General features: G+C 71.5%; 63 protein-coding genes (1 of these 63 cut by a window edge). 8 read left to right on the top strand and 55 right to left on the bottom strand.

Going from position 1 to position 55013, the window contains the following annotated elements:
• Nucleotides 1–104: 104 nt before the first annotated feature.
• From ACFV8H_RS14805 to ACFV8H_RS14820, 4 genes are all read right to left on the bottom strand, one after another.
• Complete coding sequence (locus ACFV8H_RS14805; RefSeq protein WP_380399681.1) at nt 105–1205, bottom strand: DUF4192 domain-containing protein; 1101 nt, start codon at nt 1203–1205, stop codon at nt 105–107.
• 74 nt (nt 1206–1279) lie between these two features.
• A complete protein-coding gene (locus ACFV8H_RS14810) occupies nt 1280–2326 on the bottom strand; it encodes a DUF4192 domain-containing protein (protein ID WP_380399683.1) in 1047 nt (348 codons plus the stop codon).
• Between the two features lie 199 nt (nt 2327–2525).
• Nucleotides 2526–3509: a DUF4192 family protein gene (locus ACFV8H_RS14815; protein WP_380399685.1), complete on the bottom strand. Its 984-nt coding sequence runs from the start codon at nt 3507–3509 to the stop codon at nt 2526–2528.
• Between the two features lie 85 nt (nt 3510–3594).
• Nucleotides 3595–4632, bottom strand: a complete 1038-nt coding sequence (locus tag ACFV8H_RS14820) for a DUF932 domain-containing protein (RefSeq protein WP_380399687.1) — start codon at nt 4630–4632, stop codon at nt 3595–3597.
• A gap of 450 nt (nt 4633–5082) precedes the next feature.
• Between ACFV8H_RS14820 and ACFV8H_RS14825 the strand changes: the two genes are divergently transcribed.
• Nucleotides 5083–5298 (top strand): hypothetical protein, encoded by a 216-nt coding sequence (locus ACFV8H_RS14825; protein WP_380399689.1) that lies wholly within the window; start codon nt 5083–5085, stop codon nt 5296–5298.
• Nucleotides 5299–5300: 2 nt separating this feature from the next.
• On the top strand, nt 5301–6239 hold the full coding sequence (locus ACFV8H_RS14830; protein ID WP_380399690.1) for a hypothetical protein: 939 nt from the start codon (nt 5301–5303) through the stop codon (nt 6237–6239).
• Here the strand turns inward: ACFV8H_RS14830 and ACFV8H_RS14835 are convergent.
• The 13 genes from ACFV8H_RS14835 to ACFV8H_RS14895 all read right to left on the bottom strand — a co-directional run bounded on the left by ACFV8H_RS14835 (nt 6236) and on the right by ACFV8H_RS14895 (nt 14363).
• Nucleotides 6236–6595, bottom strand: a complete 360-nt coding sequence (locus ACFV8H_RS14835; protein WP_380399692.1) for a hypothetical protein — start codon at nt 6593–6595, stop codon at nt 6236–6238. The genes ACFV8H_RS14830 and ACFV8H_RS14835 overlap by 4 nt on opposite strands.
• A gap of 132 nt (nt 6596–6727) precedes the next feature.
• Nucleotides 6728–7057: a single-stranded DNA-binding protein gene (locus tag ACFV8H_RS14840; RefSeq protein ID WP_380399694.1), complete on the bottom strand. Its 330-nt coding sequence runs from the start codon at nt 7055–7057 to the stop codon at nt 6728–6730.
• The gene (locus tag ACFV8H_RS14845) at nt 7054–7605 is read right to left on the bottom strand and encodes a hypothetical protein (protein WP_380399696.1); all 552 of its coding nucleotides are present in this window, start codon (nt 7603–7605) and stop codon (nt 7054–7056) included. The genes ACFV8H_RS14840 and ACFV8H_RS14845 overlap by 4 nt, the downstream gene beginning before the upstream one ends.
• 9 nt (nt 7606–7614) lie before the next feature.
• On the bottom strand, nt 7615–8199 hold the full coding sequence (locus tag ACFV8H_RS14850) for a hypothetical protein (RefSeq protein ID WP_380399698.1): 585 nt from the start codon (nt 8197–8199) through the stop codon (nt 7615–7617).
• 82 nt (nt 8200–8281) lie between these two features.
• Nucleotides 8282–8566, bottom strand: a complete 285-nt coding sequence (locus ACFV8H_RS14855; RefSeq protein ID WP_380399700.1) for a hypothetical protein — start codon at nt 8564–8566, stop codon at nt 8282–8284.
• 93 nt (nt 8567–8659) lie between these two features.
• Complete coding sequence (locus ACFV8H_RS14860; RefSeq protein WP_380399702.1) at nt 8660–9109, bottom strand: hypothetical protein; 450 nt, start codon at nt 9107–9109, stop codon at nt 8660–8662.
• On the bottom strand, nt 9106–9462 hold the full coding sequence (locus ACFV8H_RS14865; RefSeq protein WP_380399704.1) for an HU family DNA-binding protein: 357 nt from the start codon (nt 9460–9462) through the stop codon (nt 9106–9108). The genes ACFV8H_RS14860 and ACFV8H_RS14865 overlap by 4 nt, the downstream gene beginning before the upstream one ends.
• An 85-nt stretch (nt 9463–9547) precedes the next feature.
• Nucleotides 9548–9772, bottom strand: a complete 225-nt coding sequence (locus tag ACFV8H_RS14870; RefSeq protein WP_380399705.1) for a hypothetical protein — start codon at nt 9770–9772, stop codon at nt 9548–9550.
• A 63-nt stretch (nt 9773–9835) separates the two neighbouring features.
• On the bottom strand, nt 9836–10450 hold the full coding sequence (locus tag ACFV8H_RS14875; RefSeq protein ID WP_380399707.1) for a hypothetical protein: 615 nt from the start codon (nt 10448–10450) through the stop codon (nt 9836–9838).
• A 152-nt stretch (nt 10451–10602) separates the two neighbouring features.
• Nucleotides 10603–11568, bottom strand: a complete 966-nt coding sequence (locus ACFV8H_RS14880) for a LysM peptidoglycan-binding domain-containing protein (RefSeq protein WP_380399709.1) — start codon at nt 11566–11568, stop codon at nt 10603–10605.
• A gap of 114 nt (nt 11569–11682) precedes the next feature.
• Complete coding sequence (locus ACFV8H_RS14885) at nt 11683–12225, bottom strand: hypothetical protein (protein ID WP_380399711.1); 543 nt, start codon at nt 12223–12225, stop codon at nt 11683–11685.
• Between the two features lie 240 nt (nt 12226–12465).
• The gene (locus ACFV8H_RS14890) at nt 12466–13557 is read right to left on the bottom strand and encodes a hypothetical protein (RefSeq protein WP_380399713.1); all 1092 of its coding nucleotides are present in this window, start codon (nt 13555–13557) and stop codon (nt 12466–12468) included.
• 176 nt (nt 13558–13733) lie between these two features.
• Nucleotides 13734–14363, bottom strand: a complete 630-nt coding sequence (locus tag ACFV8H_RS14895) for a hypothetical protein (RefSeq protein WP_380399715.1) — start codon at nt 14361–14363, stop codon at nt 13734–13736.
• Nucleotides 14364–15077: 714 nt separating this feature from the next.
• Between ACFV8H_RS14895 and ACFV8H_RS14900 the strand changes: the two genes are divergently transcribed.
• The gene (locus tag ACFV8H_RS14900) at nt 15078–15221 is read left to right on the top strand and encodes a hypothetical protein (protein ID WP_380399716.1); all 144 of its coding nucleotides are present in this window, start codon (nt 15078–15080) and stop codon (nt 15219–15221) included.
• 80 nt (nt 15222–15301) lie between these two features.
• On the opposite strand, the gene ACFV8H_RS14905 is transcribed toward ACFV8H_RS14900, so the two are convergent.
• From ACFV8H_RS14905 to ACFV8H_RS15045, 29 genes are all read right to left on the bottom strand, one after another.
• A complete protein-coding gene (locus tag ACFV8H_RS14905) occupies nt 15302–15772 on the bottom strand; it encodes a hypothetical protein (protein WP_380399718.1) in 471 nt (156 codons plus the stop codon).
• 103 nt (nt 15773–15875) lie between these two features.
• Nucleotides 15876–16469 (bottom strand): GTP cyclohydrolase I, encoded by a 594-nt coding sequence (gene folE / locus ACFV8H_RS14910; RefSeq protein ID WP_380399720.1) that lies wholly within the window; start codon nt 16467–16469, stop codon nt 15876–15878.
• On the bottom strand, nt 16466–17200 hold the full coding sequence (locus ACFV8H_RS14915; protein ID WP_380399722.1) for a 7-carboxy-7-deazaguanine synthase QueE: 735 nt from the start codon (nt 17198–17200) through the stop codon (nt 16466–16468). Before ACFV8H_RS14915 ends, folE begins: the two co-directional genes overlap by 4 nt.
• Nucleotides 17197–17670 (bottom strand): 6-pyruvoyl tetrahydropterin synthase family protein, encoded by a 474-nt coding sequence (locus tag ACFV8H_RS14920; protein ID WP_380399724.1) that lies wholly within the window; start codon nt 17668–17670, stop codon nt 17197–17199. The genes ACFV8H_RS14915 and ACFV8H_RS14920 overlap by 4 nt, the downstream gene beginning before the upstream one ends.
• Nucleotides 17667–18026, bottom strand: coding sequence for a hypothetical protein (locus ACFV8H_RS14925; protein WP_380399726.1), 360 nt, complete (start codon nt 18024–18026; stop codon nt 17667–17669). Before ACFV8H_RS14925 ends, ACFV8H_RS14920 begins: the two co-directional genes overlap by 4 nt.
• Entirely contained in the window at nt 18023–18958 is a 936-nt protein-coding gene (locus ACFV8H_RS14930) for a hypothetical protein (protein ID WP_380399728.1), read from the bottom strand. Before ACFV8H_RS14930 ends, ACFV8H_RS14925 begins: the two co-directional genes overlap by 4 nt.
• Nucleotides 18955–19848: a hypothetical protein gene (locus ACFV8H_RS14935; RefSeq protein WP_380399729.1), complete on the bottom strand. Its 894-nt coding sequence runs from the start codon at nt 19846–19848 to the stop codon at nt 18955–18957. The genes ACFV8H_RS14930 and ACFV8H_RS14935 overlap by 4 nt, the downstream gene beginning before the upstream one ends.
• Nucleotides 19845–20684 (bottom strand): hypothetical protein, encoded by an 840-nt coding sequence (locus ACFV8H_RS14940; protein ID WP_380399731.1) that lies wholly within the window; start codon nt 20682–20684, stop codon nt 19845–19847. The genes ACFV8H_RS14935 and ACFV8H_RS14940 overlap by 4 nt, the downstream gene beginning before the upstream one ends.
• A 446-nt stretch (nt 20685–21130) precedes the next feature.
• Nucleotides 21131–22237 carry a hypothetical protein gene (locus ACFV8H_RS14945; RefSeq protein ID WP_380399733.1) on the bottom strand — a complete coding sequence of 369 codons (1107 nt, stop codon included), beginning with the start codon at nt 22235–22237 and terminating at the stop codon, nt 21131–21133.
• A 245-nt stretch (nt 22238–22482) separates the two neighbouring features.
• Nucleotides 22483–23706, bottom strand: coding sequence for a recombinase RecT (locus tag ACFV8H_RS14950; protein ID WP_380399735.1), 1224 nt, complete (start codon nt 23704–23706; stop codon nt 22483–22485).
• A 304-nt stretch (nt 23707–24010) separates the two neighbouring features.
• Nucleotides 24011–24319 carry a hypothetical protein gene (locus tag ACFV8H_RS14955; protein WP_380399736.1) on the bottom strand — a complete coding sequence of 103 codons (309 nt, stop codon included), beginning with the start codon at nt 24317–24319 and terminating at the stop codon, nt 24011–24013.
• Nucleotides 24320–24720: 401 nt separating this feature from the next.
• A complete protein-coding gene (locus ACFV8H_RS14960) occupies nt 24721–24939 on the bottom strand; it encodes a hypothetical protein (protein ID WP_380399738.1) in 219 nt (72 codons plus the stop codon).
• 17 nt (nt 24940–24956) lie between these two features.
• Nucleotides 24957–25127 carry a hypothetical protein gene (locus ACFV8H_RS14965; protein ID WP_380399739.1) on the bottom strand — a complete coding sequence of 57 codons (171 nt, stop codon included), beginning with the start codon at nt 25125–25127 and terminating at the stop codon, nt 24957–24959.
• Nucleotides 25124–25810, bottom strand: coding sequence for a hypothetical protein (locus ACFV8H_RS14970; RefSeq protein WP_380399740.1), 687 nt, complete (start codon nt 25808–25810; stop codon nt 25124–25126). Before ACFV8H_RS14970 ends, ACFV8H_RS14965 begins: the two co-directional genes overlap by 4 nt.
• Before the next feature lie 18 nt (nt 25811–25828).
• Nucleotides 25829–28651, bottom strand: a complete 2823-nt coding sequence (locus ACFV8H_RS14975; RefSeq protein ID WP_380399742.1) for a hypothetical protein — start codon at nt 28649–28651, stop codon at nt 25829–25831.
• Nucleotides 28652–28669: 18 nt separating this feature from the next.
• The gene (locus ACFV8H_RS14980; protein ID WP_380399744.1) at nt 28670–29494 is read right to left on the bottom strand and encodes a hypothetical protein; all 825 of its coding nucleotides are present in this window, start codon (nt 29492–29494) and stop codon (nt 28670–28672) included.
• On the bottom strand, nt 29494–33288 hold the full coding sequence (locus ACFV8H_RS14985) for a hypothetical protein (protein ID WP_380399746.1): 3795 nt from the start codon (nt 33286–33288) through the stop codon (nt 29494–29496). The genes ACFV8H_RS14980 and ACFV8H_RS14985 overlap by 1 nt, the downstream gene beginning before the upstream one ends.
• A complete protein-coding gene (locus ACFV8H_RS14990; protein ID WP_380399748.1) occupies nt 33281–33544 on the bottom strand; it encodes a hypothetical protein in 264 nt (87 codons plus the stop codon). The genes ACFV8H_RS14985 and ACFV8H_RS14990 overlap by 8 nt, the downstream gene beginning before the upstream one ends.
• A gap of 5 nt (nt 33545–33549) precedes the next feature.
• Nucleotides 33550–34143, bottom strand: a complete 594-nt coding sequence (locus tag ACFV8H_RS14995) for a hypothetical protein (RefSeq protein WP_380399750.1) — start codon at nt 34141–34143, stop codon at nt 33550–33552.
• A gap of 558 nt (nt 34144–34701) precedes the next feature.
• Nucleotides 34702–35250, bottom strand: a complete 549-nt coding sequence (locus ACFV8H_RS15000) for a hypothetical protein (protein ID WP_380399752.1) — start codon at nt 35248–35250, stop codon at nt 34702–34704.
• A gap of 257 nt (nt 35251–35507) precedes the next feature.
• Nucleotides 35508–36077: a hypothetical protein gene (locus tag ACFV8H_RS15005; RefSeq protein ID WP_380399754.1), complete on the bottom strand. Its 570-nt coding sequence runs from the start codon at nt 36075–36077 to the stop codon at nt 35508–35510.
• 117 nt (nt 36078–36194) lie between these two features.
• Entirely contained in the window at nt 36195–36623 is a 429-nt protein-coding gene (locus tag ACFV8H_RS15010; protein ID WP_380399756.1) for a hypothetical protein, read from the bottom strand.
• Entirely contained in the window at nt 36616–36867 is a 252-nt protein-coding gene (locus tag ACFV8H_RS15015; RefSeq protein ID WP_380399758.1) for a hypothetical protein, read from the bottom strand. Before ACFV8H_RS15015 ends, ACFV8H_RS15010 begins: the two co-directional genes overlap by 8 nt.
• Before the next feature lie 111 nt (nt 36868–36978).
• Complete coding sequence (locus ACFV8H_RS15020; RefSeq protein WP_380399759.1) at nt 36979–37449, bottom strand: hypothetical protein; 471 nt, start codon at nt 37447–37449, stop codon at nt 36979–36981.
• Nucleotides 37449–37781 carry a hypothetical protein gene (locus ACFV8H_RS15025; RefSeq protein WP_380399761.1) on the bottom strand — a complete coding sequence of 111 codons (333 nt, stop codon included), beginning with the start codon at nt 37779–37781 and terminating at the stop codon, nt 37449–37451. Before ACFV8H_RS15025 ends, ACFV8H_RS15020 begins: the two co-directional genes overlap by 1 nt.
• A gap of 8 nt (nt 37782–37789) precedes the next feature.
• Entirely contained in the window at nt 37790–38401 is a 612-nt protein-coding gene (locus ACFV8H_RS15030; RefSeq protein ID WP_380399763.1) for a hypothetical protein, read from the bottom strand.
• Between the two features lie 151 nt (nt 38402–38552).
• The gene (locus ACFV8H_RS15035) at nt 38553–39383 is read right to left on the bottom strand and encodes a zinc-dependent metalloprotease (protein WP_380399765.1); all 831 of its coding nucleotides are present in this window, start codon (nt 39381–39383) and stop codon (nt 38553–38555) included.
• Between the two features lie 132 nt (nt 39384–39515).
• The gene (locus ACFV8H_RS15040; protein WP_380399766.1) at nt 39516–41369 is read right to left on the bottom strand and encodes a glycoside hydrolase family 15 protein; all 1854 of its coding nucleotides are present in this window, start codon (nt 41367–41369) and stop codon (nt 39516–39518) included.
• Between the two features lie 193 nt (nt 41370–41562).
• Nucleotides 41563–42726, bottom strand: a complete 1164-nt coding sequence (locus tag ACFV8H_RS15045) for a ThiF family adenylyltransferase (RefSeq protein ID WP_380399768.1) — start codon at nt 42724–42726, stop codon at nt 41563–41565.
• Nucleotides 42727–43112: 386 nt separating this feature from the next.
• On the opposite strand from ACFV8H_RS15045, the gene ACFV8H_RS15050 reads away from it, so the two are divergent.
• Nucleotides 43113–44423 carry a M14 family zinc carboxypeptidase gene (locus ACFV8H_RS15050; protein WP_380399770.1) on the top strand — a complete coding sequence of 437 codons (1311 nt, stop codon included), beginning with the start codon at nt 43113–43115 and terminating at the stop codon, nt 44421–44423.
• A gap of 50 nt (nt 44424–44473) precedes the next feature.
• Here the strand turns inward: ACFV8H_RS15050 and ACFV8H_RS15055 are convergent, their stop codons facing one another.
• The 4 genes from ACFV8H_RS15055 to ACFV8H_RS15070 all read right to left on the bottom strand — a co-directional run bounded on the left by ACFV8H_RS15055 (nt 44474) and on the right by ACFV8H_RS15070 (nt 46732).
• A complete protein-coding gene (locus ACFV8H_RS15055) occupies nt 44474–45055 on the bottom strand; it encodes a LuxR C-terminal-related transcriptional regulator (RefSeq protein ID WP_380399772.1) in 582 nt (193 codons plus the stop codon).
• 236 nt (nt 45056–45291) lie between these two features.
• The gene (locus tag ACFV8H_RS15060; protein ID WP_380399774.1) at nt 45292–45792 is read right to left on the bottom strand and encodes a hypothetical protein; all 501 of its coding nucleotides are present in this window, start codon (nt 45790–45792) and stop codon (nt 45292–45294) included.
• The gene (locus ACFV8H_RS15065) at nt 45789–46187 is read right to left on the bottom strand and encodes a hypothetical protein (protein ID WP_380399776.1); all 399 of its coding nucleotides are present in this window, start codon (nt 46185–46187) and stop codon (nt 45789–45791) included. Before ACFV8H_RS15065 ends, ACFV8H_RS15060 begins: the two co-directional genes overlap by 4 nt.
• A gap of 104 nt (nt 46188–46291) precedes the next feature.
• Nucleotides 46292–46732: an ATP-binding protein gene (locus tag ACFV8H_RS15070; protein ID WP_380399778.1), complete on the bottom strand. Its 441-nt coding sequence runs from the start codon at nt 46730–46732 to the stop codon at nt 46292–46294.
• 248 nt (nt 46733–46980) lie between these two features.
• Between ACFV8H_RS15070 and ACFV8H_RS15075 the strand changes: the two genes are divergently transcribed.
• Nucleotides 46981–48318, top strand: coding sequence for a hypothetical protein (locus ACFV8H_RS15075; protein WP_380399779.1), 1338 nt, complete (start codon nt 46981–46983; stop codon nt 48316–48318).
• Here ACFV8H_RS15075 and ACFV8H_RS15080 read toward each other — a convergent pair.
• The 3 genes from ACFV8H_RS15080 to ACFV8H_RS15090 form a co-directional block, all read right to left on the bottom strand.
• Nucleotides 48315–49340 carry an NAD-dependent epimerase/dehydratase family protein gene (locus ACFV8H_RS15080; RefSeq protein ID WP_380399781.1) on the bottom strand — a complete coding sequence of 342 codons (1026 nt, stop codon included), beginning with the start codon at nt 49338–49340 and terminating at the stop codon, nt 48315–48317. The two genes, ACFV8H_RS15075 and ACFV8H_RS15080, sit on opposite strands and share 4 nt — an antisense overlap.
• Nucleotides 49341–49469: 129 nt before the next feature.
• Nucleotides 49470–49907: a hypothetical protein gene (locus ACFV8H_RS15085; RefSeq protein WP_380399783.1), complete on the bottom strand. Its 438-nt coding sequence runs from the start codon at nt 49905–49907 to the stop codon at nt 49470–49472.
• Nucleotides 49907–51220: a phage major capsid protein gene (locus ACFV8H_RS15090; protein WP_380399785.1), complete on the bottom strand. Its 1314-nt coding sequence runs from the start codon at nt 51218–51220 to the stop codon at nt 49907–49909. The genes ACFV8H_RS15085 and ACFV8H_RS15090 overlap by 1 nt, the downstream gene beginning before the upstream one ends.
• 607 nt (nt 51221–51827) lie before the next feature.
• On the opposite strand from ACFV8H_RS15090, the gene ACFV8H_RS15095 reads away from it, so the two are divergent.
• Nucleotides 51828–52217: a hypothetical protein gene (locus ACFV8H_RS15095; protein ID WP_380399786.1), complete on the top strand. Its 390-nt coding sequence runs from the start codon at nt 51828–51830 to the stop codon at nt 52215–52217.
• A gap of 155 nt (nt 52218–52372) precedes the next feature.
• On the opposite strand, the gene ACFV8H_RS15100 is transcribed toward ACFV8H_RS15095, so the two are convergent.
• Both ACFV8H_RS15100 and ACFV8H_RS15105 read right to left on the bottom strand, forming a co-directional pair.
• The gene (locus ACFV8H_RS15100; protein WP_380399788.1) at nt 52373–52600 is read right to left on the bottom strand and encodes a DUF397 domain-containing protein; all 228 of its coding nucleotides are present in this window, start codon (nt 52598–52600) and stop codon (nt 52373–52375) included.
• Nucleotides 52584–53477 (bottom strand): helix-turn-helix domain-containing protein, encoded by an 894-nt coding sequence (locus ACFV8H_RS15105; RefSeq protein WP_380399790.1) that lies wholly within the window; start codon nt 53475–53477, stop codon nt 52584–52586. The genes ACFV8H_RS15100 and ACFV8H_RS15105 overlap by 17 nt, the downstream gene beginning before the upstream one ends.
• A 373-nt stretch (nt 53478–53850) precedes the next feature.
• Here ACFV8H_RS15105 and gntD point away from each other — a divergent pair, with 373 nt between their 5' ends.
• Nucleotides 53851–54840 carry a guanitoxin biosynthesis L-enduracididine beta-hydroxylase GntD gene (gene gntD / locus ACFV8H_RS15110; RefSeq protein ID WP_380399792.1) on the top strand — a complete coding sequence of 330 codons (990 nt, stop codon included), beginning with the start codon at nt 53851–53853 and terminating at the stop codon, nt 54838–54840.
• Nucleotides 54840–55013, top strand: partial view of a capreomycidine synthase gene (gene vioD / locus ACFV8H_RS15115; protein ID WP_380399794.1) — the start only. It continues 954 nt past the right edge of the window; only the first 174 of its 1128 coding nucleotides appear in the window; it begins with the start codon at nt 54840–54842; the stop codon falls past the right edge of the window. The genes gntD and vioD overlap by 1 nt, the downstream gene beginning before the upstream one ends.

The following is a 55013-nucleotide window of genomic DNA, read 5'->3' on the forward strand; positions in this document are numbered from 1 at the left end:
TGGGGGGGTTTTGTTTAACCACAGTTTGCCCCCGTGGTTGGGGGGGACGCGCGGGGGGGGGGGGGGGGGGGGGGGCCCCCCCGGCCCCACCCCGGCCCGGGCGGTCAGCTGTCGCGGCCGCGAAGGCGGCCCTCACGTTCTTCCCGGACCACGTCAAGGATGCCGTCCACGGAGCCCGTCATCACGATCTGCTCCATCAGGAGCTCGGCCAGAAGGTAGCGCGGGTCGGAGCTGCGCGCCCTTTCGAGGGCGATGAGCGCGGCCGGGCCTTCCCCGGCGACGGCGGCGGTGAACGCGGCGAGCGTCAGGGGGGCGGCGACGAACGTCGTGGTAGTGCTGGCGCATCGGCGGGCCAGCAGCTCCCACAGTTCCCGGGCGCGCGCGAGCTCGTCCGATTCGATGTATCCGAGCGCGACGTCCCGCAGAGGCCGGTGACGCAGTCCGACGATCAGCTCTGCCGTCTGCCCGGGGGTGAGGCCCTCCAGGGGGGTGCCGTCTCCCCCGCCCAGCAGCAGCCGGTCGAGGATCGCCGTGAGCCGTTCGGATTCGGCGTCGAAGCTGCTGGCCCGCACGCGGTCGGCCCGCTTGCCGACGGCGTGCAGGATCGCGGCGTGCTGGGCTTCCGCTTCGTCCCCGGTGACGGGTTCGAAGGGGGCGGTGAGCGCGGCTTGGCTGGGCGGTGTGGGGATGCCGATGGCGCGGGCGTTCATGGTGACCACGCCCGGGTTGTCCGGGCCGTCCACGGGCATGCCCTCGTGCCGGTAGTTGGGGTTGGCGTGGTGGTACACCCACCAGTGGGTGGGCGTGACGAACATGACGGCGAGGGTGTCGATGCCGTGGGCCTCGGCGGACAGCAGCAGTGCGTCCGCCAGCACCCGGTGCCGGGTCATCGCGGCGTAGCCGTCGCCCGCGTCCCGCTGGCCCGCGCACAGGTACACCAGGATGTCGGCCGGGCCGGTGGCGAACTTCTCCAGGCGGTTCAGCGTGCTGTGCATCATGCGGTGCGCGGCCTCGTTCGGGTTGTCCTCGCCGTCGGGCAGGTCGAACTTCTGGCTGAACAGGGGGCGGTCGTGCAGGGTGTCGTGGGCGAGGACGAACACCATGCCGTCGCGGCCGTCGGGCCGAAAGCTCAGCAGGTAGGGCAGCGCTTCGACGGCCTGGGCGGGGCTGCGGACGTCGAAGGCGGGCACCGTGTGGATGTTCAAGGGGATCTCTCCGCTCGTGGGTTGGTGTGGGGCGGGCAGGGGCCGCTCGGCTCGCGGCCCCTGCCGGGGGCGGATCAGCCCGTGACGGGGTTGCCCCGGGTGGCGCGGTGCTCGCGCAGGTGCTCGCGCAGGTGGTTGAAGCTCGATTCGCTGTTGAAGACGCTGAGGAGGAAGTACGTCAGGTCCTGGCCCGGGAGACACACTTCGGCGGCCTGGAGGGCGAGTCGGGACGTGGCGTCGCGGCCGAGCGCCCATGCGGTGAACGCGTGGAGGGCGAGCGGTACGGCGGCGTGGTCGGTGTAGGCGGCGGGGCAGCGGTGGGCCAGGGCGAGCCACAGCTCGTTCGCGGCTTCCAGCTCGTGGTCCTCGCAGTGCATGAGCCCGGTGTTGCACACGTCGTCGTACTGGAGGGTGAGCAGCAGTCGGGCCGCGAGGTCGTCAGGGATGTCCTTGGCCTGTCGGGCACCGGTCGCCAGCTCGGCAATGGTGTGAGTCACGAGGTCGATCGCGTCGTCCACGACGCTCTGGTGCCCGCTGGAGAGGATCTCGGCGTGCAGGGCGCGCACGGCGGTGTCGAGGGTCGCGGCCATGACGGCGGCCTGGGCGCCGGTGGCGGGGGCGAGGGATTTCAGGACGTCGCTGCTGCGCGGCAGGCCGGTCGAGTCGAGCGCTGCGGGCGGCTCGGGGATGGGGTGTCCGTCGTTGGGGCCGGTCGTCAGCATGGACCAGTAGTGGGACCGGGTCACGTACACCGCTTCGCTCAGGACCAGTCCCCGGCGGTGGCAGGCGCCGCGCAGGTGGTCGGCGATGGGCTGGTGGGTGAGGCGGGACTGCGGCCCGTAGTCCGGGTCGGCCGGGTCGGGGCAGACGTAGGCGACGAGCCGGTGGGTCGGGAACAGGAACGACGTGGAGTCGTCCTGCTGGTGGCCGACGAGTTCTTCGGCGAGGGACGGCCAGTGTGCGGGGTCGGCGGGCAGATCGGTGCGGACGAAGCCGAGCGGCGTACCGGTCGGGGTGATGCCGGCCAGGACCACGCTGTTCTCGGGGTGGTAGTCGAAGAGGAACGGCAGCAGGTGAACCAGGCCTTCGGTGCCGTTGAGCAGGAGCAGCTTGTCGTTCATGGGTCCTATCAGGGTTGGTCCGGATTCGCAGTCCGGAGAGGCAACAGAAGAGGACTTCTGTCTTCTTTCTTGACTCAAGTCTATTTGAGGGCATGCCTGTTGGGCACACCCCAATTCCCCGGGACTGGAGCTCAGTCGGGGCCGGGCCAGGGTGCTCGCCCCGGCAAGGACGGGCACCCTGGCGACACCGCACCCCCGGCTACTCCTCGCGCCACTTGCGCAGGGAGGCCCTCAGCGACTCCGCCACGCTCACCGGCGCGCCAATGACCTGGTCGAGCTCCGCCAGGGCGACCAGGCCCATCAACGCCTGCGCCTGCTCGAACCCCGGGTTGACCTCCAACGCAAGCAGCAGCGCCTCTGCGGCCGCCGGCACGTCGCCGTCGAGCAGCAGCGCGGCGCCGAGCAGAGTGAACGGCGCGGCGGCCATGCGGCGGTACGGGTCGACACACAGGCAGGCGACGCGCGACCACAGCAGCACCGCCCGCGTCACTTCCTCGGGTTCGCAGTACGTCGAGACCGTGTGCAGGACGTCTCCGCTCTGAACCGCGAGGAGCAGCTGCGCCGCCTCCGGGTCGGCCAGTTCCTCGAGGTCGCGGCGACCGGTCAGCATGGCGTCGAGCAGCGACTCGATGTGCTGCTTGGCGGCCTCGTGGCCGGCTTCCAGCTCACGCGCGAAGGCGCGCACGGCATCGGCCACCACGCCCGCAGCACCCTCCGTCCCGCCCACAGGGTGCCCGTCAGCCGTCTGCCGCCCGGCAGCGCGGGGTGCTCCTGGGCCGGGGGCGCTGGCGGACGGGTCGGCAGGCAGGGTCCACCAGTGGGTGGGGGTGATGAACTGGCTTTCGAGCACGGCCAGGCCGTACCGCGCGCACGCGGTGGCGAGGTGGCGCCAGACGGCGGTGTAGGTGTCGGCGTCCTCGGGGCCGTGGCCGTCGCGGGCGTAGACGAGCAGCGCGACACTGCGCTGCCCCTTGCTGGTGGCGGGCAACTCGGCGACGTCGCCGATGAACGCCCGGGCGATGGACGGCCAGCGCCCCGGGTCCTCCGGGATGTCCGCGAGGAGCACCCGCAGGGGCTCACCGAACTCGGCGACGACGATCTGCCCGGCCGGTTCGCGCCCGAGCGCGCCGGCGACGAAGTCGGCCAGGTCGGCCATCGCGACGATGAAGGGGTTGTCGGACACGACTGTTCCTCGTTCCAGGTGGTGGGGCCGCGCCGTCGGGCGGCGCAACCGGTTTGACGTGGAGCGGCTAACGGGCGGCCGGGGGTTAGGCCGCGAGGAGCAGGGCCTTCGCCGTGTCCTTGAGCGGGCTCTTCTGGTCGTGCAGCAAGGTGGTCATCGCCAGGTTGGCCCGGTGCGCCTGCTCGGACAGCGCCTCGGGGGCCTTGACGGTGCGGAAGTAGTCCTCGAACTCGATGACGGCCTGGAGGGCGGCCCAGCGGGTGCCCCGGATGTTGTCCTGGGTGTGGGCCTCGGCGAACAGGTGGTGCAGCCGGTCACGCCGCTCCTCGTGGGCGGCGAGGATGTGCTTGCGCGCCCCCTCAGCCGGGGCCTTCCACAGCTGGGCAATCAGCTTGTCGAACTCCTGATTGGTCATCGCCTGCTGGTAGAGGGCGGCGGCCTCGGCCTCCAGGGCGGCGGCGTAGCGCTCGGTGAAGCCGAGGGTGCGACGGGCCTCCTCCAGCTGCGAGAGGGCGTCGACGGTGTGGCGGACCTTCCAGACCCGGTGAGCGTCGCTGACGGCGAGGTCGAGGGTGTTGGTGCACACCGCCCGGACCGGGGTCTCGACGGCGACGGCGGCGGAGCGGCCGTCGTGGCTGTTGGCGAACAGGGTGTACAGGTCGATGCGGTCGGCCGCGCCCTCGGGGTCGAGGGTGATGCTCGGCGACTTGACCGACATGAAGACGACCCGGCCGCCGTCGAGTGCCCCGGCGGTCTCGTAGGTGACGTGGCCGCCGCCGACCAGCTCGTCCAGGAAGGCGAACGCCTCGCGGTTCTGGATCGGGGTCCAGGTGTTGCCGACGAGGCCGCCGACCCAGTCGCCGGTGTCGGTACGGACGGTGGCGAAGCGGTTGGGGATCTTCTTGCCGAGCTTGCCCTTGTTCATCGGCAGGATCGGCAGCTTCTCAACCTCCCAGTCCAACTTGGCGAGGTGCAGCACCTCGTCGCTGGTCTTGGCCTCCTCGGTGACGGTGCCGAGGCCGTGCCAGGCGGGCTGGCGGTGGGAGTAGAAGGCGGCCTCGCCGGTGGTGTTGTCGATGGCGCCGAGGTCGGCCCGGCCGGTGATGACGTCGCTGTCGCGCATGGGGTTTCTCCTGTGAGGTCTGCCCGGGTTCGCGGTCCGGGCGGGCAACGAAGCTGACTTTCGTCTGCTTTCTTGACCTCAGTCTATTCTCGGGCGGACACCCTTGGGCACACCCTTCGAGAGACGAGTTCCGGGGGCCGCACCGGCCGGCGGCCCGCCGGGAGCCCGGCCGCGGCGGGCACCGAACCCGGGGTCAGGGCGGGCCGGAGCGACAGGGGAGGCTGGACGAAAACGAATCAAAGTCGCGGGAAGCAGCAGGTCATCGCGCTTTCCCGGATCTTGTAGAAGTCCGACGTCGGTCGGCCTCGCGACACGAACGGAGTAGCGGAGCGGCTCGCCAACGGCATATTTCTGTACTCACCCGGCCGTCGAAGCGGCTGAGTTGATCGGCCCCCTCGACGGCGCCGCCGGCCCGCGCGGCGCGCCCGCCACGTACCCAAGGAGACCCCCATGAAGTTCTTGCCCTCGCCGACCAAGGTCCTCGCCCAGACCCGCCTGTCCGGCCCCGAAGCCGCGTTCCTCGTCTCCCTGGTCATCGTGCTCGCCGTCCTGGCGCTCACCGGCAGGCCCGTTCCGGACGCGCTCCTCATGATGGCGACCGCCTCCAGCACCCTGATCACCCGTGGACACCCGGGCGGCGGCCAACTCGAGGGACGGAATCGCTGACCGTGGGGCGCCGCGCCAACCCCGTCCCGGCGAACACCGGACCGCGCCTGCGGGCGCTGGCCACCGCCTTGCGCAGGATGAAGGAGTCGAGCGGCCTCACCTACGCCGAACTCGCCAAGCGCAGCGCGCGCCGCGGCGAGCCGAAGGGCGCCGCCACCCTCAGCCAGGCCGCCGCCGGTCACCGCCTCCCCCGACTCGACACCGCTCTCGCGTTCGCCCGCGCGGCCGCGGACCCCGACGACGTACCCACCCAGCACCGGGCGACGCAGCACGTCCACACCCTGTGGACGAGGGCCTCCGTTGAACACGCCGCCCCGCTGGCCGCCGGCGGCCCGCCGCCCGCGGCGCAGGACGGGGCATCCCGCCCCAAGCGCACGCTGGCCAACCTGGCCCTGGGGCTCAGGAGGATGCGGGCGCAGGCCGGCCAACCGTCGCTCAAGGCCCTTGAAGGCCTGTCGGAGGCCGCCGGGTACCGGGTGCCGAAGAGCACCGTCCACCTGATCCTGGCCGGGCGTGTCCTGCCGACCCGGGACCAGCTCGCCGCGCTGCTCACCGCGGTCGACTCCGCCGCAGGATCAGGCCGGTCCGTGGTGCGCAGCCGGCGGAAGTGGATGGCGCTCCGCGACTTCGTCGAGTCCAGGGCCTCTCCCGCACCGCTCGTTCGCGTCACCGGCTACGGGTGCGTGGACGGCTCCCTCGACGCGCTGCTGGAGCGCCGGGACCGCGACGAGGGGATCCTGCGCAAGGTCGGCAAGTTCGCCGAAGACGAGGCCGATGAGCAGGACGAGTACCGTCTCGGTGTCACTTCCAAGCCCGCCTCGTGGGATGTCATGGACGACGAGGAACTGGCCGCGTGGGAGCAGAAGGCCCTCGAGGCCGACCTGGCGCACCGGAGCGGCCGCGACTTGCTCGCCGAGCTGCGTCCCTCGGCCGACAGTTAGCTGCTCGCGCGACGGTTGCGCAGCTCCAGCCCCGCTTGCTTGGCGTAGCGGGTCACCAGGGCCGGGGACAGCCCGGAGGCGTCGGAGATGCGGTACACGGGCACGGACCGGTCAGGGTAGGCGGCGACGACGCCTTCGAGGCGCATCTCGCGCATGGTCGTAGCGGTGTCGTCGATCGCCGCGAGCGGGTCGCGCAGCTGGTCGAGGAGGTCCATCGGCTCCAGGCCGGCTTCCTTGAGGGCCTCCAGTGCGGCTTGGAGCTCCTGGGCGGCGGCGGCGAGTCGTTCGCCGGGGCTCGCCGCGGTGCGGCGCGTCGTGCTGCGCTTCGGCGTCGCGGCCGGCTCCTTGCCGCTCATCGGTGTTCTCCTTCGTGCTGCGGTCCGGCCGGGGCCGGGGGTCGTCTATGTCTATCAGGGGCTGTGGAGGCTGGCGAACAGCGCGGCATGCCCGCGCCCTGCGGGGCAGGACGCGGGCATAGGCGCAGGCTTCTACAGCAGGGTGCCGATCGCCTCGACGGTCAGCTCGACCAGCAGGCGGGCGCTCTCGCCGCGCGGCTGGTGCACGCGCTGGGTGAGCTGTCCGACCACGATGACCCGGTCGTTCGCCCGCAGGGTCTCCGCCGTCTTGTGCGCGAGTTCCCGCCAGGCGACGCAGCGTACGGTCAGCTCTCTGGCCTCCGGGTCGCGCGGCTGGCCTGGCTCGGCGAGCCGCGGGCGTTGCAGGAGGGTGAATGTCGTCTTGGCCGGGCCGGGCGGCTGGTACAGCTCCGGGTCGCGCAGCAGGCTGCCGATCAGGGTGGCGTGGTTGGGGACGTTCACCAGCCACCGACCCGGTGTACGGCGTCAACCTCGCGGGGGTCGGCGGCGGCTGCGGCGTCCAGGCACCGGGCGATGCGCTGGAAGTGGCGGGCGGTCTCCATGGGGTGGGCGTCGTGACGCGGCCACCGGGGCAGGTCCCGCAGGGGCAGGGCGAGGCGGTGGGCTTCCTGGCGCAGGCTGCCGACCCAGTCCGGTACGGCGGCAGGCAGCGCGCCGAGGCGGTGGCACATCCGGGCGAGGACGAGGTGGTCGGTGTCACCGCGCCACGACCACAGTTCGGGGCCGGAGGTGTCCTTGAGGAACCAGTGGAGTTCGCAGGCGAGCCGGTCGCGGCTGCGCACGGCCGGGTCTCGGCGGTCAATGCGGCCGTCGTGCCATCGCAGGTGGGCGAGGCCGGGTCCGATCGTCTGGGTGGGGTCGAGGCGGGCGCGCCCGATCGAGCCGTTGATGGCGTAGTAGGAGGCGCCGTCCTCGCGCAGGAGGGCGATGCTCACCGGGGTGACGGCCTGGCCGTCGTCCTGGTAGGTGGCGGCGGTGAAGACGCGCATGGGGTCCTCTCAGTGATCTGCGGCAGGGTGGCCGGCGTGCGGCGCAGCGGGCGGGCCGAGTTCGAGCGCCTGCATGCGCTGCTCGAGGCGGTCGGCGCAGCGTTCGTAGGCGTCGGTGATGGCGTGGTTGCGGTCGGCGGCGAGGTCGTCCAGGCACATGCGGATGCGCCAGGCGAGCAGGTCCTGTGGGGAGGTGTAGCGGGAGCGCTTGGCGGTGCGCTCGTCGCTGCCCATGCGTGCGGACAAGATGATCCAGCGGCCGGTGAAGGCGTAGTAGTGGACCCACACGGTCCAGTAGCTGGTGCCGGACTCGGCGTAGGCGAAGCGGACTTCACCGATGCCGGGCACCCATGTCCAGTCGCCGTCCTGGGCGGAGCGGCGGATCGGGTCGCCGTCGGGGGCGAGGATTGTGATGTTGTCCGGGTGGACGTGCTGGAGGCCGGTGCCGTCGGGGGCGAGGAGGACGATGCACTCGTCCAGTCCTCCGAAGGGCCCGCCGGGGTGGCCGGCGCAGTCCTCGTTGGTGGTGACGGTGAAGATGCGGCCGTGCAGTTCGGTCTTGCTGCCGTGGTAGATGGCCCTGGTCGGTTCCACGGTGTGCTCCTGGTCTGGTGACGGGATGGGAGGGCGGCGAGGGCCCGGCGGCAGGGTGGTCCCTGCCGCCGGGCGCTTCGGGTTAGCCGTGCTCCGGGGAGAAGGGGTTGAGCAGCTTCCCGTTCTCGTCCGTCGGCGGGGTCCAGTCCATGAGGTCGTTCGGGTGCACGTGGCTCAGCACCAGTTCGTCACCGTCGAGCAGGTCGTACAGGTGCTGCTGGGTGCCGTTCTCGTCGGTGTAGGTGTCGCAGGTGCTTGTGCCTCGGCGGGTGGTGAGCATCCGGTGGTGCAGGGACTCCACGCGCCCGAGGTACTCCACGGTCGTGCCGTTCTCCAGGGGCGGGTGGGTTCCGTTGCTGAAGGCCATCGTCGTTCTCTCCTAGGTAGGGCCAGGGGTTCGCGGTCCCCGGCTGGCGGTACCAGCCTCCCGCACAAACAGACCTAGGTCAATAAAGAAGACTCAAGTACCTTCGGTTGGGCTCGCATGCTCCTCGGCTGCGGCCAGATGCGGAGCCAGGGCCCGTTCGACCAGGCCGTGGACCGCGCGCAGCGCCTCGTTCCAGCCCCGTGCCCACTCGTCGTCGCCTCGCTGCTGCCCGAGTTCGGCGATGGAGGTGAGTGCGGCGAGCATGGCCGGCACCGGCAGCAGGACGACGCTCGTCGCCCCGTCGTGCCCGTGGATCGGCTCGATGTCCCGGGCGTGGTCCCAGGCGACGGTGGAACCCCGCTCGCCGCGCCAGCGGGTGACCCCGGTGGAGCCGGCGGCGGTCGAGAAGATCGCGCCTTCCGCGACCACCCCTGTGCCGGAGACGCCGGTCACGTCGACGTCGCGGCGCAGCACGTACGGGGTGGGGGGCTCAGGCGCGAACTGGGCGATCAGGACTGCGAGTCGGGCCGCGAGGCGGTTCATGCCGCTTCTCCCATCGAGGTGTAGGTGCCCTTGGGGTCCTTGCGGATGGCGCTGCCTTCCTGCGGCAGGTCGCGGCGGCCGTCGGCGAGGTTGCGGAACCGCTCGTGGGCGCGGAAGCGGGGGACTCGACGTGCGGGCACGACCACCGTGCCGCCGGTCTGGGGGTTGCGGGCATTGCGGGTCGCGGCCTGGACGGCTTCGAAGGTTCCGAAGCCGGTGACGGACACCGTCTCGCCCTCGACGACAGCGCGCACGATGGCGTCGAGGACGGCCTCGATGGCGCGGGCGGCGGGCCGCCGGCCTCCGAGCACGGGGGCGAGGCGATCGATGAGGACGCGCTTGTTGACGGTCACGGGTCTACTCCTGGTTCGGTATTGGACCCCGGGCCGGGGGACGGTGTGCAGTCACGTCTCCCGGCCCGGGGGGTCATCGGGGCGCCTACGCGGATCGGGGCGCGGGCATCGGGGCCGGGCCCGGGGAGGGCTGCGGTGGCACGGCGGCGGGCTTGGCCGGGCCGGGGCAGCCGGGGCTGGCGGGCTGGGAGGTGACGACGGCCGGGGCGGGGGTTGGGCCGTCGGCATTGCGGGCCGCAGCGGCGCCGCTGATGCTTCCGAGCACCAGTCCGGCGAGGAGGGAGCCGACGAGCAGGGCGGTGCCGCGCATGGGCGGTGTCCTTTCGGGCGGGGAGCTGACCGGCCCCGCCGGGGCGGGGCCGGTCAGGGGGTGTCAGCGGCTGGGGGTCGGGCGGCCGGGGGTGACCGGCGCGCTGGTCGGGCTCGGGGTCAGGGTCGGGTTCGGTCCGGGGGTCGGGCTGACGTCACCGGTCGGGGACGGGGACGGGTTGGGGACGCAGGCGCTCGGGCCGCCGGTCGGGGACGGGGCTCCGAGGGTCGGGCCCGCCTGCACGTGGGTGACCGTGACGGTCACGGTCGGGGCGGGGGCCGGGGCGCTCTGCTCGCCGGTCTGCGACGGCAGGGTCGGGGCCGGGCTCAGCTGAGAGGCGGTCGGGACGGCCAGCGCGGCCGGGGTGGTCTCCAGCGCCGGAGCGGGCAGGGTAGGCAGCACCGGGGCCAGGGTCGGCAGCGCGGGGGCGGTCGGGGCCACGGTGCCGAGTTGCACCGGGGAGGCCGTCAGGCTCGGTACGACCGGGGCGGGCGCGGGCTGGGCGCCCGGGGCCGGGGCGGTCGCCGGGCTGCTCATCACCAGGGTGCCGGTGATGAACCCGGCCCCGGCCAGGCCGAGGGCCGCCAGAGTCCGCAGGTCCAGGCGCAGGGTGACCGCTCGGCGGGGGCTGCGGGCTCCGTCCCGGGCGGGGGCCTCGGCGGGGGTGGTTTCGGTCATCGGGCTATCTCCTTCATCGGGCCGGGGGTTCGCGGTCCCCGGCTGGCAGGACCAGCCTCGCACAAAACAGACCTGAGTCAAATAAGCCGACTCCAGTAACTTTCAGTTCGGGACGGGCACTCAAAGCGCCCGCCCCGCACGCGAGTTGACCCCTACCGACCCCGCAGCCCGTGAGCCGTCTGGTAGGCGTACAGCCACGTCAGCGGCCCGGTCAGCCCGTCCGCCGGCCCGAGGTCGCCGACGTAGTGCTCCTGGAGCGCCTGCACCTTCTCCAGATCCAGCTCCTCCATGTCCTCACTCGGCCCGACCCGGTACGGCGGCCCCCAGTCGCCGGCCTGGAGCCAGCCCTGCAACTGCTTGGCGTACGGGCTGTGCGCACCCAGTACAAAGTGCTCGCGACCGGGAAACGGCGGGGCCGGCACCTGGAGCTGCTGGCCGGCCTGGATCAGGTCCGGGTTGGCGATGCCGTTCACCGCGGCCAGCTGCGCCACCCCGGTCTCGAAGCGCCCGGCGATGGCGCTGAGGGTGTCGCCGGGCTGCACGGTGTAGACGCCGGCACTGTCGCCCGACGGCTGAGGGTCGGGCGTCCCGCCACCACCCCCGCCGCCGGGCCGGGGCGCGCCGCGCTGCACCCAGCCGTACAGCTCGTCTCCGGGGCACGACGTCGCATAGCCGTCCCTGTGGCCGCGGACCTCGCCGCCGGCGCCGCCCTGCGCCTGGCAGTACTCGATCGCGTCCACCAGGCCGTCGAGCATCGCGTCGGTCGGTGAGGTGATGCCCTCAGTGCCGACCATCGCGCATACCGCGTAATGGCCGGCGTTGAGCGCGGAGTTGCCGTTCGCGCCGTTCTTCCGGTTCAGGCCGCGCCCCTCGAACACGTACCCGTGGGGGCACACCACGAACGAGTAGGCGATGTCGAGCCAGCCCTCGCTCCGGTTGTTCTGGTGGGAGCGCTGGATGTCGCGCACGTGGCCGGCGCATCGGCCGTGGTCGCCCAGCAGGGCGCCAGGGACCGCCGAGCCCTCGTAGTGGATCTTGACGCCGCGCGTGGAGCTGATGCGGGTGTAGGCGCCGGTGGGCGCCGCCGCGCCCCACTCGGAGCGGGGGACGAGCTTCATCGGCTCGCCTCCCGCCCGCGGTCGGCCCGGTTGGTGTTCGGCACGGTTTCCTCCCCAGGTCGGGTGGTTGGTGTGCCGGGACGCTAGGCCGGACCGGTCGCTAAGGTCGCGCCGTCAGGCGGCGGGCGCCTCTGTCAACACGCCGTCCTGGTAGACGAATCGACGCTCACGCATCCGGCCGCGCACCAGGAACAGCGGCACCAGGCCGCCGCCCTCGGCAGGAGTGGCGCCGACGAGGTAGCCGGACGAGACGACCATCACCCACTCCTCGGGCTTCTCCAGGGTGAACCCGATCGCCACGGCGGAGTCCTGCGTGAGGCTCCGCTCGCTGGCACGGCGGGCGTGCGGCCGGGCGATGTGCGGGCACAGGGTGAGCGCGGCCTGCGCGCAGGCCTCGTGCATCGGCGGGTCCGAGTAGCAGCCCGTCTGTGCCGACATCGGTCCGCCGAGGAACGCGGCCGGCCCCGCCAGCGGCTCGTCGCACAGCGAGCACCGGTTCGCGAGGGCCACCCGCAGGGCGGCCGTGCCGTTGAGGGTCACGAAGTCGGCAGCGCCGCCGTCGTGCATGTTGACGACGGGGATCGGCAGGCCCCGCTTCTCGTCTCGTGGCCGGGCCGCCAGAGCGGGCGGCAGGTTGGTCAGGTCTGTGCTGGTCATCTCGTCCTCCGGGAGGCCCCGTTCGCGGCGGGGCTCGGCAACAGGAAGTCCGCCAACGCCGGGGCCGGCCACCGGACCGGCGTAACTCCAGCGCCGCGCACTCCCCGAAGTGGAAGGGAGGACGGCCTGCTGCAACAGGCTCCGGCCCGCTCGCAGCCTTCCCTCAGGAGACGAGGAGCGGGGCCCGGTGTTGGCGGACCCCACCACCCTCCCCACAGCCCGCCAGGGCGGACAACACCCTTACCTCAGCGGCCGGATGATGCCTTCGGGGGCCTCTCCGTCCGCGTTGAGCAGGTCCTGCGACACCCAGTAGGGCTCGATCAGCTTCGAGTCGGGGATGCTGCGGCCCGGGCCGGTCCACACCGTCCGGAGGTGTCCGCCTCGCTGGTGGGGGTACTGCCGCCAGCCCCCAGCCCCACCGTCGCCGCTAGCGCTCTGGACGGCGCTGCGCCGCGCCTCCTGGACTCGTGCCCGGGCGGCCTTCAATCGTGGGCCGAGCCGCCAGCCGAGCCGCAGGAAGGTGTCCGGCTTGTTCCATCGCCGCTGCTTGCCGGGTTTGGCGGCCTTGCCTCGCGGAACGGGCGGAGCGGAGATGTCCGCCTTCGACGAGCACAGGTAGACGGCGACCTGCAGCGCCCTGGTCACGATCGCGCGCTGGGCATCGGTCGGCGCCTCCTGACCGCTCCTTCGGGCAATCCTCAGCGCCAGGTCCTCGGCGGTGAACTTGTCGCCAGCCCTGGCAGGGATCGACAGGTGGCAGAACTCCAGCACCGGCGTCGTCCCACCGGGCAGAGGCGGCAGCGGGGTGCCGTCCTCGGCGAGCGGCTCGCAGATCACTGCGGCGGCGACCTCGTCCATCCGGTCGTCGCTGGTCAGGCACAGCAGCTTCTGCGGGGTGCGCCGCCCGCAGAACAGGATCGCCAGCAGCCGCCCCTTCCCGCCGCCGTCCACGCTGAGGTCGACCGTGGGCGGCTCGGCGAAGACCACCATCAGGTTGGGGTGGCGGGCCAGGTTGCGGAACAGCTGCCCCGGCAGGGTCCCGAGCCGGTACGTCGCCAGCTCAGACGCCATGTCCGGGTGCATCGCGGCGACGTTCTTCCCCTTCCTCCACAGGCGCCACAGTGCGGCCAGGGTGGTCATCTGCCGCACCTCGACCAGACTCAGGACCTCCTGCGGCACGGCGCTGACCAGGATGCCCCCGTCGATCGCGTAGTCCGGTACATCGCCAAGGCCGGCGCTGTGCAGCACGCGGTCGGCTGCCGTCAGCTCGGCCACGACCTGCTCAGCCACCGCAGCGGTAGCCCTGCCCAGTTCAACGTCCTTGCTCGCCATACGTCTTACTCCCTGCCCCCTTGGGCCCGTCCGGCCCGACTGAGTCCACACTCACCAAGGGGCGCAGAACCGGACAACAGCCTTATATGGCACGAGAGTTGACTTTCCATGACCGGGACGGACAACCCGGATGACACCATCCGGCCCGAGCTGGCCCGCGAGACCGAGCCGGCCTGCTACGGCTCCGAGCCCTCCACCAGCTCCGCGTCGACCACCGCCGCGTCCTCCTCCAGCTCTGCCGCGAAGTCCTGCCGGATCGCGGCCAGGCGGGCCGCCAGCCGCTCAACACCAGCCCCCGGGTCCACGGAGGCAACCGGCAGCTCGCCGCCGCCCGCCGGCGCGAGCTCGATCCGGGCCTGCGCCGCCCGGCCGAACGTCTCCGGCGCCAGGCACGCGAGGAGGAACTGGGCTGCCCGCCAGTCCGGTTGGGCAAAGTCCCGCTCGACCTGCACGACCCGCTCGCCGGTCTCCGGGTCGCGTACCGTCCGGGTGCGCTCCCGCACAACGTGGCCCCCGGTCGCCGCCTTCCGCACCAGCAGCACCAGCTGCGCCTTGCCCTCGCTGCGCGCGCGCGTGAACCTGTCGCGGAACTCGCAGAACGGCCGCTCACCCGCCCGGACCCGCAGGCCCGCCTCCCGCCGCTGCTGCTCCTGCTCCCCGCGCTCCAGCCACCGGTACACCGTGCTCGGGTGAACGCCGGCCATCGGCGCCGCATCGCTCACCGGAACGCCCGCCCGCACGGCGTCCAGGAGTCGCTTCTCCACCTCCGGATCGAGGGCGGGACGGCGACCGCGGCGGCTACTCACGCGGTCGACCGTACGTGGAACCCCAGGTCAACGGCTCCCCGAGAGCGCCAGCGCATGGAAACCGTCCAGTAATTAAACCCGGTTTCACATGGCTAATACTCTCAAGTTTTTGACACCAATAGAGGACCGGAAGCCCAGCGAATGCAGCCGTGATGTCTCAATTAAACCATGTTCCCCCGACATGAAAGCCTGAACTTGGGCTTCACAATCGGCGCCAATAGTCCTGCATCAAATCCCTGCACACCCCCGATGGAGTGTGCATCAATTAGCCCTTTCGGGCTAATCCGGCTCTGAGCCCCTGAACGACGCCAGGGCCCTCCGGAGCCGTATTAACGGGCCCGGTTGCGGGTCGATCCAGAGGCACTGACATGGGGATGCAGGCCCCGCCTCGACGGCCTCAGGATGACGATCAGGGGCGCAACCGCCAGGCCCACCCCGGCGCGACACGGGCGGCCTCGGATCGCCGGCTGAGACTCCGGCCTTTCAATGTCCTAGGCCTACGAACCCGCCAACTGGGGCGATTCGTGTGATGACTTTCAGGATTTGGCGAGGCATCAGCCAAGTCCTAGGATCAGGTGCGCGGATGCGAGCCGCCCTCGGGAAAGGGCGGCTCGCGTGTTCCGCTTTTCCGCACGCGTTAGCAGAAATGGAACGATGCCCATGATGGCACAGTACAAGGGCTCGACGCCTCCGCCTTCCATGGCGGACCGACCCGTGACCTGGCGGGACCTCGCGGTCTGCGGCCACGGCGCCCTGACCACGGCGAGCCTGCACAACCAGGTCGGGTGGCCGACGGCCACCTCGGCGCTCATCGGGCTCACCGGTCCGGTCCTGTGGTCCATGCTGCGCCGCCGGTAGCCGGGCGCCGACCACACGGGGCCGGTGGCAGCACCTGCAAGATCTTGCAGGTGCCTCCACCGGCCTTCCGGTCTCCTGGGTTACTCCCAGCCAAGGTTGTAGGCGATCTCGTCGTACGCGGTGCCGGTCGCGCCGCTGAGTACGGCGGGCAGGACGACCGTCCGGATCGTGAGCCCGGTGGCCTCGTTGATGAGGTCGCCGAACTCGGGGGTTCCGATCGTGGTTTGGCGGGGGCCGTCCTCGGCCTCCCAGACCGTCACCACGAGAGCGTCCGGGGGCAGGTCCGCGAGCAGGCTGTGCAGGCGCGACACCGTCATGGCGTGCCCCTCGTCGGCACTGACCTGAGGCAGGGCGACCACTGACACACGGTGGCCGGACTCGTCGCGTACCGCTGCCCTCACCGGCCACCCCAGCGGGGTACGGCCGGGGCCGCCCTGCCCGGGGCAGTCGGCGACGACCAGCAGGTCGTCGGGCATCACCCCCAGGAATCCGCGGAGGTCGCTGACCCGCAGCACGGTGACGGGCAGGTCAAGAGGAACCCTGAGCAGCATCGTTGTTGTCTCCTTGGTGTGGGCGGCCGGGATTCGCGGTCCCGGCCTGGCCCTGCCATCCTCCCGTGCGGAGTGCCCCGTTGGGCACAACTCCCTTTGCCTGTCAGGAGGGTGCGGGGATCAGGGCGAGCACTTCGGCGCGGCGGGTGGGGTCTGCGTGGAGGGCGCCTGTCAGGTGGCTGGTGACCATCGAAGCCCCGTGCGCGCGGACACCGCGCAGGGTCATGCAGGCGTGCTGGGAGCGAATCAGGCAGGCCGCGCCCTGGATGTCGAGGTGCTCGCCGAGGGCGTCTACGACCTGCTGTCCGAGTCGCTCCTGCACCTGTGGGCGGGCAGCGAGTTCCTCGGCCAGGCGCGCCAGCTTGGACAGGCCCACGATGCGCGCCCCGGGGGTCGGCAGGTAGGCGACGGTGGCGCGGCCGGGGAAGGGCAGAACGTGGTGCTCGCACAGGGCCACGAACGGGACGTCGACCGCGGCGATGAGGTTCGCCCGTTCGCCCTCGGCGGGGAACGTCACCTTGAGGTGCCGGGCCGGGTCCAGGTGGACGCCGGCGGTAAGCTCGGCGAGGGCTTTGGCCATGCGGCGCGGGGTCGCGGCTGTGGACTCGGTGTTGCACGGGATGCCGAGGGCGGTGAGCAGGCCGGCGGCATGCTCGGCCGCGCTGTCCAGGTCGACGGTGTTGCTGGGGGTGGTCATCGGTTGCGTTCTCCAGGCCACAGCAGCCCTTGCTGCCGTATCGTCAGGTTCCAGTTGCGTGCGATCACGTCGTCGGCCAGGGACCGGGCGACGGCGATGATGCGCTCGACGGTGGTCCCTTCGGGCATCACCCAGGTCGCGTGCGGAGGGATGTGGAAGCGCTCGACCAGTTCGGCGATCTCCTCGAGGTCGTCGGGGCCGGCGGCGACGAACTTGAAGCGGGCGCGGCCGCGGTGGGAGAGGCCGGCGAAGGCCGCCAGGGCATCCGGCTTGATCCGCCGTTCCTCCGGCATGCCGGAGTTCGCCAGCTTGGGGCTGACGTTGAAGGCCAGTCGTGGCACGCCGAGGCTGACGGGCTGGGGGGCGCGGGTGCCGTTGGTCTCGATCTCGACGCGGCGGGTGGTGTAGCGCAGCACGGCCATCAGGGAGCGCCAGGCGTCGGTGCGCTGGTGCAGCAGCGGCTCGCCGCCGGTGATGACGATGAGCGCGTGCGGGTGCTCGGCTGCCCATTCGGCGAGGTCGACCACTGGGACGCGGGCGATCTCCTTGCGCAGGTCGTACCGCTTGCTGTCCCAGGTGTACGGGGTGTCGCACCAGTCGCAGGCCAGGTTGCAGCCGCCCAGGCGCAGGAACAGGGCTTGCTGCCCGGCCGTCGGGCCTTCTCCCTGGATGGTGGGGCCGAAGGTCTCGGCGACGGGCAGGCCGGTGTTCGGCAGGACGAGGGCGCTCATGGGGCCGCCGTCCAGGAGGCGGCGTTGACGGCGGTCTCGGATACGCCGACGTGGGAGACGTACGCGCCTGCGGCGCGGGGCAGGGTGTGCAGGGCCTCCGTCGCGACCCGGCCGAGCAGTTCGGCGACGGCCTCCACGCTCGGCCAGCCGAGGCCTGCGGCGTGCTGCTCCTGCTCGGCGGGGTTCTTGGCGCCGAAGCGGAACAGCTTGCTGCCCTCCCCCGCCAGGACCGGAACAAGGGTGTCGGCGGCCCCGAGCATGGTGCCGTGGTCGAGGAAGGTGTCGATCCAGTCCCGCAGGGCCCGCTTGAACGCGCCGAACTCCACGACGGTGCCGGCCGCGAGCTCCGAGGCGGAGACGGTGACCTCGACCACCCAGGAGTGGCCGTGCAGGTTCTCGCACTTCCCGGTGAGGTGCGGCAGCCGGTGTGCCGTCTCAAAGTTGTGGCGGACGGTGACGGCGTGGCTCACTGCTGCTCCCCCGCATCGCCCAGGTGCACGATCGCGCCGGCCTCGCCGTCCTCGGACACCTCGACCCTCGTCACCCGCAGGCCGACGCTGCTGAGGTGCTCGGCGAGGGTGCGGGCCAGGGTCTCGCACGAGGCAGGTCCGCACTCGCGGGCGCCCGGGCCCCACCAGCCGCGGATCAGGTCGCCGAGGTCGTGGAACTCGGTGTCGCGGTCGTCGTGGGCGACGGCGACGGTGACCGTGATGTGGAACAGGTGGCGGTGCCGGGCTCGCAGGTAGGAGCGGTGCTCGGGCGCGGCGGGCCAGTGGTGGAATCCGGGCAGCTGGACCTTGGTCCAGACGTTGGCAGTTGGCTTCACGAGGATCGTGCCTCCGGTTCGGTGAGGGGCGGGTAGGACGGCTGGCCGAGCAGCTCGTCGCGGGTGGTGCGGGCGACGCGCCACACGGTGGTGGTGGCGTCGACGGTCTGCGCGCACATCAGGCAGCAGGGGGTGCGGCCGCGGGTGGGGTGGGCCGGCTGGTCGAGGTCGTACGCGAAGCCGCGGTCGATCACGCCGACCTTGCGCAGCAGCGCGGAGTCGACCCGCACGTCCGGCCAGCGCAGCGGGCCCAGCCAGGTGGAGGAGTCGCAGGAGTCCGGGGGGACGGCCAGGCACCATTCGTTGACCGTCAGGCCGAGGACGTGCACCCACAGGTCGGGGTACTGGCGGTGCCGTTCCCACAGGGTGTGCAGCAGGCGTAGCCGCACCGGGGCCGGCGCCTGGACGACGTTGCCGAAGCAGATCCGGTCGTACTGCTGCGCGAGCTCATCGAAGTAGTCCCAGCCGTCGACCAGCGGGTGGTAGACGGGGATCGGCGTGAGGCCTTCGTCCTCGAGGCGGGCGCGGGTGCGGATCTTGTTGTCCCGGCCGCCCTGGTCCAGCTCGATGTAGCCCCACAGCCGGTCGCCGTGGCGGCGCACCAGTTCGACGTACCGGGCGTAGAGGTCGTCGAAGCCGTCGATCTCCTCCGGGGCCAGGCGCAGGGCCTCGTCCATGGAGACGCCGTGGGCCCGCTTGTACTGGTTGGTCAGCCAGAAGATCCCCGAGTCGAGCAACACCTGGTGCCCGGCGTCCAGCAGCTCGACCAGCCTCCGTTCATGGCCGGCGGTCAGCAGGTCGTTCGTGGCGAGCAGCACGTGGTGCGGGTAGTGCTCGGAGTCACCGGCGGCGAAGTACACGTGCCGGTCAGCCGGGTCGAAGGCGCCGCCGCCGGTGCGCTTCACCGCGGCGCGCTGGTGGCTCGGGCTCATCGCTGCTCCCCTTCCAGCGCCATGCCGCCACCGGTCAGCTCCTGGACGCGGTGGGCGGCGTGCCTCCAGCAGGTGCCCAGCGCCGTCGCAGCGTCCGCGCACAGGCGGGCCGCGGCCTGGTAGGAGGTGCTGTCGCCCGGGGCGTAGCGGAAGCCGGCGGGCAGGTTGCCGACGCGGCGCAGCATCGAGGTCTCGATCCGTTGGTGGTTCCAGCGCAGCGGCGCCAGCCAGGACGAGGAGTCGCAGGAGTCCGGGGCCAGCGGCAGGCACCACTCGTTGGTGGTCAGACCGAGCGCGTGAATCCACAGGTGCGGGTGCTTCTGGCGGCGCTCCCAGATCGTGTGGAGCAGGCGCAGCCGGACCGGGGCCGGCGCCTGGACGATGTTGCCCACGCAGATCCGGTCGTACTGCTCGGCCAGCTCGTCGAAGTAGTCCCAGCCGTCCACCAGGGGGTGGTAGACGGGGATTGGCGACAGGCCGAGGTCGTGGAGGGCCGCGCGCTGTGTCCGCTTGTGCAGCAGGCCGCCCTGGTCCAGCTCGATGTAGCCCCACAGCCAGTCGCCGTACGTGCGGGCCAGGTACACGTACCGCTCGCGCAGTTCCTCGAAGCCGTCGATCTGCTCCGGGGCGAGCGCCAGGGCCTCGTCCATGGAGACGCCGTGGGCCCGGCTGTGCCGGTTGGTGAGCCAGAAGATGCCGCTGTCCAGCAGCACCCGGCACCCGGCGTCCAGCAGGTCGCGCAGCCGCTGCTCCTCGCTGTCGCCCATCAGCTCGTTGACGGCCGTCAGCACGTGCGGGCCCGCGTTGAACTCGCCGCCGCCCGCGGTGAAGTAGATGGGCCGCTCCGACCGGTCGAACGCTCCGCCAGCGGTCGGCAGGACGGTCGTCACGACTCGTCCCGGAGCGTGGGCGCCTCGCCGCTGATCCGCTTCCACTTGTCCAGGAGGTGACCGGCCAGGTAGCGCTCGGGCTGCACCATCACCAGGCGCCGGCCGACGGCGCGGTCCGCGAAAGGGGCGAGCGGGGTGGGGTAGGGCAGGAAGAGCGAGCCCTCGATGAGCAGCGGGGTCCACGTGGGCCAGCCGTCGAAGACCTCGGCGACGACGAGGCGGTGGTCGCCCAGCTCCCACACCTGCCCGGTCTCGACTTGGTGCTCGGGCTCCCCGACGGTGACGCCGGCCAGCGCCAGCAGGTCGCCGCGGTTGATCTGCTCGGGCTCGGCGTCGTCGTCCGCGTCGCTTGTGTCGTCGGCCGGGTCGCCCGCAGCGACGTCCTGGAGCAGGGCGTCGATCTGGGCGTGGTCGAAGCCCGTGGCGGCGAACAGCGCCGGGTCCACCTGCTCCAGATCGGACAGCATCGCGGCCAGGCCGTCGCCGTCCCAGCCGCCGACGGTGGTCAGGTGGTTGGAGGCGATCAGGTAGGCCTCGGCGTGCGCGTCGTCGCGGGATGCCCAGCCGCGCACCACGGGGACCGTCCACGTGCCGTCGGCGGTGACGACCACGCCCTCCGGGGCGGCCTTGCCCGCGTCGCGGCGGCGCGCGAGGGTCTCGTAGCGGCCGTGGCCGGCCACCAGCCGGTCGGTGCGTTCGTCCAGCAGGCCGGGCTCGGTGAAGTCGAACTGCTCGACGGAACGGTCCAGCCCGTCGTCGTCGTGCCCTTTCGGGTTTCGGGCGGCGGGCCGGATCTCGTCCAGCGGCATGTAGTCGATGTAGCGGGGGGCTGCCATGAGCGGGGAACCTAGGCCGCCGACAGCGCTTAGGTCGCGTCGAGCAACTTCCGGCGCTGAGGTGGGGGTTCAGCCCCTGGCCGGGCCAGCGAAGGGTCGATGCGGGTACCGGGCGTGGATCGGGCCGATCCGGCTGAACGGGTCGCCGAACTCGGCGACGAGCTGTTCGTAGATCGGTGTGCCGGCGTCCCCGACCGGCCGCGCTGACGTGAGGTGTGCGGCGGGCCTGAGGGCTGGCGACCGCTGGGTGAACCAGGGCGATCGAGGCGCGTCGGGCGCGGGGTCGTACGGGCTGGTCACGGTGTTCCTCTCAACTTGCCTGCGATGGGCGGACGTTAGATCAGCCCACGGACAGCGGGGCCGTTTCGACGCCCGGGGTGGACCTGGCCAGGCGCCGGCACGGAGCGCCTGGCCAGGGAGAGCGATGCGCGCAGGATGTGGCGGCCTTACTGGCTTCCACGCACCGGCGGGGCTCCGCGCGTGGCCGCGCGCACCCGGCGGACCTGGGTGTTGCCGGACGTGCGGGACCGCTTGGTCGGGTAGTCGAGTTCGTGCAGTGCCGGGCGCTCATTGGGCGGGTTGTCCCAGAACGCTTCGAGCTGCCGGACGCGACCTTGATGGTCCGGTTCGGGGTCCTTGAGCCGTCCGGAGGTGCGCACATACTCGTACTCGCCGTAGGTGTCGGGCGGCACCCCGTCGAGCAGCGCCTTAGCGACGTTCTGCGCCTTCTCGGCAGCGGACTTCGCGGCGCGGTGCCGGTCGTACTCGCTGAGGGCCCATTCGATGTCGGCCTTGTCGGTGACGAGGGTGTACGACTCCGGGGAACGGCCGACCGCCTCGGCCTGGAGCATGCTCCAGCAGTCGACGCGAGCCGGGCAGAAGCGTCGGCAGATCACGTCGGTGCTCGGCCCGGACCTGTCCCGGGGCAGTGCGGTGCCCAGGTCGAGGGCCGTGGCGATCGCGGTCAACCGGCCGAGCGCCCGCCGGGCGGCCTGCTCATCGAACGGGCGGGTGAACTCCTCGTCGCTGCCGCTCTTGCGCTCGAAGTAGATGATCCTCACCTCGGTCACCACCTCGCCAGCGAGGCGCAGGGCGAGGGCGTACAGCTGCGTCTGGTCCCACTCCGTCTCGGGCGGGCCGTCGTCGCCGACCAGCGCCCATTTCCAGTCCCCGGCGGTCTTGTAGTCGTACAGGACGCCGGTGACCGGGTCGTACTCGTCGTAGCGGCTCGGCCGGTCCAGGCCGGGCAGGGTGACGGACTGCTCGTACAGCCGCCACGGGTAGAGGGCGCGCCGGCGGCGGGACACCGAGTCGTGGATCAGGGTTCCGGCCCTGGCTGCGCGCCGGTCGACAGGGGCCGGGACGTAGCCGCGTGGCGGGTTCTCCCGGTACCAGATCGCACGGCGGCAGGAGCTGGTGTCGGAGGCGCCGATCGACCACTGGCCCGGCTTCTTGGGGCGGCGGGAGCGGCGGCGGCGTCCGGTGCGCTCGGACGCCGCGAGGTCGTCGCCGAGCCGGGCGTGGGCTGCCGCCTGGGCGCGTTCGAGGAGCACGTCGGCGGGGTCGCGGCGGTAGCGGGCGCAGCTGGTGGAGGTGTGGCCGCCAGAGCGCTTCTGTCCCCGGTGCGCGTGACGGGGCGCGCCACAGCGGCACGGGAGTGGGCTGGGCCCGATGAGACGGGCGCGGGCTAGTTTGCGGGCTTGCTCGATGAGGGGCTGCATGAGGTGTCCGTGTGGGCAGGCCGCAGGGCCGCGCGGCCAGGGTGCGGCCCTGCGGGTGGAGTAGGCGGGGGAGCGGGCTAGCCCTCGCGGGCGTCCTCTCTGCCCCACACGGTGGTGTCGGGGTCGAGCCGGATCAGCAGGCCGCCGGCCTCGACATGCTCGGCCGCTTCCGGGTGGGATCCGAGCGCGGCCGCAACGTAGGGGCGCAGCTCGGCGAGCAGGACGGTGAGCTGCGCCGTGTTCGCCTTGTTGAGGCCGATCCCGGTCGCCTTCCGCCATCGGTCGGTGATCTTGGTGACGGTGCTGCCCATCGCGGAGGCGTAGGCGCGCAGTTCCTGGCGCAGCTCGTCTGCGGTGGGCGGCTCGTCTTCCGGTCCGGCGGTCGGCTCGCCGGCCTGCGTGCCAGTCACCGGCGTGCCCTGTTCGGCGCTGTCCTCGGGGGTGGTGCCGGTGGAGGCGGTGACGACGGTGCCGGGGATGACCGTGCCCGGCTGCGCCTGGGCGCGGGCCGACCGGCGACGCTGCGCCGAGTCCTCGCGGACCTGGTTGGCCTGGGCGGCGTCGGCCTGCTCCATCTCGGTGTGCTCGTAGATGTTGACGAGTTCGCGGGGGAAGGCCACCCGCCACGCCTGGGCCTCGGCCACCTTGCCGATCATGTGGACGCCCATGGTCGGCCACAGTCCCGACAACACCTTCTGCCCGGTGCGCGAGCCGTTCATCCACTCGTCCTTCGTCACCGCGAACTCGCTGAACAGCGCCACAGCCTGACTGATCGTCTGGTCGCCAGCGATGCTGTAGTGCTCGATGCGGCACATCGCGGCGGCGGGCAGTCCGGGTGCGAGCCACACCTCGACCCATCGGCGGCGGTTGATCCCGTCTTCGCCCTGGATCCACCACGCGGGGTCGTCCTCGGGGCCGGTCCAGAACGGGCCGATGCGGCGGATGAAGCGGCCGCTGCGCTGCCCGATGTGCCGGAAGCCGTCGATCCCGGTCTGGGCGGTGTAGTAGACCTCGTCCTGGCCGAACACCTTGCGCTTGCGCGGGATGTAGTAGATCTCGCGGCGGAAGGGGTCCAGGCCTGTGCTCTTGCAGATGTGGAAGAACGCGACCTGCTCGGCTGTTGGCGCGTCCTTGAGGCCGATGGTGGCCATCGCCGCGCGCTGGGCCTTCGTCCAGAACCGCTGCTCGCCGGTGATCTCGAGGACCTGGTCGGCCGTCTCGATGGCCATCTCCGCGCGGTTGTCCGTCAGCGGAGTGACCTGTTCGGACACGGGTTGGGTCTGCTCTGTGGGTGCTGTCACCGAAAGGTGCCTTCCTTGTCTCCGTGGCGGCACCGGGGTTCGCAGGCCCCGGTGTGGCTGCCTGCCTCCACCCTCCCGTCAGTCCGGCCTGCGTGGGAACACCCACCACGTGGCCAAATCGGCTGCGGAGAAGGGAGATTAGGAAGTGTGGCCGCCGGGCCCGCGGGTTGCGAAGCCGCCCGGGTCCGTGTGCTCCCCTTGATAGGAGACAGCCCCGAAGGGCTTGTTGCCAGAGCACGCGGCCGGTCGGCCCGGCGGCCACATCATCACTCTAGGGTAGCGCCGGCCGCAGACACAGGGCCGGCTACCAACCGGCCCGGCGGTCCGGGGCGGTCGCGCGCTCCAGTGCTCCGGCGCCGGCGTGCTGCCACAGGCCGTCGTAGAACGTCTTGGAGGCCACGACGGCGAGGGCGACGGTGGTCAAGGCGGTCTGGGCGTGGGCGATGTCCCCGCGGGCGAGGACGGTGACGATGCCGACGATGCCGGAGGCCACCGCGCCGACGACGGCGCGCACTGGCTTGCTCCAGTGCGGCTGCTGGACGAGTGCGGTCGCCCAGGGAGTGACGGCGCCGAGCAGCAGGCCCCACGCCTCGGTGTCGTTCAGGATGTTCAAGATCGTCTCCTGGTGTTGGTGATGGGCGGGCTTGGCGCTCAGAGCGGCCAGGTCGTGACGAACGCGACGCCGGCGGCGGCCAGGTAGCCGGTGGTGAACCGGTAGCGGGCCAGGAGGCCGGTGCGCGGGGCTACTCGCGCGGTGGCCGTTCGTCCCTTGACAGCGCGGCGGGCAGTCCCGCGAGGGTCAGGCCCGTGATGATCACGCTCGGGTCGGCCGGTGGCGTCCATGCCTCCCGCACGATCACTGCCGCTCCGAGCAGGAACAGGACCAGGTCTCGGATCGTCTTCCACCCGGTGATCTCGCTCCATCTGGTCCTCCGTCGGTGTCGTCGGCCAGCGGGAGGCTGCTGGTCGTCCGGGTCCCGTTCCACAGCGGGGGACGGTAGGGCGCGGCGGTGTCTACGGTCGCGTCGAGGTGCCGCGCTGTTCGGCGATGGTGGACTCGAGCTCGGCGATCCGCCGGTTCAGGTCGGCTTCCCGCGCGGTGCGTACGGCGATCTCTTCGCGGGCGAGGGCGAGTTCCGCCTGGGCGTGGCCCCAGGACTCGGCCATCTGGTTGCGTAGCCGGGCGATGTACGGCTCGGCGTCCACGGTGATGGGCTGGTCGTTGTGCTCCATGGTGGCGGGGGCTCCGTTCACTTCGTCGGGTTGGGGGTGTCGTTGGTGGTTGGCCGGGCGCTGGCGGCCGCCTTCCGCAGGTGCTGGACGCCGGTCCGGAGCAGGGCGGCTTCGGCGGGGGTGAGCCGGCGGCGCTCGGCGGTGCTGAGCAGGCGGTCGAGCTGTTCGGGGGTGGGGCCGTTGGTCATGCCGTGTCCTCGCTGCGGCGATGTGCCTCGTCGCGTCGGGGCACCGCGGCGTCCCACACCGAAGTGGTGAAGCTGTCCGGGCTGACGCGGATCGCCTCATCCTCGGCGGGTAGTTGGGGCTGGGCGAGTTGCCGCCTGGTCTGCTCCACGATCTCCGTCTTCGCGGCCACCCCTTCTGGGGTGATGCCGTGGTGGCGCCGGATGATGTCGAGCGGGTCCGTCGCGGCCTTCGCTGCTGCCGTGCGGCGCGCGCCCGCGGCCGGTCCGGCTGTGACGGCGACGCGGGTCCGCTTGGCGTGGGCGATCCGTTCGAGGTGGGCTTGGCGGGCGGTGGCCCGGTCGGGCGCGTTGTGCAGGGTGACCGGCGGCGGTCCCCCTGCGGTCGGGCCGGGGATCTCCTGGGCGGCGTGGACGGTGAGGCTCTTCGCGGTGGCCGGATCGGTGTGGCGGTCCTCGCGCGGGTCCGGAATCCACGGCTCGTGGAGCAGCATGTCGAGGATGGTGTTGATGCCGTCCGGGGTGGTGTGGTCGATGTCGTACTCGGCGGCCCGCCACTCCAACGAGGAGGTCGGGAAGACGGTGACGTGGTGGTCGCCGTCGGGCCGTTGCTGGCGCACGGCCCAGCACTGCGTGGACCCGACAGCGATCCGGGCCGCGTCAAGTACCTGGTACTGCTCGGGCATGGTGGTTCCCCGTTCGTGTCAGATGCGGAAGCACCAGAAGCCGATGGAGCCGTCGGCGCTGGCGGCGTAGAGGGTGGCGGTGAAGCCGGTGGTGGAGGAAGCGGTGACCTGCCAGGCTTTCACCGCTTGCCAGTCCCACAGGGTGATGATCGGCACCATGTCGGACTGCATCGTCGGCCCGTAAGAGAGCGACATCGAAGTCCAGTTGCGCATCCCCACCCGGCCGGTGAACAGCCCGCGGTCCGGCTCGGCGTACCAGTAGTTCAGGAAGGTGCCCTTGTACTGGAGGGTCGTGGCGTCGATCCACAGCTCGGTGTTGCCGCCTTTGTCGTTGCTCCGGCCGATCTGGACGCCTGTCTCCGAGGCGATCACGTAGCCTTTGGGCGAGTCCTCGACCATGTACGCGAGCGCGGCGCCTTGGCTCGCGTTCATCCGGACGGTGCCACCCCACGGCCTCTGGGTGTCGGTGCGGATGGTCTCCAGCGCGGAGATGTTGTCGGTCAGGTAGAGCCGGTAGGCCGTCGACTGCCCGTTGTGCTGGAAGGTGCCGCTGTTCAGACCGATGTACGCCGCGCCGTTGTTCCCGCCGACCGCGTTGATGAAGGCGTAGTTGTTGCCGTTGGTGGGGAAGAAGCGGATCTCGGGCAGGCCCCCGCCGGGGTTGATCTCGATGCGCTGGCCGCTGGTGCCGCTGGACAGGCCGCCGACGATCCGCACGTCCCCGGTGGTCGCGGACACGGAGACGGTCTTCACACCGTTGGCGTTCCACGCCTCGATACCGGCGGAGTTGAGCTCTACCCTCGCGCCGGCGTCGGCGGTCTTGATGCGGGCGGACACGGTGAGGTCGGCGTTGAGTTTGCCCACGGTCAGCTTGCTCGCGGAGACGGTGCCGATGTTGGCGTCCTGGATGGTGGCGAGCGCGATCTTCGCGCCGATGATGGTGGCGTCCGCGAGTTGGGCCGTCCCGATGATCTGGTCGGCGAGGTCGGACCTGATGACGACGGTCGGCGCGGCGGAGGCCTCGGCGGATGGCTGCGAGGTGTTGCCCGCCCGGTCGCGGGCGACGAACTTGACGTAGTAGGTCGTGCCGTAGGACAGGCCGGTGATCGGGGCGCCCGCCGCTCCGGCAAGCCGGTCGACGATCGTCGCCGCGCTGGGGGTGAACCCGGCTGCCGTGGAGGCGTGCACCTCCAACTCGGCGAAGTCCGCGGGCATTGCCTCGCCCGCCGATCCGCGCCCGTCCCACACTGCCCGCAGGGCCCCGATCAGCGAGGTCACCACGGGCTTCGACGGCACCGGGGGCGGCGTGGTGTCGCTGGCGAGAACGGCCTCCTCGGACAGCCGCCAGGTGGAGGAGTTCCCGGAGGCGTCCACGGTGCGCACCCGGGCCTGGACGCGCTGCCCGGCGGGCAGCTGGTCGTAGTGCGCGATGGTGCCGTTGACGGCCTGCTCCGGGGACCACTGCGGGTCCCGCCCCGCGATCCGCAGGCCGGGCAGCAGGTAGGAGACGTAGTAGTTGCCGGCGTCGTCGTACACGGTGCCGTCGGCGTTCTGCGTCACCGCGGGCCAGGACACCGCCAGCGCGGCGTGCTGCTGCCCGTCCCGGTCCAGGTAAGCCCAGGAGCCGAGCAGCACCGCGTCCGGGGCCTTGGGGGCGACAGTGTCGTTGCGGTCGCCGAGCGGCGGCAGCGGGGTGCGGGAGGCGGTCGCGGAGCCGTTGGTAAGGGCGTCCAGCTGCCTCTGTACCCGGATGCGCTGCTCCACGAACAGGTCGTTCAGCTCCAGGCTGCTGCTGGGCTGGCCGGCGCCGTCGTACGTGGTGGCGATCGTGCGCACCCGCAGCGGCTCCAGCGTGGTCGGGTCGGTGCGCCGCTGGTCGTAGCGGATGTAGTCCCCGGGCCGGTAGTCGGTGCCGGGCCGGTGCTGGGTTGCGGCCGGGTCGAGTTCGATCGTGAAGCCCTCGGAGGCGGCGCCCATACCGCCGAGGGTGACGCGCGCGAGTTCGGCGAGGGTGGCGGTGTCGGTGATGCCGCCCCGGCCGTCGAAGGCCTCCCGGCGTCCGTAGCGGGCGGCCGCGGTCGGGTTGACGACTTCGGCCAGGTTGCCGGAGTCGCCAGAGGCCAGCAGGTGGGAGCGTACCGAGCGGCGGGAGCGCTGCCGGGGGCCCTTGAGGACGTCCCGGCCCAGGTACAGCACGATGCCGGGGTGGTCGGTGGCACACGCGGTGTCGGGCACATAGGCGCGCAGCCGGTAGCCCTCCATCCGCACATCGGCCCACCCCGCGCCGGTGATCGAGGTGACAGTCTTGAGCAAGTCGCCGCCGGCGTCGTACTGGACGGTGTACGTGGTGGGCCAGGGGCGTCCGGCGCTGTCGGCGGCCGAGGTGAAGTCCCACGTGATCTCGGGCAGGGCACTGCGGGCCTGGGCGCGCTGGAGCAGGGTGGCCAGGACGGCCCCGGGAGTTGCGTTGACGAACGGGAAGTGCGCGTCGAGGCCCTGCACGGCCTTGCCCGGGGTGTGGCCGACCGGGTAGATCACGGCGCGTTCCAGCAGGGCGAGTGCGCCCCGGCAACCGACCTGGACCGGCCGGGCTTCACCCGCGTCGTCGGCCGGGTCGTCGCCGTCGTCCTCCAGCAGGTACCGCTCGGGCTGCTCGACGCCGTCGATGACGAGGGAGATCCGCGGGTCGTCTCCGGACAGCAGGCCAGCGCCCGGGGCGTTGCGCGGGTAGGTGAAGGTCAGCGCGCCGGCACCGTTGTGCTCGGCCTGCGTCTTGAGGTCGGCGGGGTAGGGCAGCAGCCCGAGCAGGTTGCCGCTCGGGCTCAAGACGCGCAGGTGCACGGCCACGGTGTTCTCCGGTCAGGTCAGGTAGGCGCGGCGGCCGGTGACGGCTAGCTGGGTGGTGGGGCCGGTGTTGGTGCCGGTCAGGCGCACGCTCGGAGGCTTGCCGGGCCGGCCGGGGGCCAGGCGCAGGAAGGCGGGTCCGGTGTTGGTCAGGCGCCCCGGGTCGGGGACGAAGCCTCCGCTGCCGGTCAGCTGCCAGGTGGCGGCGTCTACGGTGAGGGTCTGCCCGGCGCCGATCTGCCCGGTGTAGGTGAAGGAGTCGCCGGTTCCGTCGGTGGTGTCGGTGACGGTCGGGGCGGTGATCGGGCCGGAGAGCAGGTAGGCGAGTTGCTCCATGGGGGCGGTGGCGTCGGCGAACCAGGTCAGCGCGAGGTCCTGGGGCACGGGCGTGCCGGGGACGGCCGCCTGGGTGCTGGTGTCGGTGGACACCCAGTACCCGGCGGGCACGTTGACCTCGAGGCTGATGCGCATGCCGCTCTGGCCCAGCGGGGTCGGGGTGAGCGCGGACAGCACCTCTCCCTCACAGCGGCGGACCTGGCCGGCGGCGGTGTGCCGCTCGAAGGTGAGCAGCCGGTGCGGGCGGGCGACGACGCGCAGCAGGTCTTCCCACGCCGCCTCGACGTCCTGCCAGCCGCCGGTGGTGGGGGCCAGCCACAGGGCGAGGGTGAACTTGCCGGGGCCGTGGTGCTTGGGCCTCCACAGTTCCCCGATGCGGTTGGGCACGGTGGCGTTCGCGCCGATGACGGCCGGGGTGCCGGTCAGGCCGGCCCGGTACTCGACGTCGCGTACCAGGCCGTCGGTGAGGTCGTAGCCGTCCACCAGCCAGCGTTCGCGGGCCATCAGGCGCTCTCCTTGTCGAACAGGCCGAAGCTGGCGAGGGCCCGCAGCCGGTTGTTGACGGTTTCCCCCGGTGTCTCGGGCAGCGGGTTGGTGATGTACTGCACGATCGCGCCGGGCGAGATGACGGTGCCGATGCGCTCCCCCTGGACGCCGTCGGCGAGTTGCCCGCGGGCGGCGTTGATGGCGCTGACGGCGCCGCCGCCTCCGAGTCCGCGCACGGCCTGCGGCGTCAGGATGCCTTCGCCGGGGCTGAGTCGGGCCAGGGTGCTGTCCTGGCCGGGCGCGTAGCCGGGCACCACTCCCCCGGTGGCGTAGCCGCGTACGAAGGCCAGGACGCCGTCGACGGCCCGGTTGACCATGCCGCGCAGCATCGTGCCCCACGTGTTGTCGGGCATCCAGTTGAACCAGGACCGCACCGGGTTCAGAGCCTTGCCGAGCGCGCCGGCGGCCCAGCCGCGGAGCTGGTCGACCGCGCCGTCCACGAGGCCGCCGAGGAAGAAGCCCTGCACGGGCGCGCCGGAATCAGCGAGGCGACCTGCCCGGGCGGCGTCGTTGAGGGCGGTGATGCCGCCTTCTCCACCGAGCTGGCGCACGGCCTGCGGCACGAGTACACCCTCACCCGGGCTGAGCATGGCGGGCACGGTGTCGCGGCCGGGCGCGTAGCCGGGCACGACGCCGCCTCGGGCGAACCCGACGGTGAAGCTGGGCAGTTTGCCGAGGCCGAAGCTGTCGGCGATCCAGTTCCAGGCCCGACGGATACCGCCGTCGTACACCGTGTTGACGAGGAAGCGGATCGGCGGGGCGAAGATCCCCGACAGTTTGCCCCAGGACCAGGCCGCGAAGGCGACCATGCTGTCGAGGGCGTAGCGCACGCCGTCCGCGAGCCCGCTGAACGCGCCGTTGACAGCGTTACGGAACCAGTCGACCTTCTGATAGGCCGTCACCAGGCCGAGGACGATGGCCGCCACGGCGGCCACGATCAGCATGATCGGGTTAGCGGACAGCAGGGCCATGGCGCCGCGCACCGCGCCGATCGCGTTGGCGACGAACATGATCCCGCCCGCGACGCCGGCCATCGTCAGCAACGCGGAGACGAACGGCGCCATGCCGGGTATCGACAGCAGCACCTGCACGGCCGAGGCGACGGCCTGGATGACGAACAGGAACCCGGACAGCGTGTTGCCGAGGCCGCCGAGTTGGGCGGCGATACCGACGATGGAGCTGAGCAGCCCGAGCAGTTGGTCCCACAGCTGGCCGTTGCCCAGCGATCCGGCCAACTGCATGACCGCGGGCAGGACTTCGGTGCGCAGCCGGGCGATCAGCGGCGCGAGCGCCGGGTTGTTGGTGAAGTTGAACCAGGCGACGCCGAGGGCTGCGACCAGCCGACCGACCTCCTGGAGGACGGGGACGGTGTTGGCGAAGTACCCGGCGAGCTTGGCCTGCGTCTCGCCTTCGCCCGTGAGCGAACGGAAGGAACTCGCTGCGTGGGCGAGCGAGTTGAGGAGCTGCTGTCCGGCGGGGGCTGCGGCACGCCCGATGTTCAGAACACCGAGGCCGATGTCCCGCAGGATGCCCCACAGCTGCGCGCCGGTGTCCCCGGCGCGCTGGAAGAACCCTTCGAGCTGGCCGCCGTCACGGCGGGCCTGGATGAACGAGGCCGCCAGGGCAGCGCCGCGTTCGGTACCTCGGGCGAGGCGCTCCAGCAGCGGCGCGGCGGCGGCCGTGATGTTGCGCAGGCTGTCGGCAGCGCTGAGGCCGGCGTTCGCCAGTGAGCCGATGACCCGCGTGTTGGTCGAGGCGACCTGCGCCAGGTCCGTCCGCCACGGCCCGGACGCGGCCATCTCCGCGCCGCGCTCGGCGGCCTGGCCGAGCACCTGCCCGGTGTCGCCGATCGCGCGGTTGAAGATCGGCAGCAGGACCAGGGCCCGGCCGATCCCCCTCTCCAGCGGAGGCAGCAGTGCCTCCTGCGCAGTGTCCCGCAGCCCCCGCAGGACCGGCTGCACCGTGCCGGAGAGGAACCGTGCGAAGCGCTGCCCGGCCGGGGAGAGCGCGTTGAGCGCCTGCTCGGCAGCATTGGCGGCGCTGCTGGTGCTGTTGAGCGCCTGCGACTGGTCCCGAACCGCGCGGGCGACGTCCCGCTGGGCGTCCGCTACCTGCTCGGCGGAACGTTTCTGCTGGCGCTGCGCCTCGCGCACCGCCTTGTCGAGGTCGGTGTGCGCGTCCTGGACCTCGCGCACCGCCTCGACGCGGGCCCGGGCGGCCTGCTGCTCGGCCTCCCGGACGCCCCGGACCGCGTCCTGCTCTGCCTCCTGGGCGCGGGCCAGCTGCTCCTTCGCGGACGCGACTTGGTCGCTGCCCTCGACGCCCTGCTGGTTGGCCTTCTTGACGTCCTCGGCGAGCCGCTTGTTGCGGGTGCGGACGTCCTCGAGCTGGTTGACCGCCTCCTGGTAGGAGACCTGGGCTTCGCGCCGGTCCGTCTCCGACGAGAACGGGCTGACGTTGACCTGGTTGAGCCTGGAACGGGCCTGATCCAGCGAGAGCAGCGCCTTCTGCTCCTCCAACGGCCCGCGGGCGGCGTCCCGGTTCAGGTCCTCCAGGGTGCGCTGCGCTGCCTGCCGGGCGTCGTTCAGCGCCTGCTGCGCCTGCGCGGCGGCCTGGTGCGCGCGGGTGACCGTGAGCTCCGCCGCCGCCAGCTGCCGGTCGGCGGCGGCGACCGAGGCCGCTGCCCGCTCCTGGACGTCAGCCAGCCGGCGCCGGGACTGCGCGACCTGCTCGGCGCCGCGAAGAGCCTGCTCGTCGGTGTCGCGCTGGGCGGTGCCGAGACGGCGCTGCGCGTCCGCCACCCGGTCGGCGGCAGCCTGCCGGGCCTGCGCGGAGGCGCCCGCCGCGCCAGCGGACTGCTTGTCCGCCTGGCCGAGGGCCTTGACGGCGGCGCCGATGCCGGAGAACGCGGCGAGCAGGGTGCCCAGGCCCTGGACGGCGGCGCCCGCCGCGCCGGGGAGGGCGCCGAGCAGCCCGACCGCGGGCGCGGCTGCCGCGCCCATCGCGAAGAGCCCGGCGGCGACCTGGGTGAGGGCCTGGCCGAGGGCGAGCGCCCCGGAGGCCATCGCGGGCAGTCGGGCCAGCCCGGCGACGGTGGAGCCGAAGCCCTCGGCGGCCTGGAGAAACCCCCCGGACTCACCGCCACCGCCAGCCGAGCCGCGGGCGTTGAGGGGGACGTCGACCGGCCGGGACGCGAGCGTGCGGAACGCCGCGAGGCGGGTGGTCGCGGCGGCGGTGTCGACGTCGACCCGCACGCGTACAGACAGGCCGGCCAGCGCTTCCTTGACGCGGGCGCGCAGCCCGGCCGTCTCGACGTCCAGGTCGAGCTTGACGGTGGCAGCGGCAGCCTCGGCGGCGATCCGGACGCGCTGGCGCAGGTTGCCGGTGTCGAGGCCGACCCCGACGCGCACGTACGCGGCGCGGGCGGTCGCCGCCCGCACCTTCTCCGCCAGCCCGGAGGTGTCCGGGTCGACGGCGACCTTGATGCGGGCGCGGGCGGCCTGCGTGGCCGCCTGGACGCGCTGGCGCAGCCCCGCAAGGTCGACGTCGACCGTGACCTTGATCCGGGCACGGGTGGCCTGCGCAGCGGCATCGACGCGCTCGCGCAGCCCGGAGGCGTCCGGGTCCAGCCGAACCTTGGCCCGCAGGTTGCGCACCGCCGCGTCGACACGGGCCTTCGCGTCCGTCGCGAACCCCGACGAGTCGGCGACGACCTCAACAACGAGGCGACCGGAGTCGATCTCCTCAGCCACGCCCGGCCGCCTTTCCCGTGCGGCGCAGCACGGCGACAGCCCGGGCCATGCCCTGCCCAGCATGCTCGTGCCCGCGGCCGGCCCTCAGATAAGCCGGACGCGGCAGCTCGACCGGCCTGCGCAGGCGGTGCTCCGCCGCCAGCACCGACACCAGCTCCACCAGCTGCGCCAGCAGCTCCTGCGTCAGCCCCCAGCGATCCGCACCGACCTCCGCCCCGTCCCGGCGCAGCAGGGCCTCAGCAGGCAGCCCCCGCATCAGGGTCAGGAGGCGTCGAGTGCCGACGAATCCAGGGTCACCGGGCCGTCGCCAGACACCGCGGGCGTCGAGCCGGTAGTACCGCTGGAAGTCGGCTTCGAGGTCGTCCCAGCGCTCGAAAGCGACTCGGACGGCCCCATGAGTTCCCCCAGGCCCGCACCGCCCGGGAAGTACTTCGCCCAGACCGCGCGCACCAGCTCGAAGATGTCCGGGTGGCTGGGACGCTGCTCCATCAGCCGGGCGAACCCGTCCTCCCCGAGCAGACGGCGGCCCATCTCGGCGGCCGCGGCAAGCAGGTCGGACGGCAGCGACGGCTCCGAGCCGAGCACGTCCACGATCAAGCTCGCAGCCTCGGTCTGCTGGTCGCCCTGCGCCTGCGCGGCCTCCACCAGGGAACGCAGCAGCAGCGGCAGGTACGGGATGCCGACCAGCGGCTCCCACACCGCGAGCGGCAGCTCAGCCGGCAGCATCGCCACGGCGGCACCGCCGAAGATCAGCGGCTCCTCGCCGACGGTGTACTCGGCCTTGGCCGCACGGGCCTTCTCGGCAGCAGCGGCCAGACGGCGCTCACGGGCGGCGTCCAGGTCGATCCCGACCACGTCGGCTCCTCGGTCTGTAGGCAACGGAACGCCGCAGACCGTAGGAGCCGGGGATGGGTAGCGTCGCGTCCAGCGCCACACGAGAAACTAAGGGTGCCGACGGATATCGCCGCCTAGCACGCGGGGAGGGGCTCTGTGCCCCGGTGGCTCCTCCCCGCGTGCTAAGTGGCGGCCAACCCGGTCGTTAGGCCCGGCGAGCCCTCCACCAGTCCCCGACGATCACGAACAAGCAAGCTTCGGCGGTCAGCCACATGACGTCGCCAGCCGAGAAGCCGCCGACGGTCCCGCACACGAGAACGCCGAGGACTACCGCCGTGAGCCCGTCGAGCGCGGCCCGACGGCGGATGGCCTGGATAATCCGGCCACGGAGGACGGACTCAGCAGCAAGCTCGTGGCTCTCTGCGGAGCCACGCGCGATAATGCCCATTGGGTGCCTTTCTGACTCGATCAGGTTGGTGCTGCAACCGTCGCCCCCTCGCTGGTTGGCCGTAGGAAGCACTGCGGGGGGCGGCGGGTTCTCATCCGCGAAGCGCCAGCACGGACTTCGCGTTGTTCAGGTCACTGCTGGATGGACTTATTGGCGTACGCCCAGACGTCTCGGAATGCCTGCTTCACACCGGCGTGGAACTGATCGCTGCGGTACGGACAGTCCTCTACCCCGGGAGGTGCCATCTCGGCGGGGAATGCCTCGCCGAGGGCTTTGTGCCATGCGGGGGGCCAACCGGTCGGCGACCGACAGGCCATCTCCAACTCTCGCAGGACATCCGTGGCCGGTTGGTACTCCGCGCGCCAGAGGATGGACAAGAGCAGGGGGACGTCGAACTTCTTCCGATCGAGCCAGACCATCCAGTCCCAGGGCGCCTGCTCGGCTAGCTCGAAACCCGTACGGTACCCGTCCTCGTAATCTTCCCGAGCCGCAGCTCGAAGCCGGTCGGCAACGACCGCGACACGGGCCTCCGCCCACTCTGGCCGGTAGGGCTGACCCTCCTTCTCCGGGGCGAGGAGAGCCAGCGCTCTCTGTACGAGCTGACTCACGTTGTCCTTCTCGTGAAGGGCATGTGCCCGCGCGAGAAGCGCATCTGGGATGGAGACCGATACCTTCGCCATGCGCCCAACGGTAGCACCATTGGGTGTGACTTCCAAGTAGGAATGGTAAGTATTACCTCAAGGTGCTACCAGGCAGAGGCGGGTCTGCCCGCTTCGCCCGACCAGCTGCGGACACGACGATGCCCCGGCCGAAGGGGAGGCCGGGGCATCGCGGGGTCGGGCGGCCCCAGGGGGGAGAGGGCTGCCCGACGTGATCCACATTAGGCGCACGGGCTGCGGATGGGCACAACCCCAAAACACCTACTGCTACGTCGAGTTCATGCCGCCGCAGGGGCGAAGCCAGGGTCGTCAGTCAGGTCGTACCACGGGTCGCCGACGGATCCGCCGATCACCTTCATCTCCAGGGGCAGCGTCGACTCGGCGTCGTTGGGGAACTTCTGGTTCACCGACGCGACCTGCTCGCACAAGGGCACGATGCGCCGGTAGTGCTTCGCGCCGTCAATCAGCTCGACCACCGCCGCGAACTGCTTGCGGCCGCCCACCTTCGGCGGGCTGTAGCGGTAGAAGGTCTTGCTGTTCTGGGTGACGCTCGTGACCTCGCCACCGCCGTACACCGCGACGATGTTGCCCGCGTTCCACTCCTGCAGCTCGACCTTGATCGTCGCGGCGTCCTCGGTCTGAATGGTGCGGGCCGTGTACCTCAGCTGGTGGCTCTTGAGGTCCTCGAACTTCGGGTCGGTGTTCCACTCCAGACTGCCCGGCTTGAACAGCCCGGCTTCCTTCCACCCGGCTGGCATCGCCGCCACCGGGTCGGTGGGCGCGACCGTACCCGGCACGGCCAGGTACAGACGGGCCATCTGCGCAACGAACATGCTCTCCGCGGGCACGACCGGCCTCCTCAACGCGGACCGTCAGAAACGAGCCGGACCGTAGGCCGCGCCGAGCAGTAACGTCGCGCCGGCACCGCGCGTGGGGCTGTCGCACAACTCGCGCAATGGCCCCGATCACGCGGTCGGCGGGTGCGCGGTGACGGCGAGCACGGCGACGTACCGGGCCTGGCCGGTCGGCTCCGGCAGCCACCCTCCAGCCGACAGCGCCCGCACGGCGGTCACCACCGGCCGTCCCGGGACGGCGGCCTGCGAGGCCAGCTCGTGCAGGGCCTGGATCGCGATGGCGAACACCCGACGCAGCAGCGGGCGGGGAACCGACCGGTCGAGGTCTCCGAGCGCTTCGACCTGGAGGTGGAAGGTGGCGGTCCAGCGCCAGCCCGGCACGGCACCACCGGGGACCTGGGTGATGCGGATACGGGGATAGGGCGGGGTGTTGCGGGCCCCGACCCGGCCGGGCCCGCCGAGCGCCTTCGTCAGCTCGGCGTGCCCCGCCAGCCAGGCGACAGCCAGTTCCTCAGGATCCAGGGCGGCCAGGTCAGCCACTCGCCTGCCCTGTCGCCTTGTTCGCCGTCGCCTTGGCCACGGCCGGCTTGCTCTCGACGGCGGCCTTGAGAGTCTTGGCGACCGCGGCCGAGTCGGCGGGGTCCAGGTCGGCGACGTACCCGGCGCCGATCAGCTGCCGGGCCTCGTGGTGCAGGACCTCGATCTCGTCTCCGGGCAGCAGTTGCTCACCGTGCCACGTGAGGTGGTGGGCGAGGACGATGCGGACGTGGTCGGGCTGGGCCATGCCGGCTCCTTCGGGCGGTGGTGGGTGACCGGCGAAGGAAAGCAGGGCCCGGCCCCTACCGTCCGCCTCTCCGCACCGCGCCTCACGCTGGAGCGGGCCTCGCGCGGCGGGTCAGCGGCGCCGGGCGGCGACCTGGGAAGCGGCACCGCTCATGAAGTGGGTGCCGTCGCCGTGCGCGTACTCCGCCTCGGCAGCTCGCGGGAAGTCGCATGCGACTTCTGCCCGGGTACGCGTGCCGTCAATGGCGGCCTTGCCCGCCGAGATCGTCACGGCGACGGCTTCCGGGTCCTCGGTGACCGTGCACCGGCACCCCGCTGTCTCCTCGACGGGGCCGTCGGGGTCACGCGGTCCGGAGAGCGTGGTGTCCCCGACGGAGAAGGGAAGCGGCGCCGGTACGGTCTGGCCGTCGGCGGCCTGGTGGCTCGGCCGCGCATGACCGTCTTCCTGGGTGTGCCAGGTCTTGGCCGCCGGGGCTCGCCGCCGGGCCTCCTCCGCGACGTCCTCGGCCAGGCGCTGGGTGTGCCGCAGCATCAGCGGGGCCAGGCGGCGGGCAACGTCGGAGGGCAGCTCGAGGTGCGCCATCACGGGTGCCCTTCCGGCCGGGTGCCGCCCGAGACGCGGGCTCGCCCCTTGATCCGCACGTAGGCCAGCGCGGGGTCGTCGGTGTTCGCCAACCGGTCGGCCACGAGAACGGTCCACTCGGCTCCGGTGGACGGCTCCACCACGACGTCGCCGACCAGCAGGGTGCCGGCCTGCGCGTCCAGGGCCAGGTGCCATGTGCCGTCGGGCTGCGGCACGGCGCGGCCTGGCCACGGTCCCCGCAGCGGGCCGAGCGGCCCGGTGACCTCCGCGCCGTGCCCGTCCAGGACGGGCGTGCCACGGGTACGGACACCGAGCTGCCGGTCTGCCAGCACGACCGCCATCACAGCCCACCCGGCCAGAACTCGTGCCCGTACCTTCCGGGGATCGTGAGCCCGGGCGGGTTCGGCCTCGTCGGGGACTGGTAGACCCGGCGGCCGCGCAGCCGCCACCGGTCGGTCGTGGCGAGGTCCGGCGGCGCGAGCACCACCGGCGGCTCAGCCGCGGTGTCGTAGGTGACGGACTGGCCCTCCACGGAGGCGGAGGCGACGCGGCGCTGGCGTGCGGGCGCGTCCGCCAGCAGCGGGTGGTGGCACGCCGTCGCCCGTACCCACAGGCGCAGCGGGGCGGTCTGCGGGTCGGCGCGGGCGTCGATGCCGGCGGTGTAGGTGACTGTGTACGTCGGCGTGCCGAAGGGGCCGGACGTCGTACCCGTCTCCAGGACGGCGGAGATCACCGCGATGAGGGGGCCGTGGCTGAGCACCCAGCCGTCCGCCCCGGCGCGGACACCGCTCTCGGTGTACTGCGCGGGGAACAGCGGCCGGCCGAGGTGCCCGATCAGGGTTTCCTGGGCGTCCTCGACCGCGACCTCGATACGCTGCCGCACCGGGTCACCGAGGGGGGTCGGGTAGCCGAGGCGGCGGGCGACGTCCTCGGCTGTCACGATCAACTCCACCGTCGTCCTCCTCGCTTCTGGATGGCGAGGAGGGACGGTAGGCGGCGCCCTTTCTTGTGTCCTGCCGGGCTTCGTGGCGCGCGGCCGGGACTACGGTGGTTGCCTCACGAGCAGCTGCCGGTCATCGTTCACTACCCCCGCGAGCACGTGCTCAGGTGTCCTGGTGGCGGTCCAGCCAGACGGCCGGGTCCTGGATTTCCCGGTTGGTCGGCATCCATTCCTCGTCCTTCAGAAGGCGCTCGATCGCGGAATACCCGCCGAAGGCGTAGACGGCGGCGACGAACTTCTCACCGAGGTCGTAGGCATCCGCCCGGGGGGACTCAGCGACGAGCCGGGTGAAGAGCTCGGTGGGCTCGGGTTCATCGTCCAGGCGTTTGCATGTCGCGACACCGCACAGCCTCTCGGACGCCCTCGCTTGGACCCAGGAGGCATGGCCTTCCAGGACAGCGGACGGGGCGCGGTACTCGTCGCGGGGCCACTTGGCCTGCTGGTCCTGGAGGCCGAGGCGCACCATGGCGTAGGGGAGCGCCGCGTTGATCTCGAACTGGCCAAGGTGCACGACCTCGTGCGCGAGGCAGCAGGTCAGGAAGCGGTCAGTGCCGCGGGACTCGGCATGGGCGGTGGGCATGACCACCAGGGCCGGAGCGCCGGAGCGGTAGATGATGGCGCCCTGGACCGCGGGGGCGAACCCTTCTGCCATGGTCTTGCCCTTGGTCTTGACCGCCATCCTCGCCGACGCCCTGAGCAACCGGCGCTTCACGCCGCTGAGTTCAAGGGATTCGATGCCCCTGTCGACCATCAGCAGGCTGTGCTCGGTCTGCCACGCGACGAACTGCTGCGGGCTCGCTATGCGCACAGTGATGTGGTCGGGAAGCGGCAGCTGGGAGAGGTCGGCTGCCAGTGGGATTGCGGCTTCCATCAGCCGTTCGTACCGGCGCTGGTCGTCGGCGCTGGCGCCGGCGTCGTTGTGGATGGTGAACATCGTGGATCTTTCCGTGGTTGGGCGGTTGTTGCGCGGCCTCGCACCCGTGGTGCGGTGACGTTGGCCGTGGTGTCGAGAGGGAAGATCAAGGGCAGTACCCGGCGGGCCGGTAAGGGTGGGCGGCGCGGGGCTCTACCCCTCCGCGACCGCGAGCATCAGCTGATCGTCGACGGCTGGGTCCGTGCTCGCGGTGCTGACGGCCAGGGCCGCCCGGATCAAGCCGTCGTGCGACAGCCCCTGCGGGTAGTTGCCGAGGTGGATGCCTTCGGCGGGGTCGTACTGCTCGGCGAGGAGGCCGAGGTCGCTGCGCACCGCCAGCAGGCGGTCGAGCAGGTCCTCGGCGTCGCCGTGCCTGCCGATCAGGGCGAGGGCTTCGGCCATCCAGAAGGCGGTGGCGAGGAACGCTCCCTCGTGTCCGGACAGCCCGTCCACGTTGTCGGCCGCATCGGCGCTGGTCGGGTAGCGACGGAGCAGGCCGCCGCCTGCGGCGAGTTCGCGTTCGATCGCCTCGACGGTGCCGATCACCCGCTTGTCGTCCGGCGGCAGGAATCCGGTGCGGGCGATGTGCAGGAGGGAGGCATCCAGGTCTCGGCCGTCGAGGTACTGGGTGAAGGTGTTGCGCTCCGCGTCGTAGCCCCGGGCGCACACCTCGGCGTGGATGGTCTCGGCGGTCGCCGCCAATCCGCGAAGGATCTTCTGGTCGCCGGCTTCGTGGCGTTCCAGGACGCGCACCGCACGGTCGAGGGCCACCCAGGCCCACACCAGGGAGGAGACGTACCGGCGCGGGGTGCCCCTGCTCTCCCACATCCCGTCGTCGGGTTGCTCCCACAACGCCTGGGCCTTGAGCGCGAGGGCGAGCAGCAGTTGATCGGCGTCGGGGCACGGCGGAATGCCTGCGTCGTCCATCTGCGCGAGCAGGTCGGCGAGTTCGCCGTACACGTCCAGTTGGTGCTGTGCGGCGGCGGCGTTGCCGATCCGGACCGGCGTAGAGCTGCGGTACCCCGGCAGGTGGAGCTGAGGCTCCTCTGTCGGGACCGGGCCGCCGTCGAGCCTGTACAGGGGTTGGAGGGCGTCCGGGTCGATGTGCGTGGTCAGCCAGGTCCGGTAGGAGGTCGGCTCCTCGGTGTACCCCAGCGCCAGGAGGGACTGCATCATCCACGCGGTGTCGCGCGGCCAGGTGTAGCGGTAGTCCCAGTTCCGCACACCGCCGATGGGAGCGGGCAGCGAGGTGGTCGGGGCCGCGACCGCGGCGCCGCCGAGGTCGCACAGGCCCTTGAGGGTGAGCGCCGACCGCAGGACCGCGTCCCGGTGCGGGCCGTCGTAGGTACAGACGGACGCCCAACGCGCCCAGTACTTCTCGGTCTCCTCCAGCACGGTGGGGTCCGTCAGCGGGGCCGGCGCCGGACTGCCGGTGCGCGTCCACGTCAGCGCGAAGACCAGGCTCTGCCCGGCCTTCAGCGGCACGTCGCAGGAGGCCGTGCCGCGGTTGACGCTGTGGCGGGGCCCGTCCAGCCAGTAGGTGTCGTTGCCGGCTGTCACCCGCAGCCGGGGTGTGCCGTGGCCGACGTACCGCATCTCGGGGGTGAGGGAGCCATAGCCGGGGCGGGGCCGGAACTCGGAGGCCAGGCGCACCATGCCGCTGCGGCAGGTAGCGACGCGCACGACCGTCGGCGGCGCGTACCCGGTGGCGTCGGGGGCGGGCAGGAAGTCGGTCACCGCCAGCACTCCGCTGCCGGTGTCCCAGACCTGTTCGACGGCGAGGGTGTCGCCGATGTAGTGCCGTCGGCTCTCGGTCGGCGTGTTGGTGTACTTCGCTGGGCCGACCCGCCAGAAGCCGGCCGAGGCGGTGCCGAGGAGGCTGGCGAAGACGGCGGTGGAGTCGAAGCCCGGCAGGCACAGCCAGGTCATCGTGCCGTCGGGTCGGGTGAGCGCGGCGGTGCGTGTGTTGCTGAGGAAGGCGTGCGACTCGATCAGCGGATCGGGCACAGTAGAACTCCTGGGGCGGGATGGATGGTTGGTGTGGTTGCGGCCCTAACCCGACGGCCGCCATGGGTGGTGCGTGTGGTGCGATGCGCGCGAGCGCGGTGTCGTCGCCAGGGCGCGGCCCGGCGATCCGCAGCAGGCCTGCTGCTGGCGTGGTGGTGCGTCCGATCACGGGCCTGGGCGGCTTCGCAGCCGGTCAACAGGCGGCGGGGGCCTTCGGCGAGATGCCCGGCCTGGGCTTGGGGTGGTACTGGGCGCAGGAGGGGCAGTCGGGGTTGCGAGGGTGCGTGACGGCGTGCGGGGTCTGGTCGGCGGGGGCGATGAGGCTGTGCCGCTGGATGGTGCCCGCCGGGTTGGCGCTGCGGGTGCCGGTGAGGTGGGTGAGGGCGGCGTGGGCGGCGTAGGTGCCGGCCAGCAGTGCGCTGGTGGAGATGACGGGGTTGCCCAGGGGCCGGGGCAGGGCGGCGGCCAGGACCTCGCCGTGGGTGCCGGGCAGTCCGTAGGCGGTGGCGTCGAAGTGGCGCAGGCACTCCCAGCAGGGGGCGTCGCCGGTGCCCGGCGTGTAGAGCCCGGTGCTGATCAGCGGGCCGTGGTAGCCGGGGTCGATCCACGCGCAGGAGGTGCTCAGGGCCGCGCGGTTGGCGGTCAGGCGCAGGTGGTCGGGCTCGTCGGCGGCGAGGATGAGCAGGTCGCACTGGCGCATCAGGCGTGCGAACTGCACCTGGAGGGCGATCTGTTCGGGGTACAGGACGACGTCGAGGTCGGGGTGACGCTCCAGCAGGCGGTCTCGTGCCGCGTCGACCTTGTACCGGCCGATGTCGGCGCGGATGTAGAGCGTCTGGCGGTTGAGGTTGGAGTCCTCGACGCGGTCGTGGTCGGCGAGGATCAGGCGGCCGATTCCGGCGGCGGCGAGCGCGGCGGCGGCGGCGAGGCCGACGCCGCCGATGCCGACAACGGTCACCGCGGCGCGCGCCAGGATCTGCTGAACGTCCGCACCGGTGCGGCCGGGGTCTTGGTCGACCATCTCCCAGTACTCGATACCGCGTTGGTGGAGGTGGGCGGCACCGGGGTCCAGTCGGGTGGCCGGGCGGGCCGCGGCAGCGTCCTGGACGTGTCCGGCCCGGATCAGGTCGAGCAGCAGCCGGTCGACTTGGGCGGCCGGGACGTCGGGGTATCGACTGGCGACCGCCTGGATGAGCTGATCGCTTGCCAGAGTGCCGTCCAGGAGCTGGAGGAGGTACCGGCGCCAACCGCCGGGGTCGGGGAGGGTGCTTGCGAGGCCGGGCAGCGACCCGATCTGGATCCGGCCGTCCGGTCGGATCGCGGGCTGGTGCTCGGCCCGCAGGCGGGGGTGGGTCACGGTGGGTTCCTCAGGTCGAGGGTGAGGCGGGGGCGGGGGCGGGCCCAGCGTGTTGCCGGGCCCGCCCTGTGCGGTGCCGGTGCGCTACTGGCCGGAGACGGTGCAGCCGAGCAGTTCGTGGGTGGCGGCCGGGCGCAGGCCGCTGTCCTGCGCCTGCTCGGTGTCCTGCGGGTCGACGGTGGCGGCGGTGGTGGCGTCCATGATGATTCCTTCAGGCTTCTAGAACGGAATGGTGGCGAATCAGCCGGAACCCATGAAAGCATTCACGAGCCCTACCCGGAAGGGCTTTCCCAGGATTTCACAGAAGACTTTATATGCCCTTTTTTGGGCAGCATTAAGCTCCACCCAGGAATAGCTTCTGGGCGGTTTTGAGAAAGGGTTCAGAAGTGGCTTTTTTCCTTTCCGGTCTGGATGATGTGCTGGCCGGATACGCAGAGCTGGTGCCACCGGGGGACCTTGTGCCCTCGGTGGAGGAGCTCACCCGGCGGCTGCACGAGGTGGCCCGGCGCGCCCCAGGGCTGTGCCGGGTGCGGCAGATCGGCACATCACGGCAGGGGCGGGCTCTGGACGTGCTATCGGTTGGGGCCGGACGGCGCCCGATGCTGATGGTCGGCGGCCCACACCCGAACGAGCCGGTCGGCTATTCCACCATCGCGTTCTTGGCCGAGCTGACAGCAGGCCATCCGGAGTTGCACGACGGGATGTCATGGCATTTCGTGCCGTGCGTGGATCCGGACGGCGCCGCCCTGAACGAGAAATGGACGAGCGCCCCGCTCGACCTGCACACCGAGCACCGCTATTTCTTCCGCCCGGCGATGGCAGAGCAGCCGGAATGGACTTTCCCCATCCCTTGGCGAGGCGGTGTCCATCGGTTCGATCTGCCGGAGCAGCGGGCGCTGGCCGACCTGGTAGACGAGCTGGAGCCGGCCGCCGTCGTGAGCCTGCACAACTCGGAGTTCGGCGAGTCTTTCTTCGTGATGAGCCGGGACGTGCCGGGCCTGGCTGCCCACCTGGCCGCGGTCGCCGCACGGCACGGGCTGCCGGTCGGCGAGGCCGCCCCGTCGGACGTCGTCGGCTGGCCGGTCCTCGGCGCTGGCGTCTATCGCATGCCGCCGATCGAGGAACTGGTGATCCGCGACCACGACCAGCAGGCCCCGACGTACGGCGCGCACCTGAGCCACTACGCCGCCCGGCACGGGTCGCTCACGCTGCTGCCGGAGGTCCCCCGCTGGCACACCGGCGTCCGCTTCGGCGACGGCTCGCCTACCGCCCTCACGTCGCTCGCCCGGGCTCTGTCCAGCGAGAGCGACCAGGTACGCCAGTTGCTGCACCAGGCCGGCCCGCACGATGACGCATTCGCGCGCGCCGCCGCCGACACCCTGGCTGTGGCCGACACCGTTACCCGCGCCTGGTTGCTGCGGGCCGGGGACACCGCCCCGGTCACGGGGGCAGATCTGGCCGAGGCCCACTACGCCCGGGTCATCCTGACGCTGCGCTCGACCGCGATGGCATTGCGCTCCCTCGCTGAGGCGCGTTCGAACCTCGCGGCGCCGCAGGCCCGCGCTCAGCTGGAAAAGGTGCTCGCCGAGCGAGCCGACCGCTGCCAGCGGCAGCTGCGCATCCAGCCGGTGGAGCTGCGCCGCCTGGTGGCGGTGCAGGCCTGCGCCGCGCTCGCGGCCGCCGTCCTCACCCGGTAGTCCGTGGTGCCCGTAGCCCTGCGGCGTGGGCGGGCGGGGCTGGGGGCGGATCACGAGGCGCCTGCGGCCGCACAGGCCGGACAGGGCGGGAGGGTGGCGTTCAGGACCAGGGGCGTCACCCCGTGGAGCCGGTACACCGCTGCCGCGTTCCACGAGGTGCGCATCCGGGACCGGACGAGGGCCAGGTGGTTGGCGACCGTGTTCTCCGAGACGTTCTTGTGGGCGGCAATCCACGAACGGGTGCCGCCCTCTGCCAGGGCCTGGAAAGAGGTGATGGCGGTGACGGAGATCGGCGTCTTCAGTACGCCCCGGGGCGGGGCCAGCAGTCCCAACCGGCAGGCGATGTCGATGATCTGCGGCGTGGTCGCCGCCCCGAGCTTGACCCCGAGCGTGCGGAGGCGGGTCCGGACCGCGTAGTCGGACGCATGGGTGTGCTCGGCGATCTGCAGTGCGTTGAGGTCGGCGGCGAGCAACGCCATCACCTCGGCCTCCTGCTGCGTGAGATAGGGGTAGTGCCCGCAGGGCCGGACCCGAGGCTCCTCCACTGCCGGGATCCGCGGCTCGACAGCGCGCTCGTGACGAGGTGTCTGGTGGGTGCCGGCTTCCGCCGGCGTGTCGGTGGTGGAGCTCATCAGGATCGTGTCCTTCCTGCCTGCCGCTGCGCAGGCCGTCGCGCTCGGTCATCGTGTGGGGTGGGTGTTGACCGTCCCCAGGGGGCGCAGCGGCACCACCCCGCGCGCGCCCGCGCCCGGGGACGGTCAACGTGGGATCGGCCGTCGCCGATCCGGTCTGGCCGAGCCGTTCCGGGGGAGGTGGAACGGCTGGGCCAGGCGCCCGCTACGGCCCGAGCGGCCGGGCGCAGCGGGGTTCAGGGGTGGGAGTGGCGCAGGCGGGCGTCGGCGCGCCGCAGGGCCACGGCCAGGTCCGCGGGGTCGGTCGGTCTTCGTTCGCCGTCGGGGAGGACGAGCCAGCTCCTTCCGGAGATCCTCTGCATGCCGGGGGCCGGCATCGCGATCGTCGGGGGGTCGGCTTCGTAGTCGAGGTGTCCGATCAGCTGGGTCTGGGGCATGTCCCAGTGCGCGGCCGCGCGGGTCGTGACCAGGAACTCGATGCACCCGGCGCGGTTGTGCAGGACCGGGCCGACCGCTACGTCGGCCTGCCACAGATCGGTCAACGCGACGCGTCCTCTTCGCTCGTCAAAGACCCGCACGACGTTGAAGAGCCCTCCGGTCTCGATGTCGGCGAGCCGACCCGCCTTCCATTGGGCGGTGGCCGATCCCGGGTCCCGGTTGGCGGAGGCGAGCCAGGTCGCACCGAGGTTGAAGTTTGGGGCGGCCCCTCGGAGTTGGCCGCGTCGCGTATACGTCATGGGGCCGCTCCCGTCAGGCCTGCTCCGCTCGGCCTGGCGGAAGCGGCCCCTGCCTCGGCACTGGGGGTGCGGGTGGCGTTGATGATGTAGACGATGTCGCCGTGGGTGATCGTGATGGCGTGCGGGCGGCCCTTGGCGAGGTCGTCAGTGGCCCGTCCCTCGGCGGACGGGGCGCCGAGCCACAGCAGCTGGTCGTCGTCGTGGGTAAGGCCGAGGTCGACGGCGAGTGCCTCGACTCGGTCTCGCAGCACCCTGACGGCCAGCCGGACACTGCCCGCGTCACCGCTCCACAGCGGGATCGGCTGCCCCCACCGGTAGTAGGCGGTGACCGTGCACCAGAACGGCGCCGCCGGCGTCCAGGGACGCTCACGAAGGAAGACGTCCTGGTCGGTCACGGGGCGGCGTTGCGGCGCGGAGGGCATCGTTCGTGGCGATGCGGCTCTCCGCCGTCGGCCCGACGCGGGCCGCCGGCCGAACACCTGGGCAAGTTGGCTGAGCTTCACCGTGTGGCTCCCGGCTTGTCGTCGGCGAGGTCCACGCTCGCCCATACCTTCTTGGTTGTGGCGGTCGTCGCCACCCCCATGGCGAGCGCCAGACGGTCGACGATGACCAGTCCGCGGCCGCGCTCACCACGGGGTGTGAAGACCTTGGGCAGCAGCCGGTCGGGCCGGGAGTCCTGGACCTCGACCTGGCAGGTGCCGCCGTTCTCGTCAAGACGCACCACAACGGAGTCGCCCGGGCCGCTGCCATACCGAATCGCGTTCGCCACCAGCTCCGTGAGGATGAGCAGGACATCGTCGGCGCGGGCACCGTTCACGTCCCATCCCCACTTCCCCAGCTGCAACCGAGCGCTGTGACGCACCATCGGGACCACCGCAGCGTCCGCCGTGAAGGTGCCCGTCCAGTGGCGGACGGGAGCCGGCTGTTCGACGGCCACCATGTGCATCGCTCCCGTCAGCAGGAGCGCCTGAACGCCCCGTTCTTGGTTCGCTTGCGGTGATCAACCCTGGACCGGGTCCGCGGACATAACCACTGGCAAAACAAGGACACTTGGTCCCCAATCGGGTGAGGCACGGGACGAACCATGGACAGTTCGCGGACACTTCTCCCTGACCCGTGTGATCTCCGGGCCAGCGGTGGTAGGCAGAGAACGACGCGGTTCGCACGGGCTGCGACGAAGGGACCGTGATGAACCTGTTCGATGCCTTAATCAGCCAGTCCGGCATGGACTTTCGCGGGTTCCTGTCCGAGTACCGGCGCACTGCCGCGCTGCTCCACGAGAAGACCGGCGATCCCTCTTTCAGGAACATCGACCTGACGGAGAAGACCTTCACGCGGTGGCGCTCCGGGCACGTTGTCCGGCCCCACTACCCGGCACCCGCGATCCTCAAGGGGCTCTTCGGTCGGCCGGTGGACGAGCTCTTCGGGCCCTTCACCGACGAGCAGGCCCAGGTGCAGCGGGCGCCTTCTGCTCCTGTGCTCGATGAAAGTGAACTCTCCATGACTGCAAGAGATGCCCGTGACCACGCCTCGGAGGCAGCGGCTCAGCTGCTCCCCGATCTCACGCTCGACCAGCTTGAGGACGATCTGGTGGGTCTGGTGCAGGACACCGGTACGAGGCCGCCGCACCTGGTCTTCGCCTCGGCGAAGGAGGTGCTCGCCGTCGCGAAGGTGCTGCTGGACCGCACCCAGGTGCTGTCGCAGCGCCGTCGCCTGTACCTGGCGGCCGGCCAGGCTGCGGCGCTTCTCTCCGCGTGCGCCTTCGACCTCGGCGCAATACCCCACGCCTTCGAGCTGGCCCGGGCGGCAGCGCTGTACGGCCAGGTTGCCGAATACGGCCCCCTCCAGGCGTACGCACACGGGTACTTGGCGGTTCTGTACTACTGGACGGGCAAGCCCGCCCAGGCAGTTCGCAAGATCGAGGAAGCCCGGCTGTTCCCCGGCGTCGGGGCCACGGGCAAGGCGAGGCTGGCCGCGATCGCGGCCCGCGCTTACGCGCACCGCGGCCTGGCCGAGGACGCCCAGTTGGCCATCGAGGAGAGCCTGATCGATCGCGGCCCGGTCGACGACGACCTCCACGGCATCGGCGGGGAGTTCGATTTCAGCCCGGAGCGGGTCGCCATGAGCAACAGCTCCACCCTGCTGCTCCTCCACGACGGGCCGGGAGCTGAGGCGTCCGCCCGCCAGTCGCTGGAGCTGATCGCGGCCCGTTCGACCAGTTCCAGCCCGCTCGTCGTGGCTCCGCAGGCCCGAGCCGATCTGGCCTGCGCGCTGCTGATGCGCAACGACCTGGACGGGGCTGCCGAGGCTCTCGACCCTGTGCTCGCGCTCCCCCGGGAGTGGCGCGGGGCCGGGCTCACAGCGAGGGTCCACACAATCCAGGCCGCGCTGGCAATGCCGGCTTTCCGAGACGCCCGACTCGCACAGGACCTCGCCGAACGCATCGAGGACTTCACCGTCGTTGCCGCCCCGCAGCTCCTGGGGCCCGGGGCGCCGAGGCTCGCTCTCGGCAGGGGAAACGGCTAGCCCACGCTCGCCAGGATGGCGTGCTCCTTGGCCGGGTCGAGGCCGTGCTTCGCCCAACGCCTGTGCGGCACCGGCCTGTTCCCCTCGCTCAGCCACGCCCACGTATCGGCCACCGTGTCCGCCAGAGGCCGGCTGACGAATCCCGCCGCGACCGCCGAGGACGAGTCGATGGCCGACGTACCCGGGTGGGTCCACCAGAGCGGTAGCTCGGTCCACTGGCGCAGTCCGTGGCGCAGCAGGACCTCGTCCTGTACCCACACCAGCGTCCCGTTGCTTCCGGTCACGTCCACGCACGCCTGGAGGAGCCCGCCCATCGTCTCTCCGATCGGCGCGGCGAGGTTGTGGACCTGGTGCCCCACACGCTGCGCCTGATCAAGAGCGAACACGGCGGTGTCCCGGACGTCGACAGGCTGGATGCTCCGCGACGGGTCTCCGGGGGCGAGAATGCGCCCGCCCCGCTTGGCCCTGTTCAGCCACCACGGCAGACGCCCGACGTACTCTCCCGGCCCCAACAGCACACCTGGTCGCAGGAGGCTCGTCCGGGCGAGCCCGAAGGCCTCGACCACCGCGCGTTCGGTGCCTGCCTTCCGCCGCCCGTAGATGGGGTTGATACCCGACGTCGCGCCGGGTGGCTGCTCAAGTTCCTGGTCCGTGCCCGCCAGGGCCTCCCACACCGCTGAGTCGGGGTTCAGGGGTTCGATGGGCCAGCCCTCGTACACCGCCACCGTGGACACGTAGATGTACCGGTTGGCGACCGGTTCCAAGGCGCGGGCGCCGGCCAGTACGTCGCGTGAGCTGAGGGCCGAGGCGGACGTGTCGATCACAGCGTCCCAGGGGCCGTGCTCGGCCAGCCGTGCAAGGTCTTCGGGCCGCTCTCGATCACCGTGCACTGCGATCGCTCCGGGCACGGTCCGGCCGGAGCGGCCGCGCGTGAACGTGTTCACTTCCCAGCCTCGTGTCACCGCGCCGGCCACGACGGCCGGCCCCAGGAACCAGCCACCCCCCAGGACGAGAATCCTCATGCCGCTGATCCTGCCAGCCACCGGGTCCACCCGCAGGCCCGGGAGCAGATGCGCTCACGCCGTGTCCAGGAGAGAGCGACGGAGCCCGCCCCCGGCAGCAGGGGGGCGGGCTCCGTCGCTTCGCTGCGGCTACTCCCAGCCGAGCGCCAGCCGAAGTCGCTCGAACTCGTCGCGGGGAACCGACTGCGTCGGCACATAGATCAGTTGCGTGACCGTCCGGTCGGTTCCGGGGTAGGTCCGGCGCTGGTAGATCCGCAACCGAGGGAAGACGACGGTCTGCTCGGGGTGAGCGAGGTCGAACAGCTGCTCCAAGTCGTGGGGCAGCAGGATGCCGTCCTCGTCCACCAGCTCGACGTGGCCGGAGCCCAGGGGCTGGTGGGCGGTGATCCCCGGGGCGGCCGGCTCCGCCTGGTTCGGCTCCGGTGTAGCCGTTGGGCCGGGCGGCGGGTCGAGCGGCGCGGCGGCGGACAACTCGGCGGGCGGGGTCTCCAGGTCCGCGCCGCCCGCACCGACGGCCTCCGCCTCGGGGGCGGCGGTGAGCTTGGTGGTGGGCTTGCGGGCGGCCATCAGTGCGCCTTGAAGGAGCCGTAGACGAAGCTCTCGGGGCGGGGGACCTCGAGGCCGATGCGCTCGGAGCCGCGCATGGTGACGACACCGCGCTCGAAGTTGTCGCGGTTCTCGGTACTGACCTGGACGGAGACCTGCTCGCGGTCGTACAGGCGCGCACCCAGGCCGAAGGACCCGACGAGGAACTTGCCCTGGTTGATGGCCATGGAGTCCACCACGGCGAGCCGCCAGACAATCTTCTGTGCGCCGATCGCGACGTTCACGGCGACGCGGTACGCGCCCTGGAGGTCGGTCTCCAGCTCCAGGTCCTCAAAGTCGAACGGGTGGAGCACGATTCCGGTCGGCGGGTAGTAGGCGAGCACGGCGCGGGTGGCCGCTCGGCGGATCGCCGCGCTCTGCTTGTCCGGGTCGGCCTGCGCGTAGGTCTGGACGCCGGCTGTGTTGACGATGCCGGTGATCTTCTCATCGCCGCCGGCTCCGAAGAGGAGCTCGTTGTCCTCGGTCATCTTGACGCCGTCGACGAGCTCGCTGTCGATGATGTCGCGCAGCCTCGGCTCGTCGGCCAGGGTGTTCTTGTGGACCGGGATGGTGTGCGCGATCTCGGCGACCGGGTAGGTGACGGTCTTGAACGTCAGGTTCGACTGCGGGGCTCGCGCGTACACCTCGACGGCGGCCGTGCCGCCGGGCGGCACCTCCATCGCCCGCTCGGGCACGATCGCCGCCGCGTTGGTGAAGCCGGTGACGCGCACGCCGTACAGGATGTTGGCGGTGGTGGTCTGGGAGGGGAACAGGTCCCGGATGCGGCCCGGTCGAACGGCGCGCGGAACGATGTCCAGGTGCTCGGGGGTGCCGAAGCCGAGGACGTTGGCGGTGCCAGTGCTCCGGGTGAAGATGTCCTTTCGGGCAAGCTGGTCCAGAGCGCTGCCGTCGATGGTCACCATCTGGTCGAAGCTGCCGCGGAAACCGGCGGCCTTGAGGCCCTTGAACTCCTCGCTGTCGAGGAATTGCTGGCCGAGGGACTTGGCCTGGCTACCGAGGTGGGCCGCGAGGGCGGCGTCCTGCGGGGCGAAGGGCTGCGAGGTGGGTTCGGCGAGGAAGGCGTGGACGGTCGCCGCGCCCTCCAGATCGGTGATCAGCTGCTTGATCTCCTGCGCCTCGCCAAGGGCCTTACGGAACGCAGCGGCCTTCTCGGCCGAGACAGTGACGCCGCCGTCCTCGACGGTGAAGGCCGCGCTGATGCCGTCCAGTTCGGCAGCCTTGGCGCGCAACGCGCCGTTCAGCTCCTTGAGTCGGCTCTTGTCGATGGTGGGCACGGTGTGGCGCTCCTTGGGATGGTGCCGGGCCACCCCGCCAGCGCGGGACGGAAGGGGTCCCGCCGTACGACCGGTCAGCACCGGACCGCCACGGCGATCGGCACACCGTAGAGAGAGCTGATCGTTAGTGTCGCGCCGAGGATCACACCGGCCGCCAGCGCCGCCGAACGGGCCGCCCGCCGCCTTCAAGTCGCGAGCTCACCAGCCGATTTGCTGTTCCCAATCCCTGCAACGCCGGTGAGTGTGGTGCTGTCCGGCAGGGCGCCGGACAGCCGGCGATCCGCTGGCGAGTGCATCGGAGACCCGCGTGTACCCCTTCCCGAAACCCCGGCTACCACTTCTGGACGCCGCCTCGTGCCCGTCGGCCGAGTTGGACCACAAGGTCGCCCCGATCCTGACCATCGACGGGCGGATGTTCCAGATCGTTCGGACGTCGGCAGGGTGGGCGCTGCGAATCAGCTCCTCCTCCTCAGTCGAGCTGTACGGGCCGTCGGACAACCGCGCGCATGCGGAGGAATGGCTTCACAGGTGCGCGGCATGGCGCTTGTGGCCGATGGCCCGGACCCGCGGACCCTGGGGGTGCCTCGTCCAGGCTCCCGAGGGCTGGATGACCGCGCTCGCGAACACGGCACTGCCGCCAACCGTCCAACACCACCTTGGCGTTCAGGACGCGGAGGTGCATGCCGCCGGTCACCTGATCACCCCAGCCGCGTGGTCCTCCGCGCACGACACCAGCCTGCCGCCGGGGATCTGGGCGATCGAGACACAGTTCTGGGTGCGGGAGGGCTACAGGGTGCTGGCGACGTGGGCCACCGCCGACCTGGGAACGATCACACGGGACGCCTACCGGAACCACGAACTCGGGCGCGGCAGCTACTCCCCGACCAATCTGGCCGAGCGGCTCGACGTCTCGCATGCGGCGATCTCCGCCGCCGCGGCCGGGCGCGGCTGGAATCCCACAATCAGCAAGGCAGTTGGCGTGCTGGCGAGGCGGTGAAGCTCCCACCAGACGCCTGTTGGCTGGTGGAGGAGACGACAGGGTGCCGGGTGCTCGTGGTTCCCGACGTGTCGCGGCCGCCCAGTCTGGGAGGATGACCGCCGGGGCCGGCCCCAATTCGTCTGGGGCCGGCCCTGCGAGAGCCGTCGGCGGGATCAGGCAAGGTGGTCGAAGTGGCCCGCCTTCGCGCCGAGAAGCAGGGCGCGGATCTCGCCGCGGGTGTAGATGAGCGGGGTCTGTTCGGTCCGCTGCGAGTCGCGGATGGCCACGTAGTCCCCTACTTCGCCGAATTCCACGCAGTTGTTGTTGCCGCCGCTGTAGGGGCTCTTCTCCCACGTAACGGTGGAGAAGTCGATGTCGGCGGGGTCAGGCTTCACGGTCACTGGGGCGGAACTCCTTGATCATTTCAGTGATGCGGGCACGAGTCTCCGGCGGGCCGAGGGCTCGGGCACGCAGGTGGTCGAACGCCTCGTCGTAGCGTTCCACGTCTTCGGGCGCTTCGAGACACACCGACCGGGTCAAGTTCTCCACCCAGACGACGGCCGGGGTGGGGTCGGGGAAGCCCATGCGCATGAAGCTGCCGTAGCTGGCCGGGTGAAGGCCTATGACGAACGGGGCGATCTGGACCACGATGTTGGGCCGCAGGGACATCTCCAGCAGGTGGCGGAGTTGGCCCTCCAGGAGCGCCGGCGTGCCGCGCAGGCGCCGGAGCGCCGCCTCGTCGATCACCGCCCACAGCTTCGGGGGCTCGTCCGACTCGAGAAGGTCCTGCCGCCTCATCCTGACCTCCACGAGGTCTTCGATGCTCTTGGCGTCGAGGTTGAGCCGCATGGCGCCGATGACGGCGCGGGCGTAGTCCTCGGTCTGCAACAGCCCCGGGATGATCTGCGCCTCGTAAGAGTGAAGGGTGGTCGCGCTGGACTCCAGGGCGACGTAGCCCGAGTACTGGGTCGGGGCCATCAGGGCCGAGTACTTGCGCCACCAGCTGTTGCGCTGGGCGTTGTCGGCGCGCACCAGGTCAAGGAGGTCTTCGCGGACCTCAGGATCGGTGACGCCGTAGTGGTCGAGCAGCGCCTTGACCAGGATCGGGGTCGTGCCGCGCTGGCCGGTCTCGATGCGGCTGAGGCTGCCCTGCGTGATCTCGACGGCCTCAGCGACCGCGGCCAGGGTCATACCGGGTATGGCTTCGCGCAGCGCTTTGAGCCGGGGCGCCAGTTGGCGTCGGTACACGGACTGGGGTGCTGGGGGCCTCTTCGCCATGGGACACAGTCTGGCGGGTGGACCGGTGCGGGGCAACGCATCTGAGGCAAAGTCAGGTGGGCATATTGCCCAACTGCCTTTTGTAGGGGCATGCTGTGAGGGCGACAACGAGGAGTGAGCGAAGGGTCACTCCTCATGACGTCGCGTGCTGCCGCGATCCGTTGCACAGACACCCGGATGCGCGCCTCCTGACCTCGGCCTCCGTCCGGCTCTCTCGCCGGACCCGTCGACCTCGTTCAGCCCGAGATCCACCTGCACAGCCGCTGCCCGCAACCCCGAAGGCACCGGCCAGCAGCACGCCACCACTCCCCTCCCCACAGCCGCCGACCCCCTGCCGGGCGGCCGTGGGCGCGAAGTCCCGAAGGAGCCAGGCATGTTCGACCTGTCCCTGACCGATTCCGAGCGCGAGGAGACCTCCTCGCTGATCGCGGACCTGATCAACCGGTACCCCAGCGCGGAGGACCCCGAGCTGCTGGAGCGCGCGCCGGTGCTCGCCCGGGCGCTGCCCAGCCGGGTTCAGGAGCACCTCAACCGGCTGCGCCGGCACGAGCCCGGCTTCACCGTGATTCACGGCCACCACGTCGATGACGTCCAGGTCGGCCCCACCCCCGGGCACTGGAACGCGCTGCCCGACCCGTCCCCGACGCTGGCGCTGGACCTGACGCTCGTGCTCTACGCGGGGCTGCTCGGCGACGCGTTCGGCTGGGCCACCCAGCAGGACGGCCGGGTGATCCACGACGTCCTGCCGATCAAGGAGAACGAGGGCCAGCAGCTCGGGACTTCGGCCACTGTTTTGCTTGATTGGCACTCCGAGGACGCCTTCCACCCGTTGCGCCCGGATTTCCTCGCCCTGGCGTGCGTGCGCAACCCCACCGCCACGGCCACCACCGTCGCCGTCGTGGACGACCTGCGGCTGAGCGCGGCGGACCGGCGGGTCCTGGCCGAACCCCGGTTCCGCATCCTGCCGGACAACTCCCACCTGCCGTCGAACAACTCGGCCGGCGCCGGGGGCGACTTCGACGGGATCGAGGCGATGTTCGCCGCCCCGCCTGCGGTCGCGCTGCTGGAGGGCGGCTACCTGCGGGCGGACCGATCGTTCTGGGGTGCGATCGACCCGGCCGACACCGAGGCGCAGGCCACACTGGAGCGCCTGACGCGCGAGATCGACCGTCGGCTGCGGAACGTCGTGCTGGAGCCGGGCGACATCCTGATAGTCGACAACTTCCGGGCTGTCCACGGCCGGGTGCCCTTCGAGGCCCGCTACGACGGCACAGACCGCTGGCTCAAGCGCGTGCTGATCACTCGGGACCTGCGCAAGTCCCGCGCCGCCCGCCCGAGCCTGCTCGGCCAGGTGGTGGGCTGATGCGACCGCTGCTGGAACGTGCTGCTCTGGAGGACTTCCTACGCGAGCGGTACCACGAGGCCGACATCGACATCAGCTCCAGCGGTGTCGAGCCGTACACGATGGCCGAGTTGGGGGACCTGCTCGGGTTCGACCTGGCGGAGCTGGCCGGGGTGTCCCTGCGGGACTCGCAG

It is taken from the genome of Kitasatospora sp. NPDC059827 (genome assembly GCF_042731675.1).
GTDB lineage: Bacteria > Actinomycetota > Actinomycetes > Streptomycetales > Streptomycetaceae > Kitasatospora.

Coding starts and splice junctions, on each gene's coding strand:
- ACFV8H_RS14810 (WP_380399683.1), bottom strand. CDS start 2,326: ATGAACGACAAGCTGCTCCTGCTCAACGGCACCGAAGGCCTGGTTCAC.
- ACFV8H_RS14820 (WP_380399687.1), bottom strand. CDS start 4,632: ATGCGCGACAGCGACGTCATCACCGGCCGGGCCGACCTCGGCGCCATC.
- ACFV8H_RS14825 (WP_380399689.1), top strand. CDS start 5,083: ATGAAGTTCTTGCCCTCGCCGACCAAGGTCCTCGCCCAGACCCGCCTG.
- ACFV8H_RS14835 (WP_380399692.1), bottom strand. CDS start 6,595: ATGAGCGGCAAGGAGCCGGCCGCGACGCCGAAGCGCAGCACGACGCGC.
- ACFV8H_RS14845 (WP_380399696.1), bottom strand. CDS start 7,605: ATGCGCGTCTTCACCGCCGCCACCTACCAGGACGACGGCCAGGCCGTC.
- ACFV8H_RS14855 (WP_380399700.1), bottom strand. CDS start 8,566: ATGGCCTTCAGCAACGGAACCCACCCGCCCCTGGAGAACGGCACGACC.
- ACFV8H_RS14860 (WP_380399702.1), bottom strand. CDS start 9,109: ATGAACCGCCTCGCGGCCCGACTCGCAGTCCTGATCGCCCAGTTCGCG.
- ACFV8H_RS14870 (WP_380399705.1), bottom strand. CDS start 9,772: ATGCGCGGCACCGCCCTGCTCGTCGGCTCCCTCCTCGCCGGACTGGTG.
- ACFV8H_RS14875 (WP_380399707.1), bottom strand. CDS start 10,450: ATGACCGAAACCACCCCCGCCGAGGCCCCCGCCCGGGACGGAGCCCGC.
- ACFV8H_RS14880 (WP_380399709.1), bottom strand. CDS start 11,568: ATGAAGCTCGTCCCCCGCTCCGAGTGGGGCGCGGCGGCGCCCACCGGC.
- ACFV8H_RS14885 (WP_380399711.1), bottom strand. CDS start 12,225: ATGACCAGCACAGACCTGACCAACCTGCCGCCCGCTCTGGCGGCCCGG.
- ACFV8H_RS14890 (WP_380399713.1), bottom strand. CDS start 13,557: ATGGCGAGCAAGGACGTTGAACTGGGCAGGGCTACCGCTGCGGTGGCT.
- ACFV8H_RS14905 (WP_380399718.1), bottom strand. CDS start 15,772: ATGCTGCTCAGGGTTCCTCTTGACCTGCCCGTCACCGTGCTGCGGGTC.
- folE (WP_380399720.1), bottom strand. CDS start 16,469: ATGACCACCCCCAGCAACACCGTCGACCTGGACAGCGCGGCCGAGCAT.
- ACFV8H_RS14915 (WP_380399722.1), bottom strand. CDS start 17,200: ATGAGCGCCCTCGTCCTGCCGAACACCGGCCTGCCCGTCGCCGAGACC.
- ACFV8H_RS14930 (WP_380399728.1), bottom strand. CDS start 18,958: ATGAGCCCGAGCCACCAGCGCGCCGCGGTGAAGCGCACCGGCGGCGGC.
- ACFV8H_RS14940 (WP_380399731.1), bottom strand. CDS start 20,684: ATGGCAGCCCCCCGCTACATCGACTACATGCCGCTGGACGAGATCCGG.
- ACFV8H_RS14960 (WP_380399738.1), bottom strand. CDS start 24,939: ATGGAGCACAACGACCAGCCCATCACCGTGGACGCCGAGCCGTACATC.
- ACFV8H_RS14965 (WP_380399739.1), bottom strand. CDS start 25,127: ATGACCAACGGCCCCACCCCCGAACAGCTCGACCGCCTGCTCAGCACC.
- ACFV8H_RS14970 (WP_380399740.1), bottom strand. CDS start 25,810: ATGCCCGAGCAGTACCAGGTACTTGACGCGGCCCGGATCGCTGTCGGG.
- ACFV8H_RS14980 (WP_380399744.1), bottom strand. CDS start 29,494: ATGGCCCGCGAACGCTGGCTGGTGGACGGCTACGACCTCACCGACGGC.
- ACFV8H_RS14990 (WP_380399748.1), bottom strand. CDS start 33,544: ATGCGGGGGCTGCCTGCTGAGGCCCTGCTGCGCCGGGACGGGGCGGAG.
- ACFV8H_RS15000 (WP_380399752.1), bottom strand. CDS start 35,250: ATGGCGAAGGTATCGGTCTCCATCCCAGATGCGCTTCTCGCGCGGGCA.
- ACFV8H_RS15015 (WP_380399758.1), bottom strand. CDS start 36,867: ATGGCCCAGCCCGACCACGTCCGCATCGTCCTCGCCCACCACCTCACG.
- ACFV8H_RS15020 (WP_380399759.1), bottom strand. CDS start 37,449: ATGGCGCACCTCGAGCTGCCCTCCGACGTTGCCCGCCGCCTGGCCCCG.
- ACFV8H_RS15035 (WP_380399765.1), bottom strand. CDS start 39,383: ATGTTCACCATCCACAACGACGCCGGCGCCAGCGCCGACGACCAGCGC.
- ACFV8H_RS15055 (WP_380399772.1), bottom strand. CDS start 45,055: ATGAGCTCCACCACCGACACGCCGGCGGAAGCCGGCACCCACCAGACA.
- ACFV8H_RS15060 (WP_380399774.1), bottom strand. CDS start 45,792: ATGACGTATACGCGACGCGGCCAACTCCGAGGGGCCGCCCCAAACTTC.
- ACFV8H_RS15070 (WP_380399778.1), bottom strand. CDS start 46,732: ATGGTGGCCGTCGAACAGCCGGCTCCCGTCCGCCACTGGACGGGCACC.
- ACFV8H_RS15075 (WP_380399779.1), top strand. CDS start 46,981: ATGAACCTGTTCGATGCCTTAATCAGCCAGTCCGGCATGGACTTTCGC.
- ACFV8H_RS15080 (WP_380399781.1), bottom strand. CDS start 49,340: ATGAGGATTCTCGTCCTGGGGGGTGGCTGGTTCCTGGGGCCGGCCGTC.
- ACFV8H_RS15085 (WP_380399783.1), bottom strand. CDS start 49,907: ATGGCCGCCCGCAAGCCCACCACCAAGCTCACCGCCGCCCCCGAGGCG.
- ACFV8H_RS15095 (WP_380399786.1), top strand. CDS start 51,828: ATGACCGCGCTCGCGAACACGGCACTGCCGCCAACCGTCCAACACCAC.
- ACFV8H_RS15105 (WP_380399790.1), bottom strand. CDS start 53,477: ATGGCGAAGAGGCCCCCAGCACCCCAGTCCGTGTACCGACGCCAACTG.
- gntD (WP_380399792.1), top strand. CDS start 53,851: ATGTTCGACCTGTCCCTGACCGATTCCGAGCGCGAGGAGACCTCCTCG.